The 54,962-nt window shown below is 56.9% G+C and carries 61 protein-coding genes and 2 tRNA genes (1 of these 63 running past the window's edge); 31 read left to right on the forward strand and 32 right to left on the reverse strand.

What is annotated here, in order from left to right:
- The 5 genes from AC2FGB_RS19260 to AC2FGB_RS19280 form a co-directional block, all read right to left on the reverse strand.
- Positions 1–75 (reverse strand) — tRNA-Glu (locus AC2FGB_RS19260).
- 98 nt (positions 76–173) lie between these two features.
- Positions 174–1,916, reverse strand: a complete 1,743-nt coding sequence (gene recJ / locus AC2FGB_RS19265; protein WP_496693331.1) for a single-stranded-DNA-specific exonuclease RecJ — start codon at positions 1,914–1,916, stop codon at positions 174–176.
- Between the two features lie 91 nt (positions 1,917–2,007).
- Positions 2,008–2,991 (reverse strand): class II fructose-bisphosphatase, encoded by a 984-nt coding sequence (glpX, locus tag AC2FGB_RS19270; protein ID WP_142634684.1) that lies wholly within the window; start codon positions 2,989–2,991, stop codon positions 2,008–2,010.
- 69 nt (positions 2,992–3,060) lie between these two features.
- Positions 3,061–4,347, reverse strand: a complete 1,287-nt coding sequence (locus AC2FGB_RS19275) for a homoserine dehydrogenase (RefSeq protein ID WP_142634682.1) — start codon at positions 4,345–4,347, stop codon at positions 3,061–3,063.
- 124 nt (positions 4,348–4,471) lie between these two features.
- Positions 4,472–4,720 carry a hypothetical protein gene (locus tag AC2FGB_RS19280; RefSeq protein ID WP_496693330.1) on the reverse strand — a complete coding sequence of 83 codons (249 nt, stop codon included), beginning with the start codon at positions 4,718–4,720 and terminating at the stop codon, positions 4,472–4,474.
- A 100-nt stretch (positions 4,721–4,820) separates the two neighbouring features.
- Between AC2FGB_RS19280 and AC2FGB_RS19285 the strand changes: the two genes are divergently transcribed.
- A complete protein-coding gene (locus AC2FGB_RS19285) occupies positions 4,821–5,408 on the forward strand; it encodes a TetR/AcrR family transcriptional regulator (RefSeq protein ID WP_142634678.1) in 588 nt (195 codons plus the stop codon).
- A 7-nt stretch (positions 5,409–5,415) separates the two neighbouring features.
- On the opposite strand, the gene AC2FGB_RS19290 is transcribed toward AC2FGB_RS19285, so the two are convergent.
- Entirely contained in the window at positions 5,416–6,327 is a 912-nt protein-coding gene (locus AC2FGB_RS19290) for a pirin family protein (protein WP_281994818.1), read from the reverse strand.
- A 159-nt stretch (positions 6,328–6,486) separates the two neighbouring features.
- Between AC2FGB_RS19290 and AC2FGB_RS19295 the strand changes: the two genes are divergently transcribed.
- Positions 6,487–6,957, forward strand: coding sequence for a hypothetical protein (locus AC2FGB_RS19295; protein WP_496693329.1), 471 nt, complete (start codon positions 6,487–6,489; stop codon positions 6,955–6,957).
- A 71-nt stretch (positions 6,958–7,028) separates the two neighbouring features.
- Here AC2FGB_RS19295 and AC2FGB_RS19300 read toward each other — a convergent pair whose 3' ends face one another.
- From AC2FGB_RS19300 to AC2FGB_RS19310, 3 genes are read right to left on the reverse strand one after another with little or no spacing between them, the layout of a single operon-like run.
- Positions 7,029–7,709, reverse strand: a complete 681-nt coding sequence (locus AC2FGB_RS19300) for a TadE/TadG family type IV pilus assembly protein (protein WP_496687444.1) — start codon at positions 7,707–7,709, stop codon at positions 7,029–7,031.
- 4 nt (positions 7,710–7,713) lie between these two features.
- On the reverse strand, positions 7,714–8,247 hold the full coding sequence (locus AC2FGB_RS19305) for a TadE/TadG family type IV pilus assembly protein (RefSeq protein WP_142634669.1): 534 nt from the start codon (positions 8,245–8,247) through the stop codon (positions 7,714–7,716).
- Positions 8,244–9,857: a TadE/TadG family type IV pilus assembly protein gene (locus AC2FGB_RS19310; RefSeq protein ID WP_496693328.1), complete on the reverse strand. Its 1,614-nt coding sequence runs from the start codon at positions 9,855–9,857 to the stop codon at positions 8,244–8,246. Before AC2FGB_RS19310 ends, AC2FGB_RS19305 begins: the two co-directional genes overlap by 4 nt.
- A gap of 332 nt (positions 9,858–10,189) precedes the next feature.
- Here AC2FGB_RS19310 and AC2FGB_RS19315 point away from each other — a divergent pair, with 332 nt between their 5' ends.
- The 4 genes from AC2FGB_RS19315 to rpoD all read left to right on the forward strand — a co-directional run bounded on the left by AC2FGB_RS19315 (position 10,190) and on the right by rpoD (position 16,195).
- Positions 10,190–11,620: a Glu/Leu/Phe/Val family dehydrogenase gene (locus tag AC2FGB_RS19315; protein ID WP_142634665.1), complete on the forward strand. Its 1,431-nt coding sequence runs from the start codon at positions 10,190–10,192 to the stop codon at positions 11,618–11,620.
- A gap of 145 nt (positions 11,621–11,765) precedes the next feature.
- Positions 11,766–12,062: a hypothetical protein gene (locus AC2FGB_RS19320; RefSeq protein WP_496693327.1), complete on the forward strand. Its 297-nt coding sequence runs from the start codon at positions 11,766–11,768 to the stop codon at positions 12,060–12,062.
- A gap of 80 nt (positions 12,063–12,142) precedes the next feature.
- Positions 12,143–14,092: a DNA primase gene (gene dnaG, locus AC2FGB_RS19325; RefSeq protein WP_496693326.1), complete on the forward strand. Its 1,950-nt coding sequence runs from the start codon at positions 12,143–12,145 to the stop codon at positions 14,090–14,092.
- Between the two features lie 114 nt (positions 14,093–14,206).
- The gene (rpoD, locus tag AC2FGB_RS19330; protein ID WP_142634659.1) at positions 14,207–16,195 is read left to right on the forward strand and encodes an RNA polymerase sigma factor RpoD; all 1,989 of its coding nucleotides are present in this window, start codon (positions 14,207–14,209) and stop codon (positions 16,193–16,195) included.
- Between the two features lie 194 nt (positions 16,196–16,389).
- Here rpoD and AC2FGB_RS19335 read toward each other — a convergent pair whose 3' ends face one another.
- Positions 16,390–17,367 carry a helix-turn-helix domain-containing protein gene (locus tag AC2FGB_RS19335; RefSeq protein WP_281994815.1) on the reverse strand — a complete coding sequence of 326 codons (978 nt, stop codon included), beginning with the start codon at positions 17,365–17,367 and terminating at the stop codon, positions 16,390–16,392.
- A gap of 422 nt (positions 17,368–17,789) precedes the next feature.
- Here AC2FGB_RS19335 and AC2FGB_RS19340 point away from each other — a divergent pair, with 422 nt between their 5' ends.
- The 6 genes from AC2FGB_RS19340 to ribD all read left to right on the forward strand — a co-directional run bounded on the left by AC2FGB_RS19340 (position 17,790) and on the right by ribD (position 21,281).
- Complete coding sequence (locus AC2FGB_RS19340; RefSeq protein WP_496688203.1) at positions 17,790–18,137, forward strand: thiol-disulfide oxidoreductase DCC family protein; 348 nt, start codon at positions 17,790–17,792, stop codon at positions 18,135–18,137.
- A gap of 41 nt (positions 18,138–18,178) precedes the next feature.
- Entirely contained in the window at positions 18,179–18,682 is a 504-nt protein-coding gene (locus AC2FGB_RS19345) for a DUF4166 domain-containing protein (RefSeq protein WP_496688205.1), read from the forward strand.
- A gap of 78 nt (positions 18,683–18,760) precedes the next feature.
- Positions 18,761–19,159: a hypothetical protein gene (locus AC2FGB_RS19350; protein WP_142634653.1), complete on the forward strand. Its 399-nt coding sequence runs from the start codon at positions 18,761–18,763 to the stop codon at positions 19,157–19,159.
- Between the two features lie 19 nt (positions 19,160–19,178).
- On the forward strand, positions 19,179–19,592 hold the full coding sequence (locus AC2FGB_RS19355) for a secondary thiamine-phosphate synthase enzyme YjbQ (RefSeq protein ID WP_496688207.1): 414 nt from the start codon (positions 19,179–19,181) through the stop codon (positions 19,590–19,592).
- 121 nt (positions 19,593–19,713) lie between these two features.
- Positions 19,714–20,184, forward strand: coding sequence for a transcriptional regulator NrdR (gene nrdR / locus AC2FGB_RS19360; protein WP_142634651.1), 471 nt, complete (start codon positions 19,714–19,716; stop codon positions 20,182–20,184).
- The gene (gene ribD, locus AC2FGB_RS19365) at positions 20,181–21,281 is read left to right on the forward strand and encodes a bifunctional diaminohydroxyphosphoribosylaminopyrimidine deaminase/5-amino-6-(5-phosphoribosylamino)uracil reductase RibD (protein WP_496687456.1); all 1,101 of its coding nucleotides are present in this window, start codon (positions 20,181–20,183) and stop codon (positions 21,279–21,281) included. The genes nrdR and ribD overlap by 4 nt, the downstream gene beginning before the upstream one ends.
- Here ribD and AC2FGB_RS19370 read toward each other — a convergent pair.
- The 3 genes from AC2FGB_RS19370 to AC2FGB_RS19380 form a co-directional block, all read right to left on the reverse strand.
- Positions 21,278–23,284 carry a capsule polysaccharide biogenesis protein gene (locus AC2FGB_RS19370; protein ID WP_425595913.1) on the reverse strand — a complete coding sequence of 669 codons (2,007 nt, stop codon included), beginning with the start codon at positions 23,282–23,284 and terminating at the stop codon, positions 21,278–21,280. The two genes, ribD and AC2FGB_RS19370, sit on opposite strands and share 4 nt — an antisense overlap.
- Positions 23,284–24,417: a polysaccharide biosynthesis/export family protein gene (locus AC2FGB_RS19375; protein ID WP_496687459.1), complete on the reverse strand. Its 1,134-nt coding sequence runs from the start codon at positions 24,415–24,417 to the stop codon at positions 23,284–23,286. Before AC2FGB_RS19375 ends, AC2FGB_RS19370 begins: the two co-directional genes overlap by 1 nt.
- A gap of 92 nt (positions 24,418–24,509) precedes the next feature.
- On the reverse strand, positions 24,510–25,808 hold the full coding sequence (locus tag AC2FGB_RS19380; RefSeq protein ID WP_496693324.1) for a capsule polysaccharide biogenesis protein: 1,299 nt from the start codon (positions 25,806–25,808) through the stop codon (positions 24,510–24,512).
- A 138-nt stretch (positions 25,809–25,946) separates the two neighbouring features.
- Between AC2FGB_RS19380 and AC2FGB_RS19385 the strand changes: the two genes are divergently transcribed.
- The 5 genes from AC2FGB_RS19385 (at position 25,947) to AC2FGB_RS19405 (ending at position 29,163) form a co-directional block, all read left to right on the forward strand.
- On the forward strand, positions 25,947–26,534 hold the full coding sequence (locus tag AC2FGB_RS19385) for a riboflavin synthase (RefSeq protein ID WP_142634640.1): 588 nt from the start codon (positions 25,947–25,949) through the stop codon (positions 26,532–26,534).
- Between the two features lie 109 nt (positions 26,535–26,643).
- Positions 26,644–27,765 (forward strand): 3,4-dihydroxy-2-butanone-4-phosphate synthase, encoded by a 1,122-nt coding sequence (ribB, locus tag AC2FGB_RS19390; RefSeq protein ID WP_496690792.1) that lies wholly within the window; start codon positions 26,644–26,646, stop codon positions 27,763–27,765.
- Between the two features lie 2 nt (positions 27,766–27,767).
- Positions 27,768–28,319: a 6,7-dimethyl-8-ribityllumazine synthase gene (locus AC2FGB_RS19395; RefSeq protein WP_496687468.1), complete on the forward strand. Its 552-nt coding sequence runs from the start codon at positions 27,768–27,770 to the stop codon at positions 28,317–28,319.
- Positions 28,316–28,798: a transcription antitermination factor NusB gene (gene nusB / locus AC2FGB_RS19400; RefSeq protein WP_142634634.1), complete on the forward strand. Its 483-nt coding sequence runs from the start codon at positions 28,316–28,318 to the stop codon at positions 28,796–28,798. The genes AC2FGB_RS19395 and nusB overlap by 4 nt, the downstream gene beginning before the upstream one ends.
- A 59-nt stretch (positions 28,799–28,857) precedes the next feature.
- Complete coding sequence (locus AC2FGB_RS19405) at positions 28,858–29,163, forward strand: hypothetical protein (RefSeq protein WP_281972325.1); 306 nt, start codon at positions 28,858–28,860, stop codon at positions 29,161–29,163.
- Positions 29,164–29,275: 112 nt separating this feature from the next.
- Here the strand turns inward: AC2FGB_RS19405 and AC2FGB_RS19410 are convergent, their stop codons facing one another.
- Positions 29,276–30,103 carry a TauD/TfdA dioxygenase family protein gene (locus AC2FGB_RS19410; protein WP_496678226.1) on the reverse strand — a complete coding sequence of 276 codons (828 nt, stop codon included), beginning with the start codon at positions 30,101–30,103 and terminating at the stop codon, positions 29,276–29,278.
- A 90-nt stretch (positions 30,104–30,193) separates the two neighbouring features.
- Here AC2FGB_RS19410 and AC2FGB_RS19415 point away from each other — a divergent pair, with 90 nt between their 5' ends.
- Positions 30,194–31,090: a LysR family transcriptional regulator gene (locus AC2FGB_RS19415; protein WP_496693323.1), complete on the forward strand. Its 897-nt coding sequence runs from the start codon at positions 30,194–30,196 to the stop codon at positions 31,088–31,090.
- 275 nt (positions 31,091–31,365) lie between these two features.
- Here the strand turns inward: AC2FGB_RS19415 and AC2FGB_RS19420 are convergent, their stop codons facing one another.
- Both AC2FGB_RS19420 and AC2FGB_RS19425 read right to left on the reverse strand, forming a co-directional pair.
- On the reverse strand, positions 31,366–31,791 hold the full coding sequence (locus AC2FGB_RS19420) for an SRPBCC family protein (protein ID WP_142634626.1): 426 nt from the start codon (positions 31,789–31,791) through the stop codon (positions 31,366–31,368).
- Entirely contained in the window at positions 31,788–32,108 is a 321-nt protein-coding gene (locus tag AC2FGB_RS19425; protein ID WP_271946295.1) for an ArsR/SmtB family transcription factor, read from the reverse strand. Before AC2FGB_RS19425 ends, AC2FGB_RS19420 begins: the two co-directional genes overlap by 4 nt.
- Positions 32,109–32,221: 113 nt before the next feature.
- Between AC2FGB_RS19425 and AC2FGB_RS19430 the strand changes: the two genes are divergently transcribed.
- Positions 32,222–32,653: an MmcB family DNA repair protein gene (locus AC2FGB_RS19430; protein ID WP_281972321.1), complete on the forward strand. Its 432-nt coding sequence runs from the start codon at positions 32,222–32,224 to the stop codon at positions 32,651–32,653.
- A gap of 4 nt (positions 32,654–32,657) precedes the next feature.
- On the opposite strand, the gene AC2FGB_RS19435 is transcribed toward AC2FGB_RS19430, so the two are convergent.
- The gene (locus tag AC2FGB_RS19435; protein ID WP_142634620.1) at positions 32,658–32,846 is read right to left on the reverse strand and encodes a DUF6324 family protein; all 189 of its coding nucleotides are present in this window, start codon (positions 32,844–32,846) and stop codon (positions 32,658–32,660) included.
- A 77-nt stretch (positions 32,847–32,923) separates the two neighbouring features.
- Here AC2FGB_RS19435 and AC2FGB_RS19440 point away from each other — a divergent pair, with 77 nt between their 5' ends.
- Positions 32,924–33,406, forward strand: coding sequence for a GNAT family N-acetyltransferase (locus tag AC2FGB_RS19440; protein ID WP_142634618.1), 483 nt, complete (start codon positions 32,924–32,926; stop codon positions 33,404–33,406).
- Between the two features lie 47 nt (positions 33,407–33,453).
- A tRNA-His gene (locus AC2FGB_RS19445) sits at positions 33,454–33,530 on the forward strand.
- A 149-nt stretch (positions 33,531–33,679) separates the two neighbouring features.
- Here AC2FGB_RS19445 and AC2FGB_RS19450 read toward each other — a convergent pair.
- From AC2FGB_RS19450 to secG, 10 genes are all read right to left on the reverse strand, one after another.
- A complete protein-coding gene (locus tag AC2FGB_RS19450) occupies positions 33,680–34,486 on the reverse strand; it encodes an ABC transporter permease (RefSeq protein ID WP_142634616.1) in 807 nt (268 codons plus the stop codon).
- Positions 34,483–35,370, reverse strand: coding sequence for an ABC transporter permease (locus tag AC2FGB_RS19455; RefSeq protein WP_496693338.1), 888 nt, complete (start codon positions 35,368–35,370; stop codon positions 34,483–34,485). The genes AC2FGB_RS19450 and AC2FGB_RS19455 overlap by 4 nt, the downstream gene beginning before the upstream one ends.
- Before the next feature lie 72 nt (positions 35,371–35,442).
- A complete protein-coding gene (locus AC2FGB_RS19460) occupies positions 35,443–36,156 on the reverse strand; it encodes a transporter substrate-binding domain-containing protein (RefSeq protein ID WP_271946303.1) in 714 nt (237 codons plus the stop codon).
- A 33-nt stretch (positions 36,157–36,189) separates the two neighbouring features.
- Positions 36,190–36,966: an ABC transporter ATP-binding protein gene (locus AC2FGB_RS19465; RefSeq protein ID WP_271946306.1), complete on the reverse strand. Its 777-nt coding sequence runs from the start codon at positions 36,964–36,966 to the stop codon at positions 36,190–36,192.
- Between the two features lie 146 nt (positions 36,967–37,112).
- Positions 37,113–37,835, reverse strand: a complete 723-nt coding sequence (locus AC2FGB_RS19470; protein WP_496693322.1) for a phosphate/phosphite/phosphonate ABC transporter substrate-binding protein — start codon at positions 37,833–37,835, stop codon at positions 37,113–37,115.
- 5 nt (positions 37,836–37,840) lie between these two features.
- Positions 37,841–38,278: a tellurite resistance TerB family protein gene (locus tag AC2FGB_RS19475; protein ID WP_142634608.1), complete on the reverse strand. Its 438-nt coding sequence runs from the start codon at positions 38,276–38,278 to the stop codon at positions 37,841–37,843.
- A 20-nt stretch (positions 38,279–38,298) separates the two neighbouring features.
- A complete protein-coding gene (locus AC2FGB_RS19480; RefSeq protein ID WP_142634606.1) occupies positions 38,299–38,748 on the reverse strand; it encodes a tellurite resistance TerB family protein in 450 nt (149 codons plus the stop codon).
- Positions 38,749–38,851: 103 nt separating this feature from the next.
- The gene (locus AC2FGB_RS19485) at positions 38,852–39,616 is read right to left on the reverse strand and encodes an isocitrate lyase/PEP mutase family protein (RefSeq protein WP_496693321.1); all 765 of its coding nucleotides are present in this window, start codon (positions 39,614–39,616) and stop codon (positions 38,852–38,854) included.
- A 102-nt stretch (positions 39,617–39,718) separates the two neighbouring features.
- Entirely contained in the window at positions 39,719–41,362 is a 1,644-nt protein-coding gene (gene pyrG / locus AC2FGB_RS19490) for a CTP synthase (protein WP_142634602.1), read from the reverse strand.
- Between the two features lie 161 nt (positions 41,363–41,523).
- A complete protein-coding gene (gene secG, locus AC2FGB_RS19495) occupies positions 41,524–41,889 on the reverse strand; it encodes a preprotein translocase subunit SecG (RefSeq protein WP_142634600.1) in 366 nt (121 codons plus the stop codon).
- A gap of 151 nt (positions 41,890–42,040) precedes the next feature.
- Between secG and nthA the strand changes: the two genes are divergently transcribed.
- From nthA to AC2FGB_RS19520, 5 genes are all read left to right on the forward strand, one after another.
- Positions 42,041–42,655, forward strand: coding sequence for a nitrile hydratase subunit alpha (gene nthA, locus AC2FGB_RS19500; RefSeq protein ID WP_271946316.1), 615 nt, complete (start codon positions 42,041–42,043; stop codon positions 42,653–42,655).
- Positions 42,652–43,332, forward strand: coding sequence for a nitrile hydratase subunit beta (gene nthB / locus AC2FGB_RS19505; protein ID WP_142634596.1), 681 nt, complete (start codon positions 42,652–42,654; stop codon positions 43,330–43,332). The genes nthA and nthB overlap by 4 nt, the downstream gene beginning before the upstream one ends.
- Positions 43,325–43,660, forward strand: a complete 336-nt coding sequence (locus tag AC2FGB_RS19510; RefSeq protein WP_496687481.1) for a nitrile hydratase accessory protein — start codon at positions 43,325–43,327, stop codon at positions 43,658–43,660. The genes nthB and AC2FGB_RS19510 overlap by 8 nt, the downstream gene beginning before the upstream one ends.
- 216 nt (positions 43,661–43,876) lie before the next feature.
- Positions 43,877–45,172 (forward strand): adenylosuccinate synthase, encoded by a 1,296-nt coding sequence (locus AC2FGB_RS19515; RefSeq protein WP_142634592.1) that lies wholly within the window; start codon positions 43,877–43,879, stop codon positions 45,170–45,172.
- Complete coding sequence (locus AC2FGB_RS19520; RefSeq protein ID WP_142634590.1) at positions 45,172–45,414, forward strand: DUF2842 domain-containing protein; 243 nt, start codon at positions 45,172–45,174, stop codon at positions 45,412–45,414. The genes AC2FGB_RS19515 and AC2FGB_RS19520 overlap by 1 nt, the downstream gene beginning before the upstream one ends.
- A 113-nt stretch (positions 45,415–45,527) precedes the next feature.
- Here AC2FGB_RS19520 and AC2FGB_RS19525 read toward each other — a convergent pair whose 3' ends face one another.
- Positions 45,528–47,123, reverse strand: coding sequence for a hypothetical protein (locus AC2FGB_RS19525; RefSeq protein WP_496693320.1), 1,596 nt, complete (start codon positions 47,121–47,123; stop codon positions 45,528–45,530).
- Between the two features lie 134 nt (positions 47,124–47,257).
- Here AC2FGB_RS19525 and AC2FGB_RS19530 point away from each other — a divergent pair, with 134 nt between their 5' ends.
- Entirely contained in the window at positions 47,258–47,953 is a 696-nt protein-coding gene (locus tag AC2FGB_RS19530) for a thiamine diphosphokinase (protein WP_496693319.1), read from the forward strand.
- On the opposite strand, the gene AC2FGB_RS19535 is transcribed toward AC2FGB_RS19530, so the two are convergent.
- The 4 genes from AC2FGB_RS19535 to AC2FGB_RS19550 are packed head-to-tail and all read right to left on the reverse strand — an operon-like array spanning position 47,898 to position 51,367.
- Complete coding sequence (locus AC2FGB_RS19535) at positions 47,898–48,812, reverse strand: DMT family transporter (RefSeq protein WP_496693318.1); 915 nt, start codon at positions 48,810–48,812, stop codon at positions 47,898–47,900. The two genes, AC2FGB_RS19530 and AC2FGB_RS19535, sit on opposite strands and share 56 nt — an antisense overlap.
- Positions 48,813–48,854: 42 nt before the next feature.
- Complete coding sequence (locus tag AC2FGB_RS19540) at positions 48,855–49,271, reverse strand: GFA family protein (RefSeq protein ID WP_496693317.1); 417 nt, start codon at positions 49,269–49,271, stop codon at positions 48,855–48,857.
- 19 nt (positions 49,272–49,290) lie between these two features.
- Positions 49,291–50,664, reverse strand: coding sequence for an L-serine ammonia-lyase (locus AC2FGB_RS19545; RefSeq protein WP_496693316.1), 1,374 nt, complete (start codon positions 50,662–50,664; stop codon positions 49,291–49,293).
- A gap of 1 nt (position 50,665) precedes the next feature.
- Entirely contained in the window at positions 50,666–51,367 is a 702-nt protein-coding gene (locus AC2FGB_RS19550) for a glutathione S-transferase family protein (RefSeq protein ID WP_142634580.1), read from the reverse strand.
- Between the two features lie 167 nt (positions 51,368–51,534).
- Here AC2FGB_RS19550 and rpiA point away from each other — a divergent pair, with 167 nt between their 5' ends.
- The 4 genes from rpiA to hflK form a co-directional block, all read left to right on the forward strand.
- Positions 51,535–52,323 carry a ribose-5-phosphate isomerase RpiA gene (gene rpiA, locus AC2FGB_RS19555; RefSeq protein ID WP_271946345.1) on the forward strand — a complete coding sequence of 263 codons (789 nt, stop codon included), beginning with the start codon at positions 51,535–51,537 and terminating at the stop codon, positions 52,321–52,323.
- A 3-nt stretch (positions 52,324–52,326) separates the two neighbouring features.
- Positions 52,327–52,863, forward strand: coding sequence for a hypothetical protein (locus AC2FGB_RS19560; protein ID WP_496693315.1), 537 nt, complete (start codon positions 52,327–52,329; stop codon positions 52,861–52,863).
- Between the two features lie 61 nt (positions 52,864–52,924).
- Entirely contained in the window at positions 52,925–54,283 is a 1,359-nt protein-coding gene (gene gor / locus AC2FGB_RS19565; protein ID WP_496687502.1) for a glutathione-disulfide reductase, read from the forward strand.
- Positions 54,284–54,355: 72 nt separating this feature from the next.
- Positions 54,356–54,962, forward strand: the 5' portion of a protein-coding gene (gene hflK, locus AC2FGB_RS19570) for an FtsH protease activity modulator HflK (protein WP_142634572.1). Its footprint extends 536 nt past the window's final position; 607 of the gene's 1,143 nt are visible here — the first part of the coding sequence; the start codon lies at positions 54,356–54,358; the stop codon falls past the right edge of the window.

Raw genomic sequence — 54,962 nt, forward strand, 5'->3', positions numbered from 1 at the left:
TGGTAGCCCGTAGGGGAATCGAACCCCTCTTTCCAGGTTGAAAACCTGGCGTCCTAACCGATAGACGAACGGGCCACGCTAGCTTGTGGGGGGCCTTTTACGGTTTCACTCTGACCCCCGCAAGCCGAAAAACGCAGGGTTGTGAAAGTTTTTTGGCGGTGGCGAATGCGGCCTTAGATCGCCTCGGCGGCATCTTCCAATCTGAGTTGTACAGTTTGCCGTCCACCCCATGTGTTCACCTCAAGTCGTCCGGCGAAATGAAAGCGTGCGCCGCCGTGATTGGTCAGCCGTTCCCCCATTGGTCCGTCAAAGGCGCCAAACGCAATGGCATCCAACCCGGCACCCACCCCGTCCGACAGCGACAGCTTCAGATGGGAGTCGCCGACCCGCTTGGCAAAGCGCACTTGTAAGTCCGGAAAGGCATACCGCGGAGCCGGAGCACTGGCGCCGAAAGGCCCTGCTTTTTCAATCTGTTCAATCAGATCGACAGTGGCCGCGCCGGGCATAAGTGTGCCTTCCAGTTTCAGGTCAGCAGGGCCGGTTTGACCTGCCCCTTGTTTTGCCAGCAATTCGCTGAGCCGTTCCATCGCCGGTTCCAGCTGATCACGCATGACCGTCAGGCCAGCCGCCATCTTGTGGCCGCCGCCCTTGACCAGCAGACCTTCCGCCGCCAGCCGCTGAATCGAGGCACCCAGATCGACACCGGTCACTGATCGGCCCGATCCTTTGCCCTCATCCCCGTCCAGACCGATGACGATGGCCGGGCGGTTGGCGGTTTCTTTGAGGCGCGACGCGACGATGCCGACAACGCCCGGATGCCAGCCTTCCCCGGCCGCCCAGACCAAGGGCGCATCAAGGCCCCGTTCTTCGGCCTGTTCCATCGCGGCTGCCCGAACCGCATTTTCAATATCGCGCCGCTCGGTGTTCAACTCGTCCAGCCGCTGCGACAGAGCCTCTGCTTCATGGGTTGAATCGGTGCTGAGCAGCCGGGCACCCAGATCGGCCTGGCCGATCCGGCCCCCTGCGTTGACGCGCGGGCCCAGCATGAACCCCAGATGATAGCTGTTGGGCGCGGAATCCATCCGCGCCACATCCGACAGCGCCACCAACCCCGGTCTTTGTCGTTGCGCCATGACCTTCAGCCCCTGACGCACAAGCGCGCGGTTTGCACCGATCAAAGGAGCCACATCCGCCACCGTGGCCAGCGCCACAAGGTCTAGCATTGCAATCAGGTCAGGCCCTTTTGCACCCGCTTCGCGCAGTTGCCGTCCGGCCTCGACCAGCATCAGGAACACGACGGCGGCGGCACAAAAATAGCCAAGATCGCCGCTTTCGTCCTGTCTGTTCGGGTTCACCACGGCCACGCAATCGGGCAAAGTTTCGCCACCAAGGTGGTGGTCCAGGACGATGACATCGGCCCCCTTTGCGGCGGCGATGGGTTCATGGCTGAGGGTTCCGCAATCGACGCAGATAATCAGATCATGCGTGGCGGCCAGTTCCTGCATCGCCGGGACGTTGGGGCCATAGCCCTCATCAATCCGGTCAGGCACATAGAGCGTCGCCTGCAGGCCCATCTGACGCAACCACGTGAGTAGCAGAGCAGCCGAACTGCCTCCGTCGACGTCATAATCGGCAAAGATCGCAATGCGCTGCTTTAGACGGACCGCAGTCAGAAAACGGGTTGCAGCGGTTTCCATGTCTTTCATCGCGCGCGGATCGGGCAACAGCTCTTTCAGTTTGGGTTCTAGAAATCCCGGAGCTTCCATTGCCGGAACACCGCGCCGGGCCAGAACCTGACAGACGGCCCGAGGCAATCCGGCTTGTTGTACTAGCACCTCGGTCGCGCGCTCTACATCCGCCGAGGGGCCGACCCAGCGACGTGCTGACAGTGAATGTTCAACCCCAAGAAAGCTCATGTCCTGCCCCTGATGTGCCAAGGCCGGACCCTCGCGGACCCGGCCTTATCATTTCTATGGATAGCCCTGCACGATGGTCAGGCGCAAGATCTTAGCCGTCGTTATGCGACCACGTCGGCGTGCGGTAGGACATGCGTCGAACCGACCCGGTTTTCGACCGCATCAACAGGGTGGTGGTTTCAACCCAACCCGGCTCGCGCTTGATGCGCGGCAGCAAAGAGCCGCCGGTGACGCCGGTTGCGGCAAAGATCACATCGGCGGTTACCATCTCATCGCGCGAATAGATGCGGTCCAGATCGGTGATGCCCGCTTTGGCGGCGCGGCCGCGTTCGTCATCATTGCGGAACAGCAGGCGGCCAAAGATCTGCCCGCCCATGCATTTCAGCGCTGCAGCGGCCAGAACACCTTCGGGGGCGCCGCCTTGGCCCATATACATGTCGATCCCGGTGACTTCGCTTTCGGCGCAGTGCATGACGCCAGCAACATCACCATCGGTGATCAGGCGGATAGATGCACCGGTTTCGCGAACTTCGGCAATCATTGCCTCATGCCGAGGGCGTTCCAGGATGCAGACGGTAATGTCGGCAGGCTCGCAATCCTTGGCCTTGGCCAGCGCTTCCACACGTTCGCGCGGGCTCATGTCCAGGCTGACAACGCCTTCAGGGAAACCCGGGCCAACGGCCAGTTTGTCCATATAAACGTCCGGTGCATGCAGCATTGATCCGCGCGGGCCCATTGCTATCACAGTTAACGCGTTGGGCATGTCCTTGGCGGTCAGCGTGGTGCCTTCCAGAGGGTCCAACGCGATATCGACGCCGGGACCATTGCCGGACCCGACCTCCTCACCAATATACAGCATCGGTGCCTCGTCGCGCTCGCCTTCACCGATGACAACGACACCGGCGATATCCAGAAGGTTCAGCTGTTCGCGCATGGCATTCACAGCGGCCTGGTCAGCGGCCTTTTCATCACCCCGTCCAACCAGCGAAGCCGAAGCAAGCGCAGCCTGTTCCGCAACCCGCGCCAGGCCCAGAGACAACAGGCGGTCATTGAAATCAATCTTGGCAGCACTCATTTTCACTATCCTCAGGTCAGTATCGGCGTCTTGTCCGGCATAGCCTGCGTATCGTGCAGGCCGCAAGGGTCAAACCTCTTCAATCCGCAAAGCAACCGGTGTGCCCGAAACAACATCGGTCTCGTGCAGGCCCAGCAAGGCGACATCCAGCGTGGCACGGGTGGTTTTGTGGGTAACTATCAGAACCGGCGCGGTGCTTTCCGCATGGGCGTATTGGCGCATGCGATCAATCGAGACCCCGGCATCGCCCAGGATGGCCGCAACTTTGGCCAAGGCGCCGGGTTTGTCCAGCAGACCCAGACGCAAATAATAGGGGGCAGGGCGACCAGTCAGCGCTGGCACTGCGTCCTGCAACGAACTGGCAGGGCGGCCGAAAGTCGGAATCTGAAGCCCACGTGCCAGATCGCAGACATCGCCCATCACCGCGCTCGCCGTTGGACCCTCGCCAGCTCCGGGGCCACGCAGAACAACCTGCTCGACCGCGTCGCCTTCGATCACCACCATATTGGTGCCGCCTTCAAGCTGGCCCAGGGGCGAGTCACTGGGCACCAAACACGGCTGCATCCGCTGTTCAAGCCCCCGTGCCGTGCGCTGAGCCACGCCCAACAGTTTGATCCGGTATCCCATGTCATGGGCCTGGTCGATGTCATCCAGACTGATCTGCTGAATGCCTTCGATCTCGATCCCGTCGAAATTCGGTTTGGTGCCGAATGCGATCGAGGCGAGCAGCGCCAGTTTATGCGCGGCGTCTATCCCGCCCACATCCAGATTTGGATCGGCTTCAAGGTAACCCAGCTGTGCGCATTCGTCGAACAGGGCGTTATATCCCTGCCGCTGCGATTGCATCCGGGTCAGGATATAGTTGCATGTGCCATTCATCACCCCCATGACGCGGGTGATTTCGTTGCCCGCAAGTCCTTCGGTCAGGGATTTGATCACTGGAATGCCGCCAGCCACGGCCGCTTCGAAGCGGATCACACGGCCCGCGGCTTCGGCCATTTCGGCCAGTTCCTGACCGTGAATGGCCAACAGGGCCTTGTTGGCGGTGACGACATCCTTACCACTGGCTAGCGCCGCTTCGACCGAGGCTTTGGCAGGTCCGTTTTCCCCGCCCATCAGTTCAACAAAAACATCAATATCGTCGCGCTGTGCCAATGCGACAGGGTCAGTTTCCCAGGCATAATCCGACAGGTTCACACCGCGATCCTTGCCAGCATCACGCGCGGAAACCGCTGTGATCTGGATAGGACGACCCGTTCGTGCCTGCAGCAGGTCGGCATGGCGGCGCACGATCCTGACGACACCCACACCAACAGTTCCCAAGCCCGCAATTCCAAGCCGCAGCGCCTGTGTCATCCTGTGGGTTCCTTTCCGCTCGATAATCCTAATCTGGGGTGTTTCCCCGTTCCCGCTGCCTTAGCGGGTTCGGCGCCGAGGCGCAATCCGCGACACCCATGCCAGGCGACAGAAAACCTGAGGACTAATTGGTCTGAGCGTTTTGCAATGCCGTTGCCTTTTTCTTCAACGCCTTGCTGCGTTCGGTCAGTTCACTTTCGACCTCTGCCGCTTCGTACAGCGGGTCAACAGGCACAGCGAAAACATCTGCCAGTGGGGTTAACTTGGGGTAGGGGGCCGATTGCACATTTGGCCCTTCTCGGTCTTTCAACTCGGGAAAATTGGTGCATCCCAGGCAGAGCAAAACTAGGGGCAGAAGAAGAAGGGGCTTCATGATGAAACCTTATTGTGGCAACTGGCATCGGTGATGCACTTTTTGTCCGGTCGTTTCAAGCGGGCTTCTATCTGAACATCCGTTCAGATATGGTGGATACATGGCACGTACACAAGGCTCACACTCGGACATTACCGGCCCGCGTATCCGGCAGGCAGCGCTTCGGCTTTTCGCGCGCCATGGGTATGCTGCTGTTTCCATGCGGAAAATTGCGGGCGAGGTTGGGGTGCAGGCCGGGGCATTGTACAATTACACCCCGGATAAGCAGAGCCTTCTGTTCCGTTTGATGCGCGACCATATGCAGGATTTGTTGTCCGCCTATGGCGAGCAAAAGCAAACTGGCGATCCGCAGGATGCTTTGCGTCGGTTTGTCGGATTTCACATCCGGTTCCACCTGCAGCGCCCTGACGAGGTATTCATCGCCTATATGGAACTTCGGAACCTCACGCCCGAAAACTTCGCCGAAATAGAGGATCTGCGCCGCAAGTATGAAGACGGGCTTGAGGCCATTTTGCGCGAAGGTCAGCGGGCGGGTATCTTTGCGGTCGCGGATACGAAGATTGCGACATTGGCGGTCATCGCCATGCTGAACGGCGTCATGACGTGGTATCGCGCCGGTGGGCGGCTTTCGCTGGACGAGGTTGAAGCCGTCTATTGGGACATGGTCCGAAAGGCGATGACTGCTTAAGGGGCAGTCAATGTGCCGGCCGAATAAACGTCCCGTTGCGCAATTCGCGAAAAGCCTGTTCCAGCTCGGTCCGGGTGTTCATGACGATGGGGCCGTGCCACGCGACCGGCTCATTGATCGGTGCGCCGGAAATCAGCAGGAACCGGACACCTTCCGGACCTGCCTGAACGGTCACTTCGTCACCACTCCCAAAGCGAACCAGTGTTCGGTCTCCCGACATGTCACGAATGTTCACCTCTTGGCCACCAACTTCTTTTTCCAAAAGGACCCCCGCAGGCCGCGAGGCATCAGCAAAGGCGCCCGCGCCTTCGAATACATATGCAAATGCGCGACGGTAGGTGTCTATGGGGAAGGTCTTCTTCACGCCTGCCGGAATTTGGATGTCCAGATACTGAGGGTCGGCGGCGATGCCGTCGACTGGGCCTGTCTTGCCCCAAAACGTCCCCACGATCACGCGGACAACGGTTCCGTCATCGTCTGTGATTTCAGGGATCTCTTTGCGCGGCACGTCCTGATATCGCGGTGTTGTCATCTTTTGGGCCGCGGGTAGATTGCCCCACAGCTGAAACCCGTGCATTTGGCCGGTTTGGCTCCCCTTGGGCATTTCCTGATGCAGGATTCCGGACCCTGCCGTCATCCACTGCACATCACCCGCGCCAAGTGTTCCGTTATTGCCAAGTGAATCCGAATGCTCAACCGAGCCGGACAGGACATAGGTGATCGTCTCGATCCCGCGATGCGGATGCCATGGAAATCCAGCCTGATAGTCCTGCGGGCGTTCATTGCGAAAGTCGTCGAACAGCAAAAAAGGATCCAGTTCTGACGGGTCCTGAAAGCCGAAAGCGCGGTGCAGTTTAACGCCTGCCCCCTCCATCGTCGGTATGGCCTTTCGGGTTTCCAAAGTCGGTCTGAGGGACATTGCTGCGCTCCTGTTGCTATGGGGAAGATGTACCGCACCGCCATGGCGGGTCAATTTGCGCTGAAACACGCAACCTGTGCGAAATTCAGCAGGTGCGTTCGCCTCTGTTGTTTGGCTGGGAAAGTGGCTAAACCCAACTGCAAAGTGGGAGAGCAGCAAATGCAACAAGAAGTTCTGGCCGTGGTCAAAGCCTCATCACCCAGGCGGTGGATGGGTGTCGGAATGTTGTCGACCGTGGGCTTTCTGGTTGTTTTCGTCGCGCTTGCCGCGCCGCCGGAGCCATCCTGGCAGGCATTCCTGTTTGTGGTAGGCGCGGCGTCCTTTTGGCTGGCCTATCGCATGTGGAAGGCAACCTCGGATTGGATCGAGCTGACTGAGACCGAACTCAGAACCGGGGCAGGGCAGCCGATCGCCGCAATAGAAGACATTGAAGCCGTCGAAAGAGGTGCGTTTGCCTTCAAGCCGTCGAATGGCTTTCTGGTAACAACCCGGCAATCAGGTGCAAATAGATGGGCGCCGGGGCTGTGGTGGCGCTTGGGACGCCGCGTTGGCATAGGCGGCATGACATCCGCCGCCGAAACCAAATTCATGTCCGAGATTTTGTCTGCGATGGTGGCAGAACGCGGCTAGGTCAGACCTTCAGCGCCACCTCGTTATTCGAAGGCGGGGTGGAAGGCACTAAGATGCCAACCCACCCTGTCCTAGTTCGTTGCACTTTCCGCACTCGCACCGGAATCCCCTGTGCCAGGGTCCTCGATTTCACCGATCTCGCCAGACCCGTCGGGATTTTCCTCAATTTCAACAACGCCCGACACATTTGCCGCAACCTCATTGGTAAAGCGTGGGCGTGTAAAGACGAAATTTTCAAAGACATGTTCGCCTTTGAGGAAATCCACCCCATAGATCGAGTCAAAGACCGGAATGTAAGCATTCGCCGTTTCAACAATGATCAGTGTGTCCTGGTTCGGCATAGGCGGCAGGTTATCACGCATGCGGTCGATATTGTCGTCGGTCCAGATGCTGTCGTAACCGCGCGCGGTTGACCATCTGACGTAATGACGATCATCCTGTTCGTCGAACACAACCAGCGACACGCGCAGATTCATCTGTGATCGGTTGTTGACCATCGCCACCAGCAGCGAATGCAATGAGGTGATATAAGTGTCCGTGATCGTGCCGGTCTCGCGAGAGATCAAATCGCCAACGGTATACGCCGCTTTCAGGTTAGATGCGCTTTGGCGGAAGCCGTCGAAATACGTGAAAGCGCCTGTGATCGTCCACACCAGCATCGGAAAGACAAGCAAAGCCTCAACCGTGAGTACCCCACTCTCGTCTTTCGTCTTGGATTTCAGAAGATTCCGGAGCTTTGAAATGAAAAACATAGGCTTACAGAGGCTCCTGTACGAAGGCAGTCGTCGCGGTAAGTTCGATCTGGCCTGATTCATCCGACAAAATACGCCCCATCGCCGATGTAGGGAAAATCGGATCGACCTTTGCGCAGGCCCGAAGGATCATCAACTCGTTCGAAAGGCCATTTTCGAAAGCGCGAACTGGGTTCACTTCTTCAGAATTATCAGTGCAATCCGGGACAGGCGGAAGGTTCAACCCGACAAACGCGCTTTGTTGCAGCATCTCCAGCTGCAAGTTGGTGGTACAGCGTTTGATCACTACGACGCGATCACAGATCGTACTTTTTATCTGATCATGCGTTGGGTTGGTGCCCGTGCCGAGGCGAATGTCGCGAACTGTCTGGTCCACAGCCCGCTCTAACATCGCCTGCTGCAAGGTGACCACCGAATATTCCATCGCACTCAGGATGAAGAACATGAATGCCGGGAAGATGATCACAAACTCGACGGTGACCGCCCCATCTTCCCTGCGTCTCAGGCTTCGCAGCTTTGAAACAAGGGCTCCGATCATTGGGTCAACCGCAGTTTTCTGATCGACGACGCGATAGAAGCAAATGCGTCTTCCAGGTCCAGACCGTTCACATTGTATACATGGCTGTCCGAGCTGGCACAGTCCTTGATGGTTTTGTACCCGGCTCTGGGTGCTTCGAAGGCGATGCCATAGACAATGACGCCCTCATCCTTGGCTGCGTTACAGATATGCTTGGTGCGCTGGTTCTTGGCCGAAGTCTCAACTTTGGCATACGCTTTCGAGTACCACTCGGCCCATGCACTTGACTGCCAGTAGTAGTTATATCTTGCATTCCAGGCCAACGACACACGGTTGAAAAGTTCTGGATAGGTCAGGCGAACAGCCGTACCCAATTCTTCGTTGGCTGGTGTCTCTGGATCAGGATTGCCGAACGGATGGTCCGCCCATGTGTTCTGCTGTGGCCAGAAAAAGTTCGGGCGACCCTGCGAATGGTAGACTGTGTATTCGGAGGCCTCAGCATTGTACCAGACATCAGACAAGCCCTCCCGAAGGGACGGGTTCAGCATATACTGGTCCGTGTTCTGACCGTCGGTCATTACGATTACAATTTTCAAGATGTCCGAGTTATAGTCTGACGGGCGGGTCCGGAAGTGATTTGGAACGATGTTGTCGTCAGCCAGGTCGCTCACAATGCCACGAACGCTTGGGTCCAGGAAGGCCACGCCCCATTTCATGCCGACATCTATCGAGGTGTTCCCGGTTGCAGTCAACGCCTTGATCTGTTTGGTCAATGCCTCCAGATTATCGGTAACAGGCGTAATCGCACTGCCATCGCGGACCGGGCAAACCGGTGTTCTGATCGAGCCTTCGGAATAGGTGAAGGGGTCAAAATGTGCAGTGCGTTCCAGCCTGTCATCACGCTCTAGGTCCGCGTCGCTATACTGTTCAGGGATAAAGTTCACACAATGGGAGTAGTTGTGCTCTGCTGTAACGTTGGTGAATTTGCTCAGGATGGGTTCACCCGCGTTGACCTGAGTTGCGTAAGGCACGATCGAGATCGAAATGCCCGTGCGGTTCGGATCATCTGAATCCAGCATCAGCGTGACAAATTCTGTGGCCGCATCCTGCAGAAGCGCAATTTTGCTCTTCCCGCCAGAACTCGAATAGTTGTTCATTGAGCCAGAGATGTCGAGAACCAGCGAAATTTCAACAGCTCCAATGCTTTCGACGGCCGTGCTGGCCGCGTTAGCGGTCAAGCTGTTGACGCCAGAGAAATGCATAAAGTGGGTTTTGATGGTCGCCTCGGCGGTGGCTGATACTTTACGTGATCCAAAGCCTTCTTCCACCACGACAGAAGTGATTTTGCCGCCCAGCCCGGCCTTCTCGAAATAGGCATCGACAATTTCGCGTGCGGGCTTTTTCTGATCAAGGTCAGCGGCCGCAAGAACGGCGCGGTCCAATGTTGATTGCAGATTGGCGCGGTCGCGTTCAAAATTCATTAGGTCAACGCCAGCTCCGGTCGAAGCGAAGATCACCAGGAAACCCAACAATACAAAGATTGTGAATGTACCGTCTTCGCTTTTTGCGAACCGGCGCGCGCTTAGCGCTGATTTAGCGCCGCTTTTGCTTTCGCGTAGAAACTTGGGCATTTTCATCTTGCAGACCTCGCTGAGCAGACATCCAAAGCTGCTAAGGAAAAGTTAACGTATGGAAATTAACTGCGAAACGTGGCGGGAATTGGGCGAAAAGGGCCCAGTTTTGGCTGGTTTGAGGGAAATTGAGGGATAATTCCGGACTGTCGCGCGGGGCTGTATTCGATGCGTGAACAATTCGGCGGATAATGTCTGGGTTTGGCGACTCAGCCAGAGTTCGAATATTTCCCCGTAACTTGAGATTTTATTTCTGCTTAAACATTGATCGTTTAGCAAAGGGGTGCGACAAAACGTCAGAACGCAAGTCGTTCGCCGGCACGGAGGTTTAAATGACGGCCACAAAAGAACCCAGCTTTCGAGAGAGTGTAGATCTTATGTTTAACAGGGCAGCGTCCCTGATGGATCTGCCTCCGGGCCTTGAAGAAAAGATAAGGGTCTGCAACGCCACCTACACTGTACGCTTCGGCGTCCGGCTGCGCGGTGACATACACACATTCACCGGATATCGATCGGTGCATTCCGAGCATATGGAGCCGGTGAAAGGCGGTATCCGCTTTGCGTTGGCGGTCAACCAGGACGAAGTCGAAGCGCTTGCGGCGCTGATGACCTATAAATGCGCTCTGGTCGAAACGCCGTTTGGCGGATCAAAGGGTGGGTTGTGTATCGACCCACGCCAATACGAAGAGCATGAGCTTGAACAGATCACCCGCCGGTTCGCCTATGAGTTGGCCAAGCGCGACCTGATCAACCCGTCACAGAACGTGCCAGCCCCGGATATGGGGACGGGTGAGCGTGAAATGGCGTGGATGGCGGACCAATACGCCCGGATGAATACAACTGATATCAACGCGCGCGCCTGCGTGACAGGCAAGCCGCTGAATGCTGGCGGTATTGCCGGACGGGTCGAGGCCACGGGCCGCGGCATTCAATATGCGCTGCGCGAGTTTTTCCGCCATCCTGAGGACATTCAAAAGGCAGGGCTGTCGGGCAAGTTGGACGGCAAGCGCATTATTGTTCAGGGTCTGGGAAATGTGGGCTACCACGCTGCCAAGTTCCTGAGCGAGGAAGACGGCTCTCGTATCGTGGGCATCATTGAATGGGACGGAGCGCTGTATAATCCCGACGGGATCGACGTCGAGTCGGTTCGCCAATGGATTGTCAAGCATGGCGGCGTCAGCGATTATCCCGACGCCACCCATTCCGCCGAGGGAGGGGCCGTGCTGGAAGAAGAGTGCGACATCCTGATCCCGGCGGCGCTGGAAGGTGTGATCAACCTTGATAATGCCGATCGCATCAAGGCCCCGTTGATCATCGAAGCTGCAAACGGCCCGGTGACAGCTGGTGCAGATGAAGTTCTGCGCGATAGGGGCGTCGTGATCATTCCTGATATGTACGCAAATGCTGGCGGTGTGACCGTTTCGTATTTCGAATGGGTTAAGAACCTAAGCCATATCCGGTTTGGCCGCATGCAGCGTCGCCAGGAAGAGTCGCGGCACGAGTTGATCGTCAGTGAGCTGGAACGGCTGGACCGCTATCTGGGCGATGCCTGGTCCATGTCTCCGAACTTCAAGGCGAAATACCTGAAAGGTGCGGATGAGCTTGAGCTGGTTCGTTCGGGGCTTGATGACACCATGCGGATTGCTTACCAGTCGATGCGTGAAGTCTGGCACAGTCGCGACGATGTCGAGGATCTGAGGACCGCGGCCTACATCGTGGCCATTGACCGTGTCTCGAAAAGCTACCGCGCTAAGGGACTTTGACAATACTCTCTGCGGGCGGTTGGCATCTGATCCATCGCCCGCAGGACCAAGGCGCAACAGGGCTGCGCAAGATGCAATTCGACGATGGCGCGCATCCTCGCCCGGCAGTAGACTTCAGCGACGAGAACGAATCCCGGAGACCACCATGTTGCGTTTTGCCGTTGCGGCTATTTTACTGGCCACACCTCTGGCTGCTCAGGAAACAAAAGAACAAAGCTGCCAGCATCAGGCGGATGTCGTGGCGGCGATCCAGCAGGCGCGACTCGACCGCGTGAAAGAGCGCGACGTGCCGCAAGCCGTGGCCGATACAGGCCCGACCTGGCCCGCGAACTATAATGCCGCGATCCCGCTGATCACCCCTTGGGTCTATGAGCAGAAGATGCGCGATGTGCGCAAAAAGGATCTCGGTGCCACGTGGATGGAGCTGTGCCTGCAGCAGTAATCCAAAACCTTGCGAATTCTTTGCGGACAAACGCGCGCCTTCCCCTTGGCGCGCGTTGCCGTTTCTGTCAGGTTTAAGCCATGTCATTACCACCCGGTTTTCTGGATGAGTTGCGCACCCGGCTGAGCTTGTCTCAGGTCGTCGGGCGCAAAGTCATGTGGGACGCGCGCAAGTCCAATCAGGGCAAGGGCGACATGTGGGCTCCGTGCCCGTTCCATCACGAGAAGACAGCATCGTTCCACGTCGATGACCAAAAGGGTTTCTATTACTGCTTTGGCTGCCATGCCAAAGGGGATGCGATCAGCTTCGTGAAAGAGACCGAGAATGTCTCGTTCATCGAAGCGGTCGAAATTCTCGCGCGTGAGGCCGGAATGCCGATGCCAGAACGTGACCCCAAGGCGCAAGAGAAACAGGATCGTCGCACGCAACTGGCCGAGGTGATGGAACAGGCGGTGCAGTTCTTCCGGTTGCAGCTGAAAACAGGAGCAGGTGGGGAGGCGCGCGATTATCTGGCGCGGCGCGGCTTGAAAGAGCAGGCGCTGGATCGGTGGGAAATCGGCTTTGCTCCCGACGGTTGGCAGGCGCTTTGGGATCACCTACGCGGCAAGAACGTGGCCGAAGATCTGATCCTTGGTGCGGGTCTGGCGAAACCCTCGAACAAAGGTAAAAAGCCATATGACACGTTTCGGAACCGGATCATGTATCCGATCCGGGATCCGCGCGGGCGTTGCATTGCGTTCGGTGGCCGGGCGATGGACCCCAATGACAATGCGAAATATCTGAACTCGCCCGAAACCGAACTGTTCGACAAGGGGCGCAGCCTCTATAACCAAGGCCCCGCGCGGCAGGCTGCCGGCAAAGGACAGCCATTGATCGTGGCCGAAGGATATATGGATGTGATCGCGCTTGCCGAGGCCGGTTTTGGCGCATCGGTGGCCCCATTGGGCACCGCAATCACCGAGCATCAGTTGCAACTGCTGTGGCGTATCTCGGACGAGCCGATCATTGCGCTGGATGGCGACACGGCGGGTTTGCGTGCTGCGATGCGGGCGGTCGATCTGGCCCTGCCGCTGCTTGAGGCAGGAAAGTCCCTGCGCTTTGCATTGATGCCCGAGGGCAAAGATCCCGATGACCTGCTGCGGGCCGAAGGGCCAACAGCCGTGCAGACGGTTTTGGAAGGCGCCATGCCGATGGTCCGGCTGCTGTGGCAGCGCGAAACCGAAGGCAAGGTGTTCGACAGTCCCGAACGCAAGGCGGCGTTGGACAAGACCCTGCGCGACAAGATCAAGCTGATCCGTGACCCGTCGATCCGGTCGCATTACGGGCAAGAGATCAAAGACCTGCGCTGGCAGCTGTTTCGCCCTCAAAGGCAGCCACAAAACCGCACCTGGCAAACACGCGGGAAATGGAAGCCCCAGCCGCAACCGGCCACACCGGGCGCGCGGGCGTCATTCCTGGCATCATCCGACAATGCCGATATCCAGATGCGCGAAGCCGCCATTCTGGCCATCGCCGCATTGAACCCCCAAGTCGTGGTGCAGTTTGAACACCAACTGGAAGAAATGGAGTGCCGTGACCAAGATCACGCGGGCCTGCGCGATGCCATTCTACGGCACGCGATAGATGATCCTGAGAACCTCAAACAACATATTGCGGAGACTTTGGGACATCACGCCCTTGAAAACCTGCTGGCCCTTCGCCATGTCGCAGTGATCCCCTGCGTGAATAAACCGGGCGATGTTGAAAAGGCCGAAATAACATTGGCTGAGGAACTCGCCAAAATCAAAGCTCTCAGGGGTCTGGACGCAGAGATTGCCGAAGCCGCAGAGGAGCTGTCTGATCTGGACGATGAAGCGTTGACCTATCGCTTGGCGCAAGCTGCCGAAGAGCGCAACAGAACAAGCCGAAGCCAGAATGAAGACAGGGCCGTTTTCGACATCGCTGACAATGGTGCGCGAATCAACCGCGACGAGAAGGATGCGTTTAAGGCAATCATGTCAGGTATCAATTTCGAGCGAAAACGCCGGTAATGTGGTGTTTTCGTAAGGCACTGGAAAAGAAAAACAGGTAAACGGGTGGCCGAATCACTTCAACGCGCTAATGATTCGGTTCAATCGAATCACCCATCCCTGCAGGAGCATTGAATGGCCGCCAAGGATACAAACGAAGACAGCAAATCCGACGAGCAGGAACAGGAAATCTCGCTGGACATGAGCCAGACTCAGGTCAAGAAGATGATCGCCGAGGCTCGTGAGAAAGGCTACATCACCTACGACCAGCTCAATCAGGTCCTGCCGCCTGATCAGGTCAGCTCGGAACAGATCGAAGACGTTATGTCGATGCTGTCCGAGATGGGGATCAACATCATCGAAGATGAAGAGGCGGAAGAGGAAGAGAATAAAGGCTCGACCGACCTGATCACAACGGAAAGCAACCGTGAGGTCACGCTGGCCGGTGCCGCCGCCGAAAAGCTTGATCGTACCGATGACCCGGTGCGCATGTATCTGCGCGAAATGGGTTCGGTCGAACTGCTCAGCCGTGAGGGCGAGATTGCTATCGCCAAGCGGATCGAGGCTGGTCGTAATACGATGATCCTGGGGCTTTGTGAAAGCCCGCTGACCTTCCAGGCGATTACGATCTGGCATGATGAATTGCTGTCCGAAGACATTCTGCTGCGCGACGTCATTGATCTAGAGGCCACTTTCGGCAATCAGATGGACGAAGACGGCGATGTCGAAGAGCCGGTCGTCGACACTTCGACCGTGCAGGCCGCAAAGCCCGCCAAGGAAGAAGGCCCCGAGCTGGATGCCGATGGCAACCCGATTGCGACCGATGATGACGATGACGAAGACGAGCAGGCGAACATGTCGCTGGCTGCTATGGAAGCTGCTCTGAAAGATCAGGTTCTGACTACGCTCGAGCGTATTTCGACTGATTTTGCGATGCTGAGCGAAATGCAGGACAGCCGGATTTCGGCAACCCTGAACGAAGACGGCACATTCAGCGACACGGACGAAGCGACCTATCAGAAGCTGCGCGCCGAGATTGTCGAGCTGGTGAACGGCCTTCATCTGCACAACAACCGGATCGATGCTTTGATCGACCAGCTATATGGCATCAATCGTCGGATCATGTCGCTGGACAGCTCGATGGTGAAGCTGGCGGATCAGGCCCGCATCAACCGTCGCGAATTTGTTGACGCCTATCGTGGGCGTGAACTGGACCCGAACTGGCTGGCTGAGATGGCTGAAAAGCCGGGCCGGGGCTGGCAGATGTTCATCGAACGCTCGACCTCCAAGGTCGAGGAACTGCGCAACGATATGGCTCAGGTCGGGCAATATGTTGGCCTGGACATCAGCGAATTCCGCCGCATCGTACAGCAGGTCCAGAAAGGCGAGAAAGAGGCGCGCCAGGCCAAGAAAGAAATGGTCGAAGCCAACCTGCGTCTGGTGATCTCGATCGCCAAAAAATACACGAACCGTGGTCTGCAATTCCTTGATCTTATTCAGGAAGGTAACATTGGCCTGATGAAGGCCGTAGACAAGTTCGAATACCGCCGCGGGTATAAGTTCTCGACCTATGCCACCTGGTGGATCCGTCAGGCGATCACCCGGTCCATCGCGGATCAGGCACGCACGATCCGTATCCCGGTCCATATGATCGAGACGATCAACAAGTTGGTTCGGACCGGTCGTCAGATGCTGCATGAAATCGGCCGCGAGCCGACGCCGGAAGAACTGGCCGAAAAGCTGCAGATGCCGCTGGAGAAGGTCCGCAAGGTGATGAAGATCGCCAAGGAACCGATCAGCCTGGAAACGCCGATTGGCGACGAAGAAGACAGCCAGCTTGGCGATTTCATCGAGGACAAGAATGCTGTGCTGCCGCTGGACAGTGCTATTCAGGAAAACCTCAAGGAAACGACCACGCGTGTTCTGGCCTCACTCACCCCGCGAGAAGAACGGGTTCTGCGGATGCGGTTTGGCATCGGTATGAACACCGACCACACTCTGGAAGAGGTCGGCCAACAGTTCAGCGTGACGCGCGAACGTATCCGTCAGATCGAGGCGAAGGCGCTGCGAAAACTGAAACACCCCAGCAGGTCGCGAAAGTTGCGGTCGTTCCTGGATCAGTAACCTAGAAAAGGCGCCTCGACCGAGGCGCCTTTTTCGTTTGAAACCACTGTTCACGGTGGCTTGTAGAAACATCAATTTGGCGAGAACTCACAAGAAGCCCGCTGCGCGTCTTCCTATATCCGCAATGTCCACTCATGGGACGGGCCGGGGCGAGGCTGCAAGGCTGACGACCCCCGGCTACCTCAAAGTTACGATTACGGGTCCAGGCGGCTGCGGAAAGCGCTGGGCGCGCGACCCGTCCACCGTTTGAAAGCGGTGGAAAAGGCGGGTTGGTCTGCGTAGCCAAGTGAGAATGCAATTTCAGATAGCTGCATACCGTTGGTGATGAAAGTTTGGGCCAGATCACAGCGCAGATCGTCTGCGATCTCTCGATAGCTTGACCCTTCATCCTTTAGCCGACGTGCAAATGTTCGCGGGCTCATGCCGAGATTGGCGGCTATGTCATCGGCTTGCGGAAAATTCCCCGGCATCGAACGTGTAATCAGACCCTCGACCTGCGCCCGCAATTTTTGCTTAGGCGAAGCCCGCTCTGCCAAGACGCGTTCCCCGTACTCAATCAGATGCTCTCGAAGCATCGGGTCATATGTGGGCACGGGAAGATCCAGAGATGAAGGCGACAGAACAATCTCTAGGTTTTCTGCTCCAAACTCTACCGAAAATCCTGCAAGCTTTTGAAATAGATTTCTTTTCTCTCCAACCTCGTGTTGAAAGCGAATTGCTATGGGGTGGAAGTCTGACTGCGTCAGGTTCCGCATTCGCGCCAGTGTCCCAAACATCAAAAACTCTGTGCGTCTGTGATACCGGGCAAAACTTGCGTCTTCCCAGTCCGCCTCGAAGGACACAAAATTCCCGGCATGGCGCAGACTGAAGGTGATTGTGGGATCTATGATGCGAGAGAAGCGGGTTGTGTTTTCAAACACCTGTCGGAGGTCACGAGAGTACTTGCTGATATAGGCCGTAATGCTAGAGGCCGAACTGACTTTTGAACCCGCATAGGCGGCAAAAGTTATGTCGCGCATAGCGTCGCAGGCATATCTGATGAACATCGCCTCAGTTTGCGCACTGTAGACTGTAGTGGGGGGAGCGATTGCCGCTCGGCTTAGACCGCTGCGTTCCAAAAGCTGGTCTGCCAACTCTGGGCCGCCCGAACGCTCATCTACCGTTCGGGTCAAGTGTTGAATTCTGGCAATATCAAGTTCCATATCCAATTCTTAATGCTTTCGCGAAAAATTTGAACCCAGTTTGCAGGAGTGCAGGCAAACCCATCTGGCAGGTTTTCACAAGTTTCTGGCACTTTTCAGCAAGGATATAGCAGCGCAAAGGCATAGTTACCCCGTGTTGTCGGGTCAGCACCTTATGGGGATGAGGGTAGAGCTCCGGTCGTCTCAGACTAGCGATCGGTGGCTCCCCGGCACGTTTCATCTGAAAACCTACGTGTCGCATTGCGGATTTTACCCTTCAATGGCACGGTCCGGTTGTGGCGAAATTGATCTGGTATCCAATGCAAGACCGGGCGATCTCAGATGTGGGAACCGAGCAGAACCTCATCGTTTTTGATGGAGAATGCGTGCTGTGTTCTCGATTTTTCAGGTTCATGCTGTGGGCCGACACAAAGAAGCGGTTCAAGTTTGTAATTGCCCAGTCCCCCATAGGACAAAGCCTTTACCGGCAACTCGGCCTGCCCACCGACGAGTTTGAAACCAATCTTGTGATCGTTGACGGTGTTGTGCATCAGCGCTTGGATGCTTTTGCTGCTGCAATGCGCAGCTTACCCGCTTTGTGGCCTGTTCTGTCGGCCTGTCGATTTCTTCCGCGGTTTTTGAAGGATCCGCTTTATCATTTCATCGCGCGCCACCGATTTGCATTCTTTGGGCGGTTCGAAACGTGCTTGGTTCCGGATTCATCCCTGAAAGCGCGGTTCTTCCCCGGAGGGTATGCGTGAGGCCGGACCCATTTCTGCAGGCCCTTCCAGCCAATTCTGAGGTGCCGGATGCGGTTCGAAAATTCCACAGTGAAACGGCAGAGTTTACAGGACTATGCAGCATCCAAAGAGGAACCGGGTGGTTGACCTCTTTGTCATTGTGGTTGGGTGGGTTTCCCCCCGCTGCAGATACTCAGACGGTCCGCATTCGAACCAAACTCACTGGCCAGGAATGGGAGTGGTTCAGGGATTTTGGCGGGCATGAGACGCTGTCTCATCTGGTCTACGACGCAGACAGGCGGTGCGTGAAAGAGAGGATCGGAGGGCTGACCATCTGGATGCGCCCACAGGTTCGAGGTCAAAAGCTGCATTTGAACATCCTGCGCCTCACTCTATTGGGGGTGCCATGCCCAAACTTTCTTTTACCGCGTTCGGCGACGGTGGAATGGCAGGATGATCAAGGCCGGTTTCGGTTCGATGTTTCGGCAGAAATGCCGATGTTGGGTCAACTGATCCGATATCGGGGCTGGCTGATGCCGGTTCACGTAAATAGGAACAATGCCTGAATTGAACGTGAGGTGGCTTTGCCATGGCCTCCTGCAATCTACTTTAATATTTATCAAGAAACATGAGAGAGTAGCATTATGAAAAAAGTGATCACATCTGCGGTTCTGGCCGCCGCCACGTTGTTTGAACCGGGGGCGGTGACAGCAGCACCAAACGGTTTTCAGACTGTTGCAGTAAACGACAAAGTGTTTGAGGTGATCCCGCGCGCGCGCAGGGATGTGGATGGCTATTGGTGCGCTGCTGCAGATTTTGCTCGTCGCAGCCTGGGGGCAGGGTGGCAGCAGAATATCTATGTTGTGCGTGGATATGGCCCAAGCGAAGCTACCGGTCGCCGCACGGCGGTCCAATTTTCGTTGACCCCTCCGGCAAATGTCGAGCAGAGCACAAGCTTTGTTTCCATTGGTTTCCAGCCGGGGCAGAGCAGGTCCGTCCAGAACGCGAATGGCCTGTGTTTCCGGCAGCCAATTTTTGACTGAAGAAGGTAAGACCCGCGTTTTGCAGACCGAGTTTATCATTTCAACGCAGGGGCCGGGGCTGTATGAGTTCACCTCGGATATACGAGACTGGCTTGCCCCAAGCGGTTACGACGGATTGTTGACCCTGTTTGTACGCCATACCTCGTGTTCTCTGGCCATTCAGGAAAATGCGGACCCCGAGGTGCGGACAGATTTGCAGGCCTTTTTCGAACGTCTGGTCCCACCGGCGGATGATCCGTCGATGGCGTATTTAAGGCACACCTATGAGGGGCCAGACGATATGCCAGCACATATCAAAGCTGCGTTGCTGCCTGTGTCCTTGGGCATTCCTGTCGCCGCAGGGGTGCCCATGCTGGGGACATGGCAGGGCGTTTATCTGTTTGAACACCGGACCCAATCACACAACCGACGCGTCGCTGCGCATTTCGCGTGACCCCTTTATTTAGCGGTAAAAATTTCCGACTACCCAAATCCTAGAGGCTGCCCTATAGTTGTGGATAAGTGGGCCACAGCGCTTACTAAAAGAGGCGGAACAAGAGACGAGGAGACGGCGGATGCGCTGCCCGTTTTGCGGAAATATCGACACTCAGGTCAAAGATTCACGCCCGGCAGAGGATCATGTCGCGATCCGCAGGCGCCGTTTCTGCCCGGCTTGCGGCGGACGGTTCACCACCTATGAACGCGTTCAGTTACGCGATCTGGTTGTGATCAAAACCAATGGAAAACGCGAGGATTTCGATCGCGACAAGCTGGAACGTTCGATCCGTATCTCGATGCAGAAACGCCCGATTGATCCGGAACGTATCGATCAGATGATCTCGGGTATTGTGCGACGGCTGGAAAGCATGGGCGATACCGACATTCCGTCCAGCAAGATCGGTGAAATTGTTATGGAAGCTCTGGCGCGGATCGACACCGTTGCCTATGTTCGGTTTGCAAGCGTGTATAAGAATTTCCAGGCGGCCGATGATTTCGAGGAGTTTGTCCACGAACTGCGCCCGCCGCAGCCTTCGACGGACGAGTGAGCGAAACAGATAAGCGATATATGGCGCTGGCCCTTGACATGGGGCGGCGCGGACAGGGGACGTGCTGGCCCAACCCATCCGTTGGCTGCGTACTCGTACAGGACGGGCGGATTGTTGGGCGTGGTTGGACGCAACCTGGCGGTCGGCCACATGCAGAAACCGAAGCGTTAAGACAGGCGGGATCGCAGGCGCGTGGCGCGACTGCTTATGTCTCGCTTGAACCCTGCGCCCATCACGGACAGACCCCGCCTTGCGCTCAGGCCTTGATTGAGGCCGGTGTGGCGCGTGTTGTTTCAGCCATCGAAGACAGTGATCCGCGTGTTGCCGGGCAGGGCTTTGCCATGCTGCGCGACGCTGGGATTGACGTGACAACCGGTGTTCTTGCGGATCAGGCGGCCCGCGACCACGCCGGTTTCTTTCTAAAGACCGAACAGGGCCGGCCATTTGTCACGCTTAAACTGGCCAGCAGTTTTGACGGGCGCATTGCGACCGAAAGCGGCCATAGTCAGTGGATTACGGGTCAGACCTCGCGGCGGGCTGTTCATGCCATGCGGGCAACGCATGATGCCGTTATGGTTGGGGCGGGTACAGCGCGTGTAGACGACCCCTCTCTGACAGTTCGGGATCTTGGGATTGAACGTCAGCCTGTGCGCGTCGTCGTTTCGCGCCATCTGGATATCCCGTTGATGGGTCAACTGGCACGCACCGCCTCGAAAGTTCCGGTGTGGTTATGCCATGGTCCGTCACCGGATGCCGAACGTGCAAAAGCGTGGGAAGGACTGGGCGCAAGGCTTATCCCCTGCGCGTTACGCGATCATCACATTGATGCCGCTGACCTGTTGCTGCAGTTGGGGCAGGAGGGTTTGACCCGCGTCTTTTGCGAGGGCGGATCGTCCCTTGCCGCGTCGCTTTTGGCGGATGAACTGGTTGATGAGTTGATCGGCTTCAGTGCCGGGCTTGCGATTGGTGCCGAAGGTTTGCCTGCCATCGGGGGGCTTGGTATGGATCGTCTGGATGAGGCCCCACGGTTTGAACTGCTGGAGACCCGCATCATCGGTCAAGACGTGATGCATCGCTGGGCGCGGGCATTGCGCTAACGGCGCCAGAGATGCGCCTGTGTTGCGAAAACGCCCTGTAGTTTCGAGAGCAGTCTAAGGCCGGGGCCAGATCGGCTCTGGTAGCCATCTGTCAGCCTTTCCAATACCACTTCCGGAGGGCAGGGCATGCCGGTGACAGGGTCCAGATACCTCGGGTAATCGATCAGTGCGGCATGGATCAATCCCAGCAGGGAGGGCCGTGCACCACGACGGGCGGGGACGGACCCCAAATCCTGCGTCAAACCCCAACCAGCATAAAAGGGTGCGCCGAGCGTTGTGACCGGCAATCCGCGCATCAGCGCCTCGAACCCTAGCAGAGAGGTCATGGTCCAGACCTCCTGAACCTCACCCAACAATGCGGCGGGATCGGTGTTCTTGACGATCAGGTCTGCTAGCCCCTCAGCTTCGGCCTCACCTTCACGCAGGCCAGCTTCGACATCGGGATGCGGTTTATAGATCAGAACGGCGGTCGGGTTCATCTCGCGGGCGGTGCGCAGAAGTTCGGTATTGGTGCGAACGGTGCTGGTTCCAAACAGGATCGAGGCATCGTCCTCGACCTGTCCGGGCACCAAAATGCGGTGACCTTTTGGCAAGTCCGGAACCGGGCCGCCGGTGTTATATTTGCTGACCGCTCCGGCGATAATCTGTGTCACCAACCGCTCGGCCCGCAATTCTTGATCCGGCCGCAGGGTCTCCCGCTTGGCGATCATCTCTTCCAACCTGCTGGGTTTGGTCGGGTCGTAATAGATCCCAAGGTCATCCAGCGACAGCGACAGAGGCGGCACAAGGCTGGCCCCCAACCCACGGGACCGAACGAAGCCATCCTCGACCCGTGTGACGTTTTCCATATCACGGCCGTGCCGCGCCCAAACCATGTGGGGACGATCTGGGTTTTCGGGAACGTCAGGCGTGAATTTTACCTTTTTCTCGCGCCCAAACATGTGCTGCAGGTGCCTGCGTTTCCAAAGCCGCATCCCGGATGCCGTCCAGCCCTTGTGATCTTGTCGCCAGGCGCGGGTCAGACCTTCAAGCGTGTCCAGCACGGATTCGAATTCGCACAGCTGATCCCGATAGGGATCGTACCACTTGGGATAAAGAACCATGGTGGCGGCGAAGAGTTGCGCGCGCGTCAGGTTTCGTTGGCGTCTTGGGAAATGGGCTTCGTCTTGGGTAAGACCCCATCCGGCGTAAAACGGTTGGCCGAAGACGCGGGGTTTGTGACCGGCCAATATGGCCTCGAACCCAAGTTGCGAGGACAGGGTGTAGACGCCCACAGCGCCCTCTAACAAGGTCCAGGGGCTGATGGCGCTGTGCTGAAAGGATACGCGGTCGGTCAGATCATCGGCAGAGTAATATCCGGGCCGGTGCCCTGCGATCGTGTCGGGGTGGGTTTTGATCAGAACGGTCGCGCCGGGGTTCTCCTCTTGCGCCATAACCAGCATCTCGCGGAACCGGGCCTCATCGCCGCCGCTTGCCCTTACAGAAGCATCGTCGCGTGCTTGATCGACAACCAGGACATACCCTGGGTCCGGCGCAGGGGTCGCGGGATCATAGGCGGAATACTTACTCAGATGCAGTTCGCGCAGCCGCGCCATCCCGCCACGTGCCCGGTTCAGCAGGGCCGTATTATCCAACGGGTCGGTCGCAAGAAGTGTTTCCAGATCCGAAGGCTGTGTTGGATCAAAATGCACACCGCTGCGATCAAGCAGCAGACCCAGCGGAGCATCGCCATTGCGTCCTGAGTGCAGAGATCGCAGGAATGCATCCTCTACGCGCAAGATCGGAGTATTGTATTTGGTCGCTATACGCAGTCCACGATGTGCCGTCGGGCTATTGCCCCAGATACCCACCAGATCCGACCCCTTGGGCGTGCCGATGCCGATATCATATCCGGCCAGTGACAGAATTCTCCGCACGCGCGCGGCTGTCAGAAATCCGCCATTATAGACCAAAAGACGACTGCGTTCGGCCTTGGCATGCGTTCCTTGAGGAACGGAGGGCATCATCCGCCTGTCAGTGTCGTGACATTGGCAAGCGGGGTCAGGCCACCGGCGATCAACGAGATGGATTTGCTCCATTGCGCGTAAGGTGCTTCGGTGACGTAAATTGTGTCATCATCGCGGATGACAAAGTCACGGGCGATGAAAAGGCCATTGGGTGCTGTCAGGTTCAGCACGTAGATCATGCGCTGCTCTCCCTGCAGGTCCGGTTTTCCCATGACTGACCGGACAATGTCCTGTCGTTCCTTTCGTAGAACGAAAATGCCGGTCGGGTCCGAAGACAGGGGCTGTAAGCCACCAACCTGTGCCAGCGCTTCCAGCGCGGACAGATCCTGACTGTCGAATGCCACGCGCGACTGACCGCCCGTCGCCCCCAAGGCGACATAGGACCGGTTGTCGGCTTCGACTAGAATGCGGTCGCCACCCCGCAGGGCAACGTCAAATTCCGGGTTGCGGAACAAGTCATTGTACCAGACCGTCCCTTTTTGATTGCCTCGGATTAGTGTCACCAGGGCGATATCGGACCCTTCGATCACGCCGCCAGCCCGTGTCAGCATTCCGGCCAGTGTGCGGGTTGGTCGTTCGATCGGATAGATCCCGGGTGCGGACAGGGTGCCCGACAGCGAAACGGTTGATCCGTCCCCGGCGATACGGCGCACTTCGACCTGAGGATCAGGGGTCTGATCCTGGAGCTTTTCCGTGATCAACGTGCGAAGCTGTTCCGGCGTGTTTCCGGCTGCGCGCAGGCGCCCGGCATAGGGAACAAAGATGAAGCCCTCGCTATCGACCTGTACCTCTTCCAGGGATGTTGAGGCGCCGGTCTCTCCGGATAACAGCCCGTCATCTACGTTTTCCCAGATTGTCAGGCCCAGTACATCACCCGGACGAACCGTGTCGGCGGTCAGGTTCTGAGCGCTACGGAAGGTTTGCGAGAACCCATATTGAGGCACTGCCGACGTGACCTGCGCCACCCGATCGTCAACCTCAACAACATAGGCGTTTCCACCTTTCGTGGTCGAACCGGCAAGGATTTCGGATTTGTTTGGGCCAGTTTTAGGTAGTTGGCACGCGGCCAGCAGGCCAAGAGCGGCCACAAGGGTTACACCCCGTCCCCATCGGATTGGAAAGCGCTGCACTGCCGAATATCCTCGAACGTCTTGGTTTTGGTCTTTTGTTTCCAGCAGCGTACTTGTTTCCAACTGCAATCGCCAGCATCAAGAGGGGTGATTTACTCAACGATCCTCAACTGTGGCGTCCGCGCCTCTTTGTCGGTCAGCACGGATTGGTAGGGATCTTTCGCCCTTAGCATCATATCCACGGCGCGCCTAAGCAACTGTCGCCGCCCACGGCGTGAATAAAACCCGCCGGGGACCTGACTGGTATCTAGCAGAAAACGCCTATAGCTTTGATAGGCTTCGGTATCGGGGATATCTGGATTGGAAAAGAAATCAGTGATCGGTTGGTTGGAAACAAATTCGGGCTTGTCATAGACCGATTTGCCAAAGGCGCGCAGAGGAATGCCGCGCCACAATACCTGCTGACCCGCAGTTGAATTGATCGTCACGGCCGAGCTCGCTTCGTTGAGCAATGTGGCCAGTTTGCCCCCGGGTACATAATGGACCCGATCAGCGATACCCAGTGTTTTGGCCAGTTTGCGTGCCACCTGGCGCAATGGTTCCCGATGATTTTCCAGCGGGTGTTCTTTGATGACCAGATGATGGTGCGTTGGTGCGCCATTTGCAAAACCGTGCAGTACCTGCTCAAGAAACTCGGACATGCAGTCAAAGTCCGAGTGTGACTGAACCGAACTGTCATGTCCCAGTTGCAGCAATGCCAAGTGATAGGGAAACCCGCCCCGCCGGACTCGCTCCGTCGCCACTCGCCGCCGGATTCTGTGGAAGGGCATCATTGCCAGCCGTTTGAAATACAGCCTGAACTCTTTCGAAACCGGTAGGTCACGGTGGGTTCGAAAATTGCGATACTTGCCGTTCAGGAACAGAACAAACCAATGATACAGCGCGCCATAGAAAATATGCTGTCGCATATCACCCCAATGCGTCGGAGGGGGCGGCATCGGCGCATCAGTTCGCTCCAGCGCTCGCTGCATCTGGGTAACTTCCAGATTCATCAGATGCGAATTGCCATTCGTACCTGTGCGTTCGTAGGTGACCCACCAGGGCCTCAGATACCCTTCTTCGAAAACATGAACAGTGATCCCGTGGGCGCGGGCGATGCGGATGGCTTGGGCGTGGATTGGACGCGTATCGCCATACAGGACAATGTCTGTCACCTCGCGGCCGACAACCAGGTCAACAAATTTTGCCGGCCAGTTCTCGGGTTTGCCAGCATAGGGAATAAAGCTGGCCTTATCAGACCAGAAAGCCTGATCCCCGGCGTTGAAACCCACGCGCCACACTTCGGAACCCGCTGCGCGCAGGATCTTACCAAGCGCGCCAAAAAACGGCCCGTGCGGTCCTTGCAGGAAAAGAAATACGCGTTTTTGCGCAGCGCCGTTGAGTGGTAACATTTCTGCTGCTCTTGTCGTTAGATGAGGAATTATGCCTGTTTGTCGTATTTGCGGCAACCTGGGGCTTGCCCGTAGGCGCGCTTACGCTTACCTCGACGGTGAGCGCTGGCATCAGGTTAGAAACAGAGGGTTAACGCAATGTTTACGGGGATCGTCACAGATATCGGCACCATCACCGAACTGGAGCAGCAAGGCGATCTGCGGGCGCGGATCAAAACCGCCTACAATACCCCGGGGATTGATATTGGTGCATCCATTGCCAGCGACGGCGTTTGCCTGACAGTCATCGCACTGGGCGAAGACTGGTATGATGTGCAAATCAGCGCGGAAACCGTTTCGAAAACCAATTTGGATCGCTGGACCGTCGGCAAACGCGTCAATCTGGAACGCGCGCTGAAGGTCGGAGATGAGTTGGGCGGTCATATCGTGTCTGGTCATGTTGATGGCGTCGCAGAAGTGGTCGCCGTTCTGGACGAAGGCGACAGCACGCGAGTAACCTTGCGCGCACCCAAAGATCTGGCCCGCTTCATTGCGCCCAAGGGATCAGTTGCGCTGAACGGTACTTCTTTGACCGTAAACGATGTGGACGGGTGCGATTTTGGTATCAACTTCATTCCGCACACAAAAGAGGTGACGACCTGGGGGGATGTCGGCATCGGCGACCGGGTCAATCTTGAGATCGACACGCTGGCTCGCTATGTCGCGCGCCTCGCAGAAATGTCCTAGTCCACAATTCAACGTCGCGTCTGACCGGAACGGTGCCGCATGCGGTCTGGTCTTTGACCGCGCGGTGGTCTATCCACCCGGTCAAACTTGGCATGTGAAAGGCTGCCCCATGAGCTTTGAAACTCCCGGACCGGTCGAGGCCCAGCTGCGCGCGGCAATCAGCCCGATCAAAGAGATCATCGACGAGGCGCGCAAAGGCCGGATGTATATCCTGGTTGATCACGAAGATCGCGAGAATGAGGGCGATCTGGTGATTGCCGCCGAGTTCGCTGATGCTGAGGCAATTAATTTCATGGCCACCCATGGTCGTGGCCTGATCTGCCTGCCGATGACGGCGGAACGGATTGACACGTTGGGTCTGCCGATGATGGCGGTGAACAACTCGTCACGTCATGAGACCGCGTTCACCGTGTCGATTGAAGCGCGCGAGGGAGTGTCGACTGGCATTTCCGCTGGTGACCGGGCGCTGACCGTGGCGACAGCGATCAACGAGCAAAACACGATGGCCCATATCGCCACACCGGGTCACGTCTTCCCCTTGCGGGCCAAGCGGGGCGGGGTGCTGGTGCGCGCGGGCCATACCGAGGCCGCCGTTGATATCTCACGCCTGGCCGGCTTGAACCCTTCGGGCGTGATCTGCGAGATCATGAACCCTGACGGAACCATGGCGCGGCTGCCTGACCTGGTCGAATTCGCCAAGGAACACGGGTTGAAGATCGGCACGATCAGCGACTTGATCGCCTACCGGTCGCGCAATGACAATCTGGTGGTTGAGACATCTCGGGAAACCGTCACATCCGAATATGGCGGCGACTGGGAAATGCGGATTTTCACCGATCAGACCCATGGCATCGAACATGTCGTGATGGTCAAGGGTGACATCACCACGCCCGAGCCGGTTTTGACCCGGACCCATGCGCTGCACGAGGCGCCCGACATTCTGGGTCTTGGCCCGAAATCCTCACGTGAGCTGCCGCGCGCGATGGAAAAGATTGCCGATGAAGGGCGCGGTGTGGTCTGTCTGTTCCGCCAACCGCGCAACTCGCTCTATGCGGCTGAAGATGAGGGCCCACGCACCATCAAACAAACCGGTCTGGGGGCGCAGATACTGTCCAAGATGGGAATCCAGGAACTTGTGCTGCTGACCGACTCGCCGGAAACCGTTTATCTCGGGCTCGACGCATTTGGCCTGTCCATTGTCGGGACCCGTTCAATCCTCAGGGAGGACTGATTGTGGCTGAACAAGACAAACACGGCGTGTTGCCGACACCGAGTTTCGACAAACCCGTTAAGCTGTTGATCGTTGTGGCCCCGTTCTATCGCGCCATCGCTGACAATCTGGTGGCTGGCGCAAAGGCCGAGATCGAAGGGGCAGGCGGCACCTGTGATGTGGTCGAAGTGCCCGGCGCCTTGGAAATCCCGACGGCTATCGCCATGGCGGACCGTCAGTGCAATTTTGACGGCTATGTCGCGCTGGGCTGTGTCATTCGCGGAGAGACCACGCATTACGAAACCGTCTGCAACGACTCCAGCCGTGCCATCCAACTGATGGGTCTGCAGGGGCTGTGCATCGGCAACGGTATCCTGACAGTCGAGAATGACGATCAGGCCGAAGTGCGCGCCAATCCGGAAAAAATGAATAAAGGGGGCGGGGCTGCCGCTGCGGCCTTGCATCTGATCGCGCTCAGCCGTAAGTGGGGCTCTTCCAAAAAGGGCGTCGGGTTCAAGCCGCCGTCCGAGTCCATCCTTGTGGCGGGCGACAGCAACGGACCCACAACAGCATGACCAAGACAGACGCGCCAAAACCGGCCAACCAGAAACGCCTGATGAAATCCGCCGCTCGGCTCTATGCCGTGCAGGCGCTGTTCCAGATGGAGCAATCGGGTCAGACAACCGATCAGGTTGTGACCGAGTTTCTGGATCACCGCTTTGGCGCCGTCTATGAGGGCGAGGAAATGCTGGACGGCGATATTCGCCTGTTCCGCAAGCTGGTAGAAGATGCGGTCAATTATCAGGCGCCGATCGATCAGATGACCGATCGCGCTTTGGTTGCCAAATGGCCGATTGCCCGGATCGACCCGACCCTGCGCGCGGCCTTCCGGGCCGCCGGAGCAGAGCTGACACAGAACGACACACCGCCCAAGGTGGTCATCACTGAATTCGTCGATGTGGCGCGGGCCTTCTTCCCCGAAGGTAAAGAGACCAAATTTGTCAACGCAGTGCTGGATCACATGGCGCACGAGGCCAAGCCCGAGGCGTTCTGACGCGTTTACACGGATCAAATATGCGTTAAACTGAATGTTATAGCGCAATGAGGTCCGCCATGCCCAAACTGATCCGTTTGTATATCACGCAAGTGGCCTGGGGCTTTGCCATCTCGGCAATTTTTGTCGGGGTGCTTCTGGCCCTGAACGTCGCCAACCTGCGTCATCTGATTACTGGTTCTGATATCGGCCTGGTTGCTCTGGCGATGATCTGGTTCATGAACGGGATCGTCTTTGCCGGTGTACAGTTTGCCTATGCCATTATGAGCATGGCAGAAAAACCCGGCGGTCCGCGCGGTGGAACGCCGGTTTCTGTCAGGCTAAAGCCTGCCCTGATCAAACAAGAGACACGTACAGGGCGTTAAGACACGTGACACGCCGGTTGAGGTGGACGCAGAGCTTGCCCGCCGTAATTGGTAGGTCAGGGCGTCAGTTTTAGTCTGACTGCGTTGTGTCTTTTCTCTGACAGGGTTCGGGTCATTCGGCAGACAAGGCGACACCCTCCACGGTAACCCTGTGCATCAATCGTCGAAATCCATGATAGTCATTGACCGCTTTGTGCCATGTGGCCCGATTGTCCCAGATGGTCATGTCGCCTGTTTGCCAACGAATGCGGCATTGGAACTCGGGTTGCTGGCAATGGTCATATAGCATTGCAAGGATGGCTGCTGATTCATCGGCGCTCAGGCCTTCGATTTGGGTTGTGAACACTGGATTCACATAAATACCGCGCCGCCCGCTGAGGGGGTGTTTTATGATCACAGGATGTCGCGCGTCTTGGGTGGCTGCCTGTGCATTGCTTAGCCGACCACTTTGCGCCGCTTCACTGTCCTGTGAGCTTGTTCCAAAAACGTGCCGAGACGAATGAACCGCCCAGAGCCCATCCAGAAAGCTCCGCATGGTAGGTGACAGCGCCTCATAAGCTGCACCCATCGAGACGAACAGTGTGTCGCCTCCAAAGGGCGGGGTTTCCAAAGCATGCAGGATAGACCCCATCGCCGGGATTTGGTCGTAGGAATGATCGGTATGCCAGCCCTCTCCGATGGCCTCTTTCTGATCCTTTTCCTTCAGCACCATAGCGATTTCTGGATGCCCATCGACCGGCCTGAAGAAGCGGTTGATGTTGATCGCGCCAAAGCGTTGGGCAAACGCCAGATGCTCATCCGGGCCGACATCCTGCGCTCTGAGTACGATGACAGAGTGCTGAGCAAAGGCCGTATGAATGGCGTCGAACTGGCTGCCGTCTCGGATATCGGCGCCGATGATCTCTGCGCCCACACCGCCGGTAAGTGGTCTGATGTCCATCTGCTTTCTCCCTGAGTTTCAAACGCAGGGTAGCGCATTGCTAAAGGTCGAAAAAACTGATTTAAAATTTGTAAAAAGAAGATTTTATTGATGATACGTTTCACTTTGCGCCAGTTGTCGTTCTTCGCCGAGACGGCGCGATGTGGCGGTATCGCGCAGGCAGCCAGGAACCTGAATGTTTCGGCCGCCGCTATTTCATCGGCAATCGACAAACTCGAAGATGTCACTGGTTTGACGTTGTTTGATCGCTTTCCTGCACGCGGGATGAGGTTGACCCGCGTTGGCGCAGCCTTTTTGACGGATTCCGACGCGTTGCTGATGCAAGCAGGCGCGCTCGGCAATCGGGCCGCTGTGATGGCTGAGGGTAAAACAGGTTCTATTGTTATCGGGACGCATTATGCGATTGCGCAGAAGATCATTCTACCAGCTGTTCTGGCTTTTCGCCAAAGCCATCCCGGTATCCGCATCGAGGTTGTTGAGGATGATTTCCCGAACCTCGTTGCTGCGCTGGATGCCGGCGAGTTGGACGCGCTTGTGGTGTTTGATCAAGGGTTTGAACCCCGACGTCATCACGTTGAAGTACTTAAAGAACTGGCGCCTCTGGTTTTACTTCCGGCCTCGCACCCATTGGTGCATGCCGACAGCGTACAGCTTGAGCAGCTGACAGGCATGCCCTACATTGCAGTGTCGCGTTCCGGTCCGGGTCCAAGCTATCTTGACCTGTTGCAGGCCGCTGGGCTTGATCCAGAAGTGCCACTGATCTCGCAATCACGAGAGTTGGTGCATGCCTATGTTGGCAAAGGGCTTGGGTTCACGCTGGTTGGTTTTCCGCCAGAGGCGAGACGAACGATAGAAGGCGATGCGGTCGTCGCGCGTCCGCTGGCACAGGATATCGGGTATTTCAATGTTGTGATTGTGCAGCCCCGTGCCATTCGGCAACCCGAACCCGTAAAAGCATTTCTTGATGCCTGTCTGCTCCAGGTATGATTAGCGCGATCTGGCCCGCAGGTCAGAACCCAAAGCTCGTAAATCTGGCTATTTCCTGCCGGAGTTTGGATCGAGTGTGGCGGGACCACCAGTCAACCGTGCGGTTTGATTCCCGAGGACCTGTATGTACAGGTGGGCGCCAGGTAATCAGGCCAGGACCTGAACAGAGCCAGCCCCCTCGGAATTGCTTAAGGCCACCAGAATGCTACCAGTCACAAGAAGGGCAGAACCCGCCACGGGCCTAAGTAGGGCGTCCGGCGGGTTCGCACAAGGGGTCAGGCGTCAACAGTTTCGTGCAAGGACGCGCGCATCTTGCCGAAATGCTCGTCCCAGCCATTGTCCAGCGCCAGGATCAGGCCAAAGGCATCGGCGCCTTGCGGCAGACCTTCGTGCAGCAGGTCCAGGCGTGTACCGCCCGCCACCGGTTCCAGAGTCCATTTCACGATGCTGACCGCGTCTCCCATCGGCTTAACCGTGAACGAATATTCCAGATAGGACGGAGGGCGCGCCTCGCGGACCTCTCCCCAGATCAGCAGGTCGCCACTGGTTGTTCCGAACATCTCAAGCTTTTGGCCCTGCGCCAGGGGGCGTTCGGGTTTGTGAAACCATTCCGCCAGCCTCTCGGGTTTGGTCAGATAGGCCCAGACGGTCTCGGGCTCGGCCCTCAGGAAGATGGATTTCCTTAGAACGGCATCAGTCATTTTGATTTCCTTTCAACAGCTTCTTTAAGAGAGTTAAGGCGTTCATCCCAGAATTGATCAAAGTAGCTGAGCCAATCCAGAACAGGGGCCATACCTTTTGGTTCAAGTCGGTTTATGCGTTCCCGGCCACGGGCTTCGACGGCAATCAGGCCGCCATCCGACAGGACGGTCAGGTGTTTCTTGACAGCCGCGCGGGTCATGTCGAAGCGATCAGTCAACTGAGCGATCGTCATGTCCTGCAGTGCTAACATCTGCACAATGTCCCTGCGGGTAGGGTCAGCCAGAGCGCGGAACGCGTTTTGAGTTTGGTTTTCCATATGCAACCTAAAGAGATACCATTTGGTTTCACATTAATGCAATACCAAATGGTACTATGTCAAGCCGTATGGGCTCACTTTACATTTGTTCACTAATTGTTCACATTTGAGATATGACATTGGACCTGCAACCCGGACAAAGACTTGCACGTGGCGTCGCCCGTCACCTGACGGCGCATGGCTTTGTATCCGTTGAGGAATTCGTGCCTATACGCGGACTGCGGGTTGATGTGATGGGGCTGGGTCCTAAGGGTGAGCTTTGGGTGATCGAATGTAAATCAAGCCGCGCTGATTTCCAGTCGGATTCCAAATGGCAGGGCTATTTGGAGTGGTGTGATCGATTCTTCTGGGCAGTGGATACGGAGTTTCCGACCGAGCTGTTGCCTGCCGAGACCGGGTTGATCATTGCCGATGCTTATGACGCTGAGATCGTGCGTATGGCACCAGAGGACAAGATAGCTCCGGCCCGGCGGAAGAAGATGATCCAGAAATTTGCCACAGACGCGGCCCGTCGCTTGCAGTCTCTGAGAGATCCCAGAATCTGATAGGTCAGCTTTTTACTGCCCGTGCGGCATGCGCGGCGGCGCGGAGCTCGTCGGCAATCTCTTCGGCTTCTTCTGGATCGAAATCCATTGGAATCTCAAGGTTTTCTGCTTCGATGAATAGGCGCACCATCCCCTGATCTGTTGGTCCGATCTGCAAATTCGCCTGAATGTCACTTTCGGTATTGATGCTCATGTGTGCCTCCGGGGATGAGAGTTCGTGCTAGCGCGCAAAGGCTTGAGAATCAAGTTACCTTTGCGTTCAAATAGGGGATGCACTCTATTCAGATCAGACCCTTTGAAGCTTTGGACGCGCCGTGGTTGGTGGCTGTGCATGATTTTTTGTATTCACGAGACGAGGGTTTTGACGACTCTTTTGTCGTGTTGGTGAAAGAAATCCTCGATGATTTTATCACTAACCATGATGCCAAGCGCGAGCGTGGCTGGATTGCGGAATGTGACGGCAAACCTTTGGGCAGTATTTTCTGCGTTGCCCTGAGTGAAACGACCGCAAAACTGCGGTTGTTCTTACTGTTGCCCGAAGCGCGCGGGATGGGTCTGGGAAAGCGGATGCTGGAGAGCTGCATGGGCTTTGCTCGCGGCGCCGGTTACACTGAAATGAGGCTGTGGACGCATGAAAGCCACAAGGCTGCCTGTGCGCTTTATGGGTCCACTGGGTGGCAGTTGATGGATAGCAAACCGGTCCATTCCTTCGGGGTTGATCTGGTCGAACAAAGCTGGAAAATTCAGCTTTAATCCTCTTGCATTCCGTGAACGCGTTCGGTACATCGCCCTTCACAAGTGCCGCCTTAGCTCAGTTGGTTAGAGCGCTGGATTGTGGATCCAGAGGTCCCCTGTTCAAGCCAGGGAGGCGGTACCATCTCCCCGATTGCCGGAAAATTCCCAAGCTAGTTCCGCCCCTAGGCTGTCGCGCAAATCGAAGGGCTGCCTTTACTCAAAACGGTACCGACTTTTATTTGAGAAATTGTCTTTTCCGGGGATTGCAGCGGCTGCAACCCCGGTTGGGTCTTAGCGTGCCAGATTCAGGCGAAAGCGCATTTTTGTTTTTCGTTCCGCAGGTAAATGACGGTTCAGATGCTTGTTCACCAGGCCGAACCCCCCAACGATCACAAGCGTCAGTAAGATGAAATAGAAGGCAAGGATTGGATAGGCGACAAAGGGGTTGAACGTCTTGTCCGCGAAATAGCTTGCGTAATACAGCGCATCGCCTCGTTGCTGCCAGGCGGGGAAGGCCGAGAAGAACACCAGCGTGGTGGCATGGAACAGAAAGATCGCCTCATTCGTGTAGGCGGGCCAGGCAAGCCGCAGCATGGTGGGCCAGACGATCCGCCGGAAGCGAGACCAGCCGGACATGCCATAAGCATCTGCAGCCTCGGTATCGCCCTTGGGAATGGATCGGAGCGCGCCAAAGAAAATTTCGGCTGAATAGGCGGCAGTGTTCAGAAACAGAACGATCAGCGCCCCAATCCAGGCCGACGTCAGAGAATCGAACATCGGATAGGATTTCTTCAGCGACAGGAAGAAGAAATAGGCAAAGAAAAACTGAATGAACAGCGGCGAACCACGAAAGATGAAAATGAACCATTCCGAAGGTTTGCGCAGCCAGAAACTGGGTGAAGCTTTGCCAAGCGCCAGTGCTGTGGCAAGGAAAAACCCGGTCGCAAGCGCCATGACTCCGAAATAGATATTCCAGATCATACCAGACCCAATCAGGGTAAAGTGCTCACATAAGGTAAAGTCGGATTTTGGCAGCAGACGCTCGCCATATCCAAGAGATCGCAGGCCGTAGTCCTGAATGGTCTGCAAGCAGCTCATGCGGTGGTCTCCTTGCGCAGCAATTCTCCGGCGGCGGTGGCCTGTCCGTGCGAGAGCCGGCGCATCAGGCGTTCAAGCCCGATCTCGGACATACGGGTGAAGCCAAGGTAGAAAACCAGCAGGAACAGGAAATACCACATGCGCCAGTCACCGTGTGGGTATTGCGTAAACTTCGGAGTCTTGGTGCTGCCCAGTTCGCGGGCCCAGTACACGATATCTTCGATGCCCAGAAGGAACAGCAACGGCGTGGCCTTGATCAGAACCATCCAGAGATTGCTGAGACCGGGCAGGGCATAAACCCACATCTGAGGCACAAGGATTTTCCAGAATGTCTGGCGACGGGACATCCCATAGGCTTCGGCGGTTTCCAGCTGTATATAGGGTACGGCCCGCATGCCGCCGAACAGAACATTGGCGGCGAAAGCACCGAAAACAATAGAGAAAGTGATGACAGCCAGAAAGAACCCATAGGTTTCGTGCACCCATTCCGGCGAGGTGCCCAGTGGCAGTTTGGCAGATTGGCAGACGATAAAGTCGTTGCCCTGTCGGATCGAATCCGTCCAGTCCGGGCAGAGAATTTGATGCCGCGTCCATTCGAATGCCTGATCCAAAGCAATCACGAAGAACATGAAAAAGGCGATATCCGGCACGCCGCGCACGATGGCGATATAACCCTTACCCAGCCAACTGACCGGCAGAACGTGCGAACGGGCAGCCATGGCGCCGACGAACCCGAAACCCAGCGCTACGGGCGCCGTCACGGCAAGTAGGGCCAGTACCTTGAGGAAGGACAGGTAAAAGGACCAATGCACACCATTGGTCAGATAGCACGAGAACCAACGGAAGGTTCCCAGCGTGTCGGGATCAGTGCAGAACGAAAAAATGGCGGGCCTCTTCAGGTGGTAAAGGCGCTGGGGCGGCGCGCCCGTAGACTGGGGCACGCCGCCGGATCAGAATTAGAAGGTCGAAGACACTTCCCATTTGGTGATCAGCTCGTTCAGGCTGCCGTCATCCTTCATGGATTGGATGGCTGCGTTGAGCTTTTCTTTCAGCTCACCGTCGGATTCACGGACGCCAATGCCGACGCCACCACCCAGCGGAACCTCATCGGCCACAAAGCGCAGATCTGCGTCTTCGTCGACGATCGGGGCAAGGAAGGATTTGTCGGCCAGAACCGCATCGGCCTCACCGTTGCGTACGGCAGCGATGGTTTCCTCGGGGCTGGCGAACTCGACCAGGGTCGCGCCGGATTCGGCGATATAGCCAGCCTGAATGGTGCCGGTCTGTGCGGCGACCACACCACCTGCAACATCGGCGTCATCCGACATTGCTACATAGGCGGAGGGATCCGGTGGTGTGTAGTTCTGGGTAAAGTCGATGACCTCGTCACGCTCGTCGGTGATCGACATTCCAGCGATGATCACGTCGTAGTTGCCCGAGACCAGGTTCGGAATGATCGAATCCCAGTCGTTCTTGACCCACTCGCAGGTCAGGTCTGCGCGTTTGCACAGCTCGTCGCCCAGCTCGCGCTCAAAGCCGTCGATCTCACCTGCGTCATTGACGAAGTTCCAAGGTGCATAGGCGCCCTCGGTCCCCATCCGGATGGTGTCTGCCATGGCCATGCCCGCGCTCAGCGCAAGGGCCGCAGTGGTCAGGATCAGTTTTTTCATTGGATACTCCCCAGTTTTGGTTCTGATCTGAAGTTATGCCGCCTGAGTGGCGGAAAGAAAGCCCTGAAGCCGTGGAGATTCAGGGGTAGTAAAGAGATCTTCAGGCAGGCCTTCTTCTTCGATGAGGCCCTGGTGAAGGAAAACGACATGGCTAGAGATATCAGCGGCCATTTTCATGTCGTGGGTCACAATGATCATGGTGCGGCCTTCTGCCGCCAGGTCTTTGATCACCTTGATCACTTCTTGTTCCAATTCGGGGTCCAGCGCCGACGTGGGCTCGTCAAACAAAAGCGCCTCGGGCTCCATGCACAGCCCCCGCGCGATCGCGGCACGCTGTTGCTGGCCACCAGACAACTGTGCGGGGTAGGCGTCGCACTTGTCGCCAATACCAACTTTTTCAAGGTATCTGCGTGCGCTGTCTTCAACTTCTTTTTTGTCACGGCCCAATACCGTTACAGGTGCTTCCATTACGTTCTGCAGGATGGTCAAATGAGCCCACAGGTTGAACTGTTGGAAAACCATCGACAGGTTTGTGCGAATGCGCAGAACCTGTTTCGCATCTGCAGGCCGGCGCGTGTGGCTGTTACCGGACCAACGAACAGGTTCACCCTTGAAAAGGATTTCGCCCTGCTGGCTGTCTTCCAACAGGTTGCAGCACCGCAATAAAGTGGATTTCCCAGACCCCGAGGACCCAATCAAAGATACGACATCGCCCCGTCTGGCAGTGATATCCACGCCCTTCAGCACTTCCAGATTGCCGAAACTCTTGTGTAGGTTCTTGATCTCAATGACGGGAGTTGAATCTGTCACGGTTGGTCCAAGTGTTATTGGTGTTGGTGCGGTACTAGGGCTTAAAAATCAGATCAATGCAATGCGCAAATGACAGAGTAAGCGGGTGATTCCGTCAATTTGACGAAGCGTTCTGGTCAATTTGATCATGAATTATCCATCGCAGTTTACAATTTCGACGGATTTGGGACGCGCAGATAATCTTTGGCAGGAATTGAGATCAGGTCATGCAGGTGCAGAAGGTTCCGATCTTGCGGTGACATGGTTAGAATCGCGTTGCGAGCAGCGCGTGCGATCTGAGCGGCGTCCTGATCCTTCGCTGTGATATAAGGTAGCGCGGGGGTTGGGGTTGTTTCGGCGACCTCACGCAGAGCTTCTGGAAGGTCGGAATGGGCCTTCAGTATCTCCCATGTCAGCGCATCCAGCGCGGCATAATCGGCACGGCCCTCGGAAATGGCTTGAGCAGACAGCGCATGACCACCGGATTGCAGAACCGACGATGGTGTTCGGTGGTATCGTTCAAGGTGAACCATTGGGGCGGCCCATCCGGATTGCGACAGCGGTTCATTATAGGCAAAAACACCATCGGCCAATTCATCAAGATCGCGGGGGTCGTGGCGGCGGGCTACAAAAACCGACCGGTAATGGCCAGGTGGGCAGCCAGGCAACGCGTAGTCCGGCGTTCCAACCAACTGCACCTTGCCATGCAGCCGGGTGCGATAGGGCATGCCGCAGGTCTGGGCAAAAACCAGATCCGGGTCCAACCAGACATCCCAGACATCCCGGTCTCGGTTTAGGTTTGCGGGGCCATAGCCAAGGTAATCCCGAATCGATGCCCAAAACCGATCATTCGCAGGGCGCAGCGCAGGCATGTCGTACATGCCCAGCATGGCTATCAAGATTTGGCAGCCTTTTGACGGGCCATTGCAGAGTCGACATCACTGATGCCCAGCAGGCTGACGACCAGTCGCAGTAAGGAATCCTCTTCACCCGTGCGGTGCCCATCCGCCAGAGCGACCGACCACAAGGCCTGAACGACTGCCAGGCGGTCGTCATAGGCAACGGCCTCTTTGATTGCGCGAGTGAACCGTACGGTGTCCGGTGCTTCGGCCTCGAGATCTTCGGCGCGGGCGCGCAGGCCGGCGGCTTCGAACGGGGATAGGTCATAGCGTTCAACCGAAATCCGGTCGATTCGCGCCATTTCACTGTCGGCATAGTCGTTGTCAGATCGGGCAACGCGCACCAGCAGGGCCGTCAAGGCCAGTCGAGCATCGTCATCGGTGAAAGGGGCGGGCTGAGGCTGGGTCAGTCGAGACAGAAAATCACTAAACATGAGACAGGTATAGAGAGGCCTTACGCCTCTTCCAAGCGTCTTTGCACACGCTTTCTGGCGGTCTTGCTGTCGTTAAAGCTCAGACCCATGGCGATGCGGGCTTCTTCGACGATTTTCATCTCGCCCTCATCTGTATTCCCGTCGGCCAGAACCACCTCCCAGAGGGCATCCAAAGCGGCCAAGCGCTCGTGCAGGTCCGTGGTTTCCCGGATCAGCTTACCGAACGTGTCCGTTTCCGGTGCGGCTGCGTGCAGTTTCTCGCAGGTGGCGCGGACCTTTGCGGCTTCGATCGCGTTATGTTGATAAAGTCGGGCGAGGATACGGTCGATCAGGCTGATCTCTTCCAGCTTATAATCCCTGTCCGCTTGTGCAACGCGCACCATAAGCGCCCCGAGTGCAAGTTCAGCGTCTGGGTCGGGCAGATTGTCGTGTTGTGGCGGGCGGAAAGCCTGAAAGAGTTTTTTCAACATGGTCAGAGATTATTCCATATTTGATAACCCGCCAAGCACGGACTATCGCGCAAGGCTCAGAATGATCAAAAGACCGCCTGCTACAGCCGGATAGCGCGCTGGGTCAGAGTACCTTTCGCGCTTCGTCTTGCAGCCAGGCCAGCATTTTCCGATAGGGTACAGGGCCATAGCTTATACGCGCGACTCCCAGCCCAGCCAAAGTGGCGGTGTCCGGTGTGCCGGGTAATGCTATGATATTTAGCGGCAGGTCGATTGACTTTACCAACCGGGCAATCATGGCCTGATCCCGTAGGCCGGGGGCAAAGAATCCGCTGGCCCCTGCATCTGAATAGGCTTGTGCTCGGACCATTGCCTCTTCCAGCATCGCATCATCATGGGTTTCGGGCTGCGCCTTCAGGAAAATGTCGGTCCGCGCGTTGATAAACGCAGGAACGCCAGCCGCATCGCAGCCTTCACGCATCGCGCTGACACGGGCGGCCTGAGTTTCAATATCGTACAAGTCTTTTGATCCGATGATCTGGTCTTCGAAGTTGAAGCCGACAACGCCGGATTCAAGGGCCAGCCTGATATTGGCAGAGATACCCTGAGCATCAGCCGCATACGCACCTTCGAAATCCAGAGTAACCGGTAGATCAACGGATTCGACAATCCGGCGAGCATTGTCCAGCGCGACCTGCATCGGGATGTTTTGGCCGTCGCTGAACCCTTGTGCCATCGCAACAGGAGCGCTTCCAGTGGCAATGGCTTGGGCGCCAGCGTCGCGCACGGCACCGGCACTGCCAGCATCCCAGATATTGTACAGGATAACCGGTTCGCCCTTTTTGTGCAGAGCCGCGAATGTCAGTGCTTTGGTGATCTGATCGGTCATGGCCGGTCTCCTATCTCTGAGTTGCGGACAGTTAACCGTGCAAAGGGTCAGCGCGTACAGTCTTTTCGCGCTGACCGATACAATCTGCTTTCGTGCCTGGTGTCAGACCAGACGCGAGGTATCCTTGGCAGCGCGCACAAAGTCGCGGAACAAAGGATGCGGGTCGAACGGCTTGGATTTCAGCTCGGGGTGGTACTGGACCCCAATGAACCACGGATGATCCGACCACTCGACGATTTCTGGCAACCGCCCGTCGGGAGACATGCCTGAGAAATTGAGACCAGCTTTTTCCAGTTTGTCGCGGTATTTGATGTCCACTTCATAGCGGTGGCGGTGGCGCTCCTCGATGGCGGTGCCGCCATAGACTTCGGCCACTTTTGACCCTTCGGCCAGAACCGCGTCATAGGCGCCCAGGCGCATGGTGCCGCCCTTGTCATCACCGACTTTGCGTTCGACCTTGTGATTGCCCTGCACCCATTCTTTCAGGTGATAGACCACCGGTTCAAACCGCTTTTTACCGGATTCATGGTCGAATTCCTCGGACCCGGCCTCTTTGATGCCAGCGGCATTTCGCGCGGCCTCAATTACGGCCATCTGCATGCCCAGGCAGATGCCCAGATAGGGCACCTTATGTTCGCGGGCATATTGCGCAGCCTTGATTTTGCCTTCGGTACCGCGCTCACCGAATCCGCCGGGCACGAGGATCGCGTGGAAGCCTTCCAGATGCGGGGCGGCCTCTTCGGTATCGAATACCTCGGCATCGACCCATTCGACCTTGACGCGGACACGGTTGGCCATCCCGCCATGGGTCAGCGCCTCGGCTATCGACTTATAGGCGTCTTCCAACTGGGTGTACTTACCGACGATGGCGACCTTCACTTCGCCCTCGGCATTGTGGATGCGATCACTGACGTCTTCCCATTTGGTCAGATCAGGCTTGGGGGCAGGGCTGATCTGGAAGGCATCCAGAACCGCCTGATCCAGTCCCTCGCGGTGATAGGCAAGCGGAGCATCGTAGATGGTGCTGAGGTCCTGCGCAGCAATCACGCTATCGGGGCGGACGTTACAGAACAAAGCCAGTTTTTCACGTTCCTTGGTCGGGATCGGGCCTTCGGACCGGCAGACCAGAATGTCGGGGGCGAGACCGATCGAACGCAGCTCTTTTACCGAGTGCTGGGTCGGCTTGGTTTTCAATTCGCCCGAGGCTTTGATGTAGGGCAGCAGGGTTAAGTGCATGAACAGGCATTGGCCGCGTGGTTTGTCCTGGCTGAACTGGCGGATGGCCTCAAAGAAGGGCAGGCCTTCGATATCGCCCACGGTGCCGCCGATCTCGCACAGCATGAAATCGACTTCATCCTCACCAATGGCGATGAAATCCTTGATCTCATTGGTGACGTGCGGGATCACCTGAATGGTTTTGCCCAGGTAATCGCCGCGGCGTTCTTTTTCCAGCACGTTGGAATAAATCCGCCCGGAGCTGACCGAGTCGGTTTTGCGCGCGGCGACGCCGGTAAAACGTTCGTAATGGCCAAGGTCCAGATCGGTTTCTGCCCCGTCATCTGTAACGAACACTTCGCCATGCTCAAAAGGCGACATGGTGCCCGGATCGACATTCAGATAGGGGTCCAGCTTGCGCAGACGCACCGAATACCCTCGGGCCTGCAACAGCGCGCCCAAAGCCGCCGAAGCCAATCCTTTGCCCAAGGATGAAACCACACCACCAGTGATGAAAATAAAACGCGCCATGTTTTTCGGCTGCTCCCCGTGAGACGTCAATATCAGCTGCCCGGCGGTTCAAGAAAAACCGCTGCATCACGGGACTTCACGTATAAAGGATTCGCGCCAATAGCGCAAGAGAACCGCAAGATGCTGTTGCAGTTCTCTTTTCGGTTTCTAGGTTTTGTGTGTCAGTTGGCCTGCGGGATCAAAGGCGCGTTGTCACCCTGTGCCGGAGGCAACAGGTCATCCGCCGACGGAATTGCCGGTGTGCTTTCTTCGGTCGCGGCCGGTGCCTGTGTCCCAATCCGGTCGAGCACAGAGCTGCCCGAGGATTTTTGTGCCGCCAGAATGGTCAGCGTGATCGAAGTGACGATAAAGCACGCGGCTAAAATCCAGGTCACCTTGCCCAATGCTGTTGCAGCCGACCGGCCAGCCATGGCACCGCCTCCGCCGCCACCCATGCCAAGGCCGCCGCCTTCGGACCGCTGCATCAGGACGACGGCGATCAGGCCCAAAGCCAGAAGAAGATGGATAATGAGAACGACGTTTTCCATGGTGGTCCTGTACAGCGTGGCGTGTATCGCGAGGTACTTATGCAAGTTTGGTTCCGGGGGCAAGTCACGAGTTACCATCACGCCAAGTGATCTTCGGGATCACAGCAAAGAGACTGGACAGGCAAGGGGGTGGTAAAGCAGGCTGCGGCCTATGCCACATGACAATCCCGACCATCCGCACGCCTTATTGCCGCCTGAACCCGCACTTCGCGTCAAGGCGCTGGAAACGATTCTGACCCGCAAGGGGCTGATCGACCCGGCGGCTTTGGATGAGATCATCGACACTTACCAAAACAAGATTGGCCCGCAGAACGGTGCCCGGGTTGTTGCCAAAGCCTGGACTGACCCGGCCTTTAAGGCCGCACTGCTTAAGGATGCAACGCCCGAGGTGACAAAGCTTGGTTTTTACGGTCGGCAAGGTGAACATATCGTTGTTGTCGAAAATTCCCCTGATCTCCACAACATGGTCGTTTGCACGCTGTGCAGTTGCTACCCATGGCCTTTGTTGGGGATTCCACCGGGGTGGTATAAATCGGATGCCTATCGTGCGCGGGCCGTGCGTGAGCCGCGTAAAATTTTGTCAGAGTTCGGAGTTTCTCTGGCGGATAAAACAGCCGTGCGGGTTTGGGATTCAACGGCCGAGATACGCTATCTTGTTCTACCCATGCGCCCCGATGGCACCGATGGGATGACCGAAGACGACCTGACCGCGCTTGTGACCCGTGACAGTATGATCGGAACCGGCCTGCCAAAGGTGCCGTCATGACCCGCGTTCACGACATGGGAGGACGGTTCGGCGACGGTCCGGTGATCCCCGAATCCCAAGATGCAGTGATTTTCCCAGAAGAATGGCACGGGCGCGCATTGGCACTGACATTGGCTGCCGGGTTTCTGGGACAATGGAATATCGACATCTCGCGCCATGCACGCGAACGACTGTCGCCCAAAGACTATGCACGATTCTCTTACTACGAAAAATGGGTGTCAGCACTTGCAGATCTGTTGGTAGAGCAGGGGGTCCTGACTTTGGAAGACCTTTTGGGCCAAGGAACGGATGCTTCACATCCTTTGGCTTCCCGCGCGCTGACAGTCGGGGCGGTTGAGGGCGTACTGTCCAAAGGCGGTCCGGCTGATCGACCCTCGAATATCGCGGTGCAGTTTGATCCCGGCCAAAAGGTGCGTACAGTACGACCGGCTGCCAACCGCCTGAAAAACGGTGGTCATACCAGGTTGCCATCTTACGCTTCTGGCGCTTGCGGTCGGATATTACGCCTGCATGGGACGCATGTTTTGCCGGATTCCAATGCTCATGGTCTGGGAGAGGCACCTGAACCATTATATGCGGTTGCATTCCCAGCCTCTGAGCTTTGGGCCGATCCCGAGAACCGAAATGACGAGGTCATATTAGATCTGTGGCAAAGCTATCTGGTGCCCGATGAGTGAGTGTAACGCACAGCCATTACCCGAGCTGGCATTCGCAGAGCCCTGGCATGCACAGGTCTTTGCGGTCACGGTCGCGTTGAATGAAGCGGGACGATTCGAATGGTCGGAATGGGCCGATCGGTTTTCGAAGATGCTAAAAAGCCATGGTCTGAGCAAAGAGCTGAATGGTGGCAACGACTATTTCCATGCCTGGCTGGAAACACTCGAGGCCTTTTTAGCCGAAATGGGTGACGCGAACCCAAGTGATGTCGCTGCAGTCTCGTTGGATTGGGAGAAAGCCTATCTGACGACTCCACATGGTGAACCCGTTCATTTGTCGAATGGCTAGAAAGGGGGCGCTGCCCCCGCCGCGGCAAGCCGCGACTCCCCCGAGGTATTTTGAGCCAGATGAAGCAAGGGATCCTCTCTTCATCTGGCCAAAAATACCTCCGCCGGAGGCACCACGCACAGCGTGGTTATGATCTGCGGCGAATTATCGGTTTCCCTGTCGCTGACACATCGCTATACGAGCCGGGTTTGATATCTCAGCGCAAAAGGACCAGATATGGCCAATGTGGTTGTTGTCGGCGCCCAGTGGGGTGACGAAGGAAAAGGCAAGATCGTCGATTGGCTCAGTGAACGGGCCGATGTGATCGCGCGTTTTCAAGGCGGGCATAATGCCGGTCATACGTTGGTAATCGACGGTGCCGTCTATAAGTTGCACGCTCTGCCATCCGGTGTGGTACGTGGCGGCAAGCTGAGTGTCATCGGCAATGGCGTTGTTCTGGACCCCTGGCACCTGCTGAAAGAGATCGCAACGATCCAGGCGCAGGGAGTCGAGATATCGCCCGAAACGCTGATGATCGCAGAGAACACCCCGCTGATCCTGCCCATCCACGGTGAACTGGATCGCGCGCGCGAAGAGGCGGCAAGCAAAGGAACCAAGATCGGCACCACCGGTCGTGGAATCGGCCCCGCATATGAAGATAAGGTTGGGCGGCGTTCTGTGCGGGTCGCTGACCTGGCTGACGAGGCGACCCTTGAGGCCCGCGTAGATCGCGCGTTGCAGCACCATGACCCGCTGCGCAAGGGATTGGGGATCGAACCCGTGGACCGCGATGCACTGATTGCTCAGCTGAGGGAAATTGCGTCCGAGATTCTGCCTTTCGCCGCACCCGTTTGGAAAGTGCTGAACGAAAAGCGCAAGGCTGGTAAGCGTATTCTGTTTGAAGGCGCGCAGGGTGCCCTTCTGGACATCGACTTTGGAACCTATCCGTTTGTGACCTCGTCCAACGTGATCGCCGGTCAGGCGGCGACCGGTGTCGGCATCGGGCCCGGCTCGATTGATTTTGTCCTTGGCATCGTAAAGGCTTACACGACCCGTGTGGGTGAGGGGCCGTTTCCGACCGAATTGGATGATGCGGATGGCCAGCGTCTGGGTGAGCGTGGGCACGAGTTTGGTACGACCACCGGGCGCAAGCGTCGTTGCGGCTGGTTTGATGCCTGTCTGGTGCGCCAAACCTGTGCCACTAGCGGCGTAAACGGTATTTCGCTGACCAAGCTGGACGTGCTGGATGGATTCGAGACGCTGAAAATCTGTGTTGCCTATGACCTTGACGGTAAGCGTCTGGATTATCTTCCCACTGCAGCCGATCAGCAGGCACGATGTACTCCGATCTACGAAGAGGTGCCTGGTTGGAGCGAATCCACGGAAGGCGCGCGCAGTTGGGCGGACTTACCTGCAAATGCCATCAAATATGTGCGTCGGGTCGAAGAGTTGATCGAATGTCCGGTTGCATTGCTGTCCACTAGCCCAGAGCGGGATGACACCATTTTGGTGACAGACCCGTTTGCTGACTGATGGCCGGCGAACAGAAAAATGGCCTGAGCTATAAAGCGCGTCGTCGTTGGTCGATGGTGCTGCTGCTGATTGGCCTGCCGGCTTATATCGTTGCAGTGGTGACGGTGATAAACTGGTTGGACCGGCCACCAATTTGGTTGGAACTTCTGGTATATGTAGCGCTCGGCATTTTGTGGGCTCTGCCTTTCAAATTCATCTTCAAAGGTGTCGGAAAAGAAGATCCAAACGGATCCTCTGACTAAGCGGCCTATTCCGGGCTCATCCTGCGGCGGGTTCATACGCCTGCCCACAAAAGATCGCCCAATGAAAAAGGGCCGGAGTTGGTCTCCGGCCCTTCTTTCTTTTCGGTTTGAATTCAGCCTGCGGCGCGTTCATCTCCGTCAGGGCGGAACCCGATCTCGTCCGAAGCCGCAAACCGACCTCCGCCGGCTTTCTCAATCTTGCCATCGCGCAGCAGTTGCCCGAATGAGCGCAGGCTTTCCTCGCGATTAAAATCGTCCTGCTTGAGAGAACGGATCTTGTTCATCAGTTGCGGGCGCGAGAATTGTTCCTGGCCTTCGATGAACGACAGATAAGATGCTGCAGCTTCCAGCAGGTCCGGCAGAGATTGTGCGCCCTGTTCCTGCGCATAGTGCGCAAAGCCGCTTTCCTCGATCGGAAGACCCAGCGGTTTGGATTTTACACGGCGCGGAGAAATCGGCCCCATTTCATCCTCGTCTTTATTGTCGATGCGCTGTTCAGCAACCAGCTTGAGGGGAGCGGCAGGCTCTGCCTTGGGACGGGCAGTTGTAACATTGCTTTCGGGGCGGCGCGGGCTGATCTGCTGAGCCTGATTACGGTTCAGCGCATCTGCGCGATCAGCATTGGTTGCGGCCACTGCATTGCGCAGACGAGAATATGTCTCGCGCTGAGTGGCAGTCGCGGGATCGTCCATCTGTTCGACCGCCTTTTCCATCAGGCGAGAAACGTCCTCGTCCAGGTTCGGTTCCTCAGGCAGAGGCTCGGATGCACGGGCGGACAACACGGCTTCGACGCTGGCGATTTCGTCAAGCAGAGTTTCCTCGTCTTCTTCGGTCAAATAGCCGGCAACCTCTTCAGGTTCGTCTGCGTCCGCCGAAATGTCTTCTGTCAGGATATTGTCGATTTCGTCGCTCTCGGCTTCGTCCGTCTCGGCACTCAGATCCGAAATCAAAACCTCTTCTGCATCGACAGTGGTCACATCGTCGGCGATGGGTGCGACATCAATTTCTGGCACGGTGGGGGTCTCTTGGGCCGGGCCTTCGATCTCTGCCTCTTCCGCGACGGGTGAGGGCATGTCCATCTGAGGTTCGGGCTCAAATTCCTGAGCCGCTTCAACCTCAGCATCGGCCGCGGGGGATTCGGCCAGATCTGTGGGGGTCAGAGTTCCGGCCTGAAAGGCAGCCGATACGGCATCAGTTGGGCCGGTTTCGGATTTCATCAGGGGGGAATCTTCATCCTCGGCGTAGATCACCGAGTTTTCTTCGCTATGAGAGACTACCGCCCGGATCCGTTGCAGCTTTGCGGCGATACTATCAGCGGCGGGTTCGGGTCGACCCTCAACCGGCTCGGCCTCTGCGATGGGCGCGGACTGTGAGGGGGCAGCGGTATAGGCCGGAGCACTCGGGGTACTGGGCGGGGTCATGGGCGCGGTAGAAAGGGACGGTGAAGCGGCACGGTCTTGCGCCCGCAGAAGCAATCCGTTTTCGCTCTGGCTGGCTTCGACTTTACGCGTCGCATCTCGCTGAGCAATGCGGGTCAGCATTTCGGCGTCTGGTTGCGGAGGTTCGGACCCAAAATACCTGTCATCCGCTGCAAGGTCGCGGAAGTATTCGGCAATCGACTTCATCGTTTCAAAAGAATCGTCAAATCCTTCCAAAGTGCACGAGAAGGTTCCGTAGGAAACTGTCAAAACCTTGTTATTCTGTACCATCAGACGTACGTCCTCTACAAACTACACGAGCCATCAGCCCGGTCGTGGGCAGAGCTATTGGCTCAGAACTTTGTCCATGAACCTATCATTTTGTGGTCTCAATGTGTCAAAACCCGGAAAAAATGATCAATCTCATGAAAAAGACGCGAATTGTACGTTCGAAAGAGTCAATCACGCTGGTTGGAAGCGGTCAAATTGGCCCTGAAGATTTGGATTTGGCGTTGATTCGCACAAAGTTGGCCGTCGCCGCGGATGGTGGGGCGGCAAGTTTGTTGGAAATTGGGCGCATTCCAGACGCTGTTATCGGTGATTTTGATTCGCTTGATTCGGATCACAAAGATCAGATTCCGCTGGATCGACTGTTTCCAATTAGCGAACAAAACAGCACGGATTTCGACAAGGCCCTGCGCAGTGTCGAGGCGCCGTTGGTGATTGGGGTCGGTTTTCTCGGGGGGCGTCTGGATCACCAGTTAGCAGCACTCAATGTCTTGGTTCGCAGGCAAGATCAGCCCTGTATTCTGATTGGCGAAAGTGAGATTATCTTTCACGCACCCCCCCAAATCTCGGTTTCGATGGCGCCTCGAGATGTCGTCTCATTGTTTCCATTACAGCGTGTATCAGGGCAAAGCCGCGGCCTTGAATGGCCAATCGACGGTTTGGTGATGGAGCCGAACGGCGCTGTCGGAACGTCCAACCGCGCATTGGGCTCGGTTGAATTGCGTATGGATGGGCCGGGCCTTTTGGTAATGTTTCCCAGGGCGATGCTGGATCAGGTCATGCAGGCGCTTCTGTCGGTGCCGTCCGGGCGCTGGCCCGCTCACGCAGAATGACATAGAGGCCGGCAGCGATGGTGATGCAGATGCCCAAAGCGGCGACACCGTCGGGCAGGTCGTGAAAGATCAGCCAGCCAAACACCGTGGCGACCGGGATTTCGAGATACTGCATCGGGGCCAATGTTGCAGAGGGTGCATATCGCAGCGACCAGGTCATGAACAGATGTGCGACCGTGCCGAGAAGCCCGATTGCAAGCAAAAGCCAGATATCGCCCAAATTCGGAGCAATCAGGGACAGCTCCCAGATTCCGGCGGGTGTTCCCACCAACAGGGCAGGCAGTAGGATGACAGAAGCTATGACGCCCGACACGGCCTGAAGCGCAATGGGATCTGTAGCTTTTGCAATTTGCCGGGTCACGAGCATGAACAGGGCAAACACCACCGCGACGACAAGTGGAAGCAAAGCCGCATATCCGACCTCGGCAAAGCTGGGTTGAATGACAAGCAATGTACCACCAAAGCCCACAAGGCACGCAATCAGGCGTCGTTTGCCGACTTCTTCCTTTAGTACCAGTTTGCCAAGAAGCAACATGATAAACGGCATAACAAAGGCGATGGCCACAGCGTCGGCCAGCGGCAGGTATTGCAGGGCAGAGAACATCGCGGCGATGCCGACGATGTGCAGCAGGGTTCTTATGACAGCCAGCCGAAATATATGCCCCTGCATGCGCCAGGGCCTGCCAGTCCAGGCGACCAGCGGAACCAACAACATGGCTTGAATGGCAAACCGGACAAAGACCAGCATTCCAAGCGGCACGGTTTCACCCAGTAATTTGGCGACCGCGTCCCCCAACGGTGCGAGCGCACAAAAGCCAAGCATCAGCACGATGCCAAAAACGGGACGATCCTGTGTCATGCAGCGACGCTAGCGCTTTGGCTGAACAGGGGAAAGCGAAAGCTAGGTTTCAGGCAAAGGCTGCATCTTGGTGTAGTCCGGGCCGATGCAGATCGGCAGCCCGTCATCCATTTGCAACCAGTCCAGCTTTTCCTCATGCGCGACATGCAGTGTTGGCTGCAACTGGTTGGGGTCCTTCAGAAGGGCCACGTAGAGGTGCATTATGCCGGACATGGACGCAGACCGGAATGAGATCGGCGAGCCGCAATCAGGACAAAAGCTGCGTTCTACGCCGGGTGAGGATGCGAATGTCTTTGGTGCCTGGCCGGTCCAGGTCAACTGTCCGTCGCGGACCCCGAAATAAGCTGTCATCGGGGCCGCGCATTGTCTGCGGCAACTGTCGCAGTGGCAGATCACACAGGACAGAACGGGCGAGTCCACCCGAAATGAAACCTTACCGCAAAGACAATGGCCTTCCATTTCGCTTCCCCGCGTTGCCTCAGCAATTCGGCACGTTCACCGCCAAACCGCCCAATGACGTTTCCTTGTATTTTTCATGCATGTCATGCCCTGTCTGACGCATGGTTTCGATGACGGCGTCCAGTGGTACGAAATGGTGACCATCTCCACGCAGGGCCAAGGAGGCCGCTGATACCGCCTTGATCGCACCCAGCCCGTTGCGTTCGATACAGGGTACTTGAACCAGCCCGGCGACAGGATCACAGGTCATGCCCAGATGATGCTCGAGAGCGATCTCGGCGGCATTTTCCACTTGTTCCGGCGTGCCGCCCATAACCGCGCACAGCCCGGCTGCAGCCATGGCCGCGGCACTGCCGACTTCGGCCTGACACCCGGCTTCGGCGCCCGAGATCGAGGCGTTGTATTTGACCAGCCCGCCAATAGCGGCCGCAGTCAGCATGAAATCTTCAATGTGGTTCTCTGAAGCACCGGGTACATGGTCCAGATAATAGCGCATTACCGCTGGAAGAACCCCGGCCGCGCCATTGGTGGGGGCGGTCACCACCTGACCGCCAGCTGCGTTTTCTTCGTTCACGGCCATGGCGTAAACGCTCATCCAGTCGTTGATCGTGTGGGGGGCGTTCAGATTCATGCCACGTTCGGCCATCAACGCGTCATAGATGCCTTTGGCGCGACGACGCACGTTCAAACCGCCTGGCAGAATGCCGTCGGTGGTCAGACCGCGCTCGATACAGTCGTTCATGACCTGCCATAGGCGCGCGGTGCCTTTGGCAAAACTGTCTGCACAGCCGCGCGCGATCTCGTTGGCGCGCTTCATCTCGGCGATGCTTTTGCCGCTGGTTTTGGCCATGTCCAACATCTCGACCGCCGATTTGAAAGGAAAGGGCACCGGTGCGCCTTCATCTGTTGCCTTGCCCTGGGCCAGTTCTTCCTCGGTCAGAACAAAGCCGCCACCGATCGAGTAATAGACCTGCCGCAGGATCACGTCGCCCTGTGCGTCCGTGGCCATCAGGACCATACCGTTAGCATGGCCCGGCAGATTGTTTTCATAGTCGAAAACCAAATCGGCCTTGGGATCGAACTGCAGCGTGGGCAATCCTTCGGGGGTCACGCTATGGGTCTCACTTATGCCAGCCAGTGCGGCCTCGGCCCGTTCGTGATCATATGTGTCGGGCACAAATCCGGCCAGGCCCAGGATCGTGGCGCGATCGGTTGCGTGGCCGACACCGGTAAAGGCCAGCGACCCGTGCAGCGACCCGCGCAGCCCTGAAAAATCGAACGGAGAGGCGCGCATCATGTCCAGAAACCGCGCGGCAGCAACCATTGGTCCCATCGTATGGGACGAGGACGGGCCAATGCCCACTTTGAACATATCGAAGACAGACAGAAACATATCAGGTAGCAAAGCCTTCCGGTGGGTTAGCATAGGTTGGTGAGGTAAAGGGTGTAACCCCTAAACCCTCGGCCGCGATTGCGGCACGTGTGGCGGGGCGCGTCTCCAACTGCATCAGCATTCGCTGCAGATGCGGCGTGTCAGCGATCTGAAACCAGCTGCGATCAGCCTTCGCAGGATAGAGCGCCATCCAGCGCATCTGACAGGCCAGATAATAACTCAGGACCGATGGTATGTCCGGGCTCAGCCAGGAAGGCGCGCTTTTCGCAACATCGTCAAGCAGGCGCAAGTGCTGGCGCAAACGAGGGCGGATACCGGCGCGCAAAGGATTGACCTGCGCTGCGTCTATATATTTTTCGGCATAAAACAGAATACGCAGATCAGCGTGCAGCGTATTGGAGGCAAAGAACAGCCACTTCAGAAACGCGGCGCGGTTGCTGTCCATGGGGGTAGGGGCCAGCCGGCCATGCGTATCCGCCAGCCACAACAAGATAGCAGCGGTTTCGAAGATCGGCCCCTGTGGTGTTTCCAATACCGGGATCAGCCCATTGGGGTTCAGCGCGCGATATTCCGGGCTGTCCTGTGCGCTTTGGCGGCGGTCTACCAGAACGGTTTCATAGGGCAGGCACATCTCTTCCAGCGCCAGCCGGATGACCAGCGAAGCATTGTCCGGGGCATAGTGCAGGCGGTAAGGCGTGTTCATGCGAACTATGTATACCTCACGTATGTTTTCAACAGACCTGATTGCGACGTTTCCCATAGGAAACGCGTAGTTTCGCGACATGTTGGTCTACCGATCCGGACAATTCTCTCTCGCAGTTGTCGTAGGCATTCCGTATAAGTTCCGCAGCAAATTAGGGGGATGCTGAAATGGCCGGTGATCTGTCGCCCATCGACACTGCAAAATACGTCGCAGCACGCCGTGCGGCTGACATGGTGCAGAATGGGATGCGAGTCGGCCTGGGAACCGGATCGACCGCTGCATGGATGGTGCGTCGGCTGGGGGAACGGGTCAGAGAAGAAGGTCTGGCGATCAAGGGTGTTCCGACATCGACCCGGACGGCCCAACTGGCCCGTGAACTGGGCATTGAGGTTGTTTCCCTGGATCAGGCGGGATGGCTGGACATCACCATCGACGGTGCGGACGAATTCGACAGAGAGCTTAATCTGATCAAGGGCGGCGGCGGCGCGCACCTGCAGGAAAAGATCGTAGCCACGGCCAGCGACCAGATGGTGGTCATCGCCGATGCCGGCAAAGAGGTCGAGACTCTGGGTGCCTTCCCATTGCCGGTCGAGGTGATCCCCTTTGGCTGGCAGACCACACGCACCCTGATCGAAGAGGTGCTGGATACCATGGATGTTCTCGGTACCCGCTCGGCGCTTCGCATGAACGGAGAAGCGCCGTTTGTCACGGATGAAGGCAATCACGTGCTGGACCTGCATTTGCAACGGATCGGAAACCCAAGGCAGATGGCGCTGGTGCTGAACCAGGTACCCGGCGTGGTCGAGAACGGGTTGTTCATCGACATTTGCGACAAGGTCGTGATCGGTTATGGAGATGGCCGGGTCGAACTGCGCGACATCAACGAGGGAACGGTGGAACTGGACGAGTTGTTTGATGGCGGCAAAGACAACCTGTTCACGGATTTGGCGGATTAAGGAATGAGCACCTCTCCGGTTGCTGAATACCGCGAAACCGAAGCAGATTTGGCTGCGCGAGCCAGGACGCTAAAACGCAACCTGATCAAGATCGGGATTGCGGCTGTGGTGGCGGCGTGGGGTTTTGTTTCCGCAGGGTGGACAGGTGGCACGCTTTTCACATTGGTGCTCGTTGTCCTTACTTCCGTCGTGTTGTTCATGAACTATCTAGTCTCACTCAATATGCCGTCGCCTGTGGCCCTAGTGGACTCTGGTGGATTGAAGCTACGCACGCGTAGAGGAATGATCCAAGACATTGTTTGGCCTGATGTACGCTACATTGATGCGTTGGACGAAACCGAGCAAAAACGACGCCCTATTTTTTTTGTTAGCTTCAACAAGTCAGATGGCGGGCATGAGTGTTTACCCCTTCCGTTGCAATCCATGCCGAAACCCATATCTGAGTGTTTCGTAGAGACGATTGAGCATTATCGACCAAATCTGTATGCGTCCTGGCAAGATCAACTGTCCCAGTGGTCCAGTCTGGGCCGTCATGAGTGACCGGGTACATCATTGATGATGGCTCGATAGCGTTGTCAGAAAACTGAAAGAGGCACTGTAAATGAGCTTTGACTATGATCTTTTCGTCATCGGAGGCGGCTCGGGCGGGGTCCGGGCGGCGCGTGTGGCGGCTGGCGAAAACGGGGCCAAAGTGGCGTTGGCGGAAGAGGATCGCTATGGCGGGACCTGCGTGATCCGCGGATGTGTCCCTAAGAAGCTGATGGTATTTGCCAGCGAATTCTCTGGCATGGTCGAAGATGCGCAGGCCTATGGCTGGGACGTCAAACCCGGTGCATTTGACTGGGATTTCTTTCGCGGCAAACTCCATGTCGAGCTGGACCGGCTGGAAGGCATCTATCGCAACATCCTGAAAAACAACGGCGTCGAAAGCTTTGATCAGCGTGCACATGTGGTGGACGCACATACGGTTGAGCTGGCCGATGGCACCCGCATGACGGCCAAGCATATTCTGGTCGCCACAGGCGGACGCCCTGTTGTGCCCGAGTTTCCGGGCTCGGATCTGGCGATCACCTCGAACGAGATTTTCCATCTGGAAAAACTGCCCGAAAGCATCCTGATCGTTGGTGGCGGTTATATCGCCAGCGAGTTTGCAGGAATCATGAACGGCATGGGCGTGAAAACCACCCAGTTCTACCGCGGTGCGCAAATCCTTCGGGGTTTTGACGAAGAAGCGCGCGGTCTTATCAGCGAAGAGATGTGCCAGAACGGGATTGATCTGCATCTGGGCACCAATGTGCTTGAGATGGCCAAAGACGGTGACAAGATTCGCGTAAAGGCCACCAATGGCACTGAACAGCTGTTTGACGTGGTCATGTATGCCACGGGTCGCGCGCCCAATTCCGACAATCTGGGGCTTGAGGCGATCGGCGTTGAACGCGGCCGCAAGGGTGAGATCATCGTGGATGATTACAGCCAGACAGGCGTGCCCTCGATCTATGCGATTGGCGACGTGACGGATCGGGTAAACCTGACTCCGGTTGCGATCCGCGAGGGGATGGCTTTTGTCGAAACCGTATTCAAAGGCAACCCGACACCTGTGGATCACGACCTGATTCCAACTGCGATTTTCACGCAGCCGGAATTCGGCACGGTCGGGTTGAGTGAAGAAGACGCTGCAGCCCAAGAGCCGGTCGAGATCTATGCAACCTCGTTCAAGCCGATGCAAAAGGCATTCGCAGGTGGCACGCAGCGGGTTTTGATGAAACTGATCGTCTCTCAGGCCACGCGTAAGGTACTGGGCTGTCACATTGTGGCACCGGGCGCCGGCGAGATGATTCAACTGGCTGGCATTGCCGTCAAAATGGGTGCAACCAAGGAAGATTTCGACCGCACCGTTGCAGTTCATCCGGTCATGGCGGAAGAACTGGTAACAATGCGTCATCCTGTGCGTACGGCTTGATTTGCAACCGCGCGCACACAAGTTACAAGGGAACCCGTGATCACACGGTTCAACACAAGGGAATAGATAAAAATGGCGGGCAACAGCGGCGGCCCCTGGGGGGGCGGAGGCTCTTCTGGCGGCGGAGGAAATCGGGGTGACAACGGGGACGGGCGCAAGCCTCCCGAAAATGAAGGCCCGCAGATTCCCGAGATCGACGAGCTGATGAAAAAAGGCCAGGAACAGCTGCGCGTCCTGATGGGCGGCGGCGGTGGTCGTGGCACCAATGGTTCGGGCAGTGGCGGCGGTGGTGGTCCCATCTTTACCAAAGGGACCGTTGCCATTGGGTTGGTGGTGGGTGCAGTCCTTTGGGGGGCGGCCAGCTTTTATACGGTAAAGCCGGAAGAACAGTCAGTAGAGCTGTTTTTGGGTGAATTTTCAAACGTTGGAAATCCCGGTCTGAACTTTGCGCCTTGGCCATTTGTAACTGCCGAGGTCATTCCTGTGACCCGCGAGCAGAACGAAGACATGGGCGGAGCCCGTGGTAGCGATGATGGCTTGATGCTGACCGGCGACGAAAATGTTGTCGATATCGACTATCAGGTGGTCTGGAACATCAATGACCCGGCCAAGTATCTGTTCAATTTGCGCGACCCGCGCCAGACGATCCGCGCCGTGTCGGAATCGGCCATGCGCGAGA

This window comes from Ruegeria sp. CDSC021 (assembly GCF_059610845.1).

Coding starts and splice junctions, on each gene's coding strand:
- recJ (WP_496693331.1), bottom strand. CDS start 1,916: ATGAGCTTTCTTGGGGTTGAACATTCACTGTCAGCACGTCGCTGGGTC.
- glpX (WP_142634684.1), bottom strand. CDS start 2,991: ATGAGTGCTGCCAAGATTGATTTCAATGACCGCCTGTTGTCTCTGGGC.
- AC2FGB_RS19275 (WP_142634682.1), bottom strand. CDS start 4,347: ATGACACAGGCGCTGCGGCTTGGAATTGCGGGCTTGGGAACTGTTGGT.
- AC2FGB_RS19280 (WP_496693330.1), bottom strand. CDS start 4,720: ATGAAGCCCCTTCTTCTTCTGCCCCTAGTTTTGCTCTGCCTGGGATGC.
- AC2FGB_RS19285 (WP_142634678.1), top strand. CDS start 4,821: ATGGCACGTACACAAGGCTCACACTCGGACATTACCGGCCCGCGTATC.
- AC2FGB_RS19290 (WP_281994818.1), bottom strand. CDS start 6,327: ATGTCCCTCAGACCGACTTTGGAAACCCGAAAGGCCATACCGACGATG.
- AC2FGB_RS19295 (WP_496693329.1), top strand. CDS start 6,487: ATGCAACAAGAAGTTCTGGCCGTGGTCAAAGCCTCATCACCCAGGCGG.
- AC2FGB_RS19300 (WP_496687444.1), bottom strand. CDS start 7,709: ATGTTTTTCATTTCAAAGCTCCGGAATCTTCTGAAATCCAAGACGAAA.
- AC2FGB_RS19305 (WP_142634669.1), bottom strand. CDS start 8,247: ATGATCGGAGCCCTTGTTTCAAAGCTGCGAAGCCTGAGACGCAGGGAA.
- AC2FGB_RS19310 (WP_496693328.1), bottom strand. CDS start 9,857: ATGCCCAAGTTTCTACGCGAAAGCAAAAGCGGCGCTAAATCAGCGCTA.
- AC2FGB_RS19315 (WP_142634665.1), top strand. CDS start 10,190: ATGACGGCCACAAAAGAACCCAGCTTTCGAGAGAGTGTAGATCTTATG.
- AC2FGB_RS19320 (WP_496693327.1), top strand. CDS start 11,766: ATGTTGCGTTTTGCCGTTGCGGCTATTTTACTGGCCACACCTCTGGCT.
- dnaG (WP_496693326.1), top strand. CDS start 12,143: ATGTCATTACCACCCGGTTTTCTGGATGAGTTGCGCACCCGGCTGAGC.
- rpoD (WP_142634659.1), top strand. CDS start 14,207: ATGGCCGCCAAGGATACAAACGAAGACAGCAAATCCGACGAGCAGGAA.
- AC2FGB_RS19340 (WP_496688203.1), top strand. CDS start 17,790: ATGCTGTGGGCCGACACAAAGAAGCGGTTCAAGTTTGTAATTGCCCAG.
- AC2FGB_RS19350 (WP_142634653.1), top strand. CDS start 18,761: ATGAAAAAAGTGATCACATCTGCGGTTCTGGCCGCCGCCACGTTGTTT.
- nrdR (WP_142634651.1), top strand. CDS start 19,714: ATGCGCTGCCCGTTTTGCGGAAATATCGACACTCAGGTCAAAGATTCA.
- AC2FGB_RS19370 (WP_425595913.1), bottom strand. CDS start 23,284: ATGCCCTCCGTTCCTCAAGGAACGCATGCCAAGGCCGAACGCAGTCGT.
- AC2FGB_RS19380 (WP_496693324.1), bottom strand. CDS start 25,808: ATGTTACCACTCAACGGCGCTGCGCAAAAACGCGTATTTCTTTTCCTG.
- AC2FGB_RS19385 (WP_142634640.1), top strand. CDS start 25,947: ATGTTTACGGGGATCGTCACAGATATCGGCACCATCACCGAACTGGAG.
- ribB (WP_496690792.1), top strand. CDS start 26,644: ATGAGCTTTGAAACTCCCGGACCGGTCGAGGCCCAGCTGCGCGCGGCA.
- nusB (WP_142634634.1), top strand. CDS start 28,316: ATGACCAAGACAGACGCGCCAAAACCGGCCAACCAGAAACGCCTGATG.
- AC2FGB_RS19405 (WP_281972325.1), top strand. CDS start 28,858: ATGCCCAAACTGATCCGTTTGTATATCACGCAAGTGGCCTGGGGCTTT.
- AC2FGB_RS19410 (WP_496678226.1), bottom strand. CDS start 30,103: ATGGACATCAGACCACTTACCGGCGGTGTGGGCGCAGAGATCATCGGC.
- AC2FGB_RS19415 (WP_496693323.1), top strand. CDS start 30,194: ATGATACGTTTCACTTTGCGCCAGTTGTCGTTCTTCGCCGAGACGGCG.
- AC2FGB_RS19420 (WP_142634626.1), bottom strand. CDS start 31,791: ATGACTGATGCCGTTCTAAGGAAATCCATCTTCCTGAGGGCCGAGCCC.
- AC2FGB_RS19425 (WP_271946295.1), bottom strand. CDS start 32,108: ATGGAAAACCAAACTCAAAACGCGTTCCGCGCTCTGGCTGACCCTACC.
- AC2FGB_RS19430 (WP_281972321.1), top strand. CDS start 32,222: ATGACATTGGACCTGCAACCCGGACAAAGACTTGCACGTGGCGTCGCC.
- AC2FGB_RS19435 (WP_142634620.1), bottom strand. CDS start 32,846: ATGAGCATCAATACCGAAAGTGACATTCAGGCGAATTTGCAGATCGGA.
- AC2FGB_RS19440 (WP_142634618.1), top strand. CDS start 32,924: ATGCACTCTATTCAGATCAGACCCTTTGAAGCTTTGGACGCGCCGTGG.
- AC2FGB_RS19450 (WP_142634616.1), bottom strand. CDS start 34,486: ATGAGCTGCTTGCAGACCATTCAGGACTACGGCCTGCGATCTCTTGGA.
- AC2FGB_RS19460 (WP_271946303.1), bottom strand. CDS start 36,156: ATGAAAAAACTGATCCTGACCACTGCGGCCCTTGCGCTGAGCGCGGGC.
- AC2FGB_RS19470 (WP_496693322.1), bottom strand. CDS start 37,835: ATGCTGGGCATGTACGACATGCCTGCGCTGCGCCCTGCGAATGATCGG.
- AC2FGB_RS19475 (WP_142634608.1), bottom strand. CDS start 38,278: ATGTTTAGTGATTTTCTGTCTCGACTGACCCAGCCTCAGCCCGCCCCT.
- AC2FGB_RS19480 (WP_142634606.1), bottom strand. CDS start 38,748: ATGTTGAAAAAACTCTTTCAGGCTTTCCGCCCGCCACAACACGACAAT.
- AC2FGB_RS19485 (WP_496693321.1), bottom strand. CDS start 39,616: ATGACCGATCAGATCACCAAAGCACTGACATTCGCGGCTCTGCACAAA.
- pyrG (WP_142634602.1), bottom strand. CDS start 41,362: ATGGCGCGTTTTATTTTCATCACTGGTGGTGTGGTTTCATCCTTGGGC.
- secG (WP_142634600.1), bottom strand. CDS start 41,889: ATGGAAAACGTCGTTCTCATTATCCATCTTCTTCTGGCTTTGGGCCTG.
- nthA (WP_271946316.1), top strand. CDS start 42,041: ATGCCACATGACAATCCCGACCATCCGCACGCCTTATTGCCGCCTGAA.
- nthB (WP_142634596.1), top strand. CDS start 42,652: ATGACCCGCGTTCACGACATGGGAGGACGGTTCGGCGACGGTCCGGTG.
- AC2FGB_RS19510 (WP_496687481.1), top strand. CDS start 43,325: ATGAGTGAGTGTAACGCACAGCCATTACCCGAGCTGGCATTCGCAGAG.
- AC2FGB_RS19515 (WP_142634592.1), top strand. CDS start 43,877: ATGGCCAATGTGGTTGTTGTCGGCGCCCAGTGGGGTGACGAAGGAAAA.
- AC2FGB_RS19520 (WP_142634590.1), top strand. CDS start 45,172: ATGGCCGGCGAACAGAAAAATGGCCTGAGCTATAAAGCGCGTCGTCGT.
- AC2FGB_RS19525 (WP_496693320.1), bottom strand. CDS start 47,123: ATGGTACAGAATAACAAGGTTTTGACAGTTTCCTACGGAACCTTCTCG.
- AC2FGB_RS19530 (WP_496693319.1), top strand. CDS start 47,258: ATGAAAAAGACGCGAATTGTACGTTCGAAAGAGTCAATCACGCTGGTT.
- AC2FGB_RS19535 (WP_496693318.1), bottom strand. CDS start 48,812: ATGACACAGGATCGTCCCGTTTTTGGCATCGTGCTGATGCTTGGCTTT.
- AC2FGB_RS19540 (WP_496693317.1), bottom strand. CDS start 49,271: ATGGAAGGCCATTGTCTTTGCGGTAAGGTTTCATTTCGGGTGGACTCG.
- AC2FGB_RS19545 (WP_496693316.1), bottom strand. CDS start 50,664: ATGTTTCTGTCTGTCTTCGATATGTTCAAAGTGGGCATTGGCCCGTCC.
- AC2FGB_RS19550 (WP_142634580.1), bottom strand. CDS start 51,367: ATGAACACGCCTTACCGCCTGCACTATGCCCCGGACAATGCTTCGCTG.
- rpiA (WP_271946345.1), top strand. CDS start 51,535: ATGGCCGGTGATCTGTCGCCCATCGACACTGCAAAATACGTCGCAGCA.
- AC2FGB_RS19560 (WP_496693315.1), top strand. CDS start 52,327: ATGAGCACCTCTCCGGTTGCTGAATACCGCGAAACCGAAGCAGATTTG.
- gor (WP_496687502.1), top strand. CDS start 52,925: ATGAGCTTTGACTATGATCTTTTCGTCATCGGAGGCGGCTCGGGCGGG.